The following is a 52,874-nucleotide window of genomic DNA, read 5'->3' on the forward strand; positions in this document are numbered from 1 at the left end:
GGCGCCGGCGGCGCGACGGCGGCGGCCGAGGGCGCCGTTCACCCCGACGTCCGCGAGGGCCACGGAGACGTCTTCGGCAGCGGCGACGCGGCGGCGGCCGACACCCGGGCCAAGACCGAGGGCACCTTCCCCTACGCCTCCGACCTGTGGGCCTCGGGGGTGCCGGATCCGTCGGGGGTGAAGGCCGCTGCGGGCACGCCGGCGGCGGGGGTGCGGCCGCCGTCGGCCGGGGCCGTCGCGTCACCGCTGCCGAAAGTCTCCCCGTGGCCCTCGGGGACCTCGGGGACCTCGGGGCGAACGCCGCCGTCGGCCGTCGCCGCGTCGCCGAAAGGCTGTCCGTGGCCGTCGTGGGCCTCGGAGCGAGCGCCCTCGTCGGCCGCCGCCGCGTCGCCGCTGCCGAAGACGTCTCCGTGGCCCTCGCGGACGTCGGGGTGAACGGCGCCCTCGGCCGCCGCCGTCGCGCCGCCGGCGCCGAAAGGCTCTCCGTGGCCGTCGTGGGCCTCGGAGCGAGCGCCCTCGTCGGCCGCCGCCGCGTCGCCGCTGCCGAAGACGTCTCCGTGGCCCTCAGGGGCCTCCGGGTGAGCGCCCCCGTCCGCCGGGGCCGCCAGGTCGCCGCCACCGGTGCCGAAGGCGTCCGAGTGGCCGCCCGACCCGTCCGCGTCGGCCGCGGGGCCGACGCCCGGGTCGCCGGCGTCGGCCGGGGCCGCGGGCGCCCACGGGGCGGCCGCGCCGCCCGGGAGCGTCGTCCAGGGGACCGGAGCCCCGCCGGGCAGCGTCGAGGGGGGCGTCGCCGTCCCCTGCCGGGCCGTGTACGGGTAGGCGCCCGGCTCCTCGCCCTGCCGCGCGGTGCGCAGGTACTCGCCCGACTCCTCGGGCAGGTCGCCGTCCGCTATCGGGACGGACCACTGGCCGGTCATCTCGCCGGCGCCCGGGGCGGGCCCGGGCTCCTCCGGGAAGGTCCACTGCCCGGTCGCGTGCGGATCGCCGGCGCCCGCGTCGGGCCACCGCACCTCGGGGCTCTGCGGCTCCGCGCCGTGCTGCCGCGTGCCGTGACCGGCTCCGTCCGCCGGTGCCGGCGGCGGGGACCAGCCGCCCGCCGCGCCGGGGTCGGTCCCGGCCGCGGGCGTGAGCGGCTTCAGGGGCAGGATCATCGGCGGGGTGTAGCCGTGGCCCGGCGCCTCCAGCGGGGCCGTGCCCGCCGTGTCGTCGGGCGGCAGCTGGAGGAAGGTGGTCGACTCGCCGTCGTAGTCGGATCCGGGTGCGGTCGGCTGCCAGGAGCCGTACTCGTGCGCGTAGTTCTCGCCGTACCCCTGGGAGGCGTCCCGCGGGTAGTCCTGCGCCCAGGCCTGCCGGCCGGTTCCGCCCGGGGAGTAGCCGCCGCCGTACTCGGGGCCGTAGTCGGCCTCGTAGGCGCCGCCGTACTCCGTCGTCCAGTCCTGGCCGTAGCCGTCGGTTCCCTGCCCGCCCGGGCCGGGCTGCGCGGAGCCGTCCCGGTGGTCGCGGACGAAGCCGTCCGGGAGGCGCAGGCCGTCCCGGCCCCCGCCGCCCTCGTGGCCGTCGGCGCCCCCCCCGTGCGGGTGGTGCCCCTGCCGGTGGTCCTCGTCGCTCATGACAGTGCCCTCCCCAGTGCCCGTCGGGCCAGCGCGGCGACGGTGCGCCGCAGATGCAGTACGGCAGGCGGCAGTACCTGCTGCTCCTCGCCCGGTGCCGCCGGGGCCGGGTCCGGGATGCAGGCGGTGGCCACGTACTCGCCGAAGGCCGCCAGCGCCTCGCCGGCCAGGCCGCGTTCGCCGTCCCAGTCGATCAGCGAGGCGATCCAGCGCTCGGCCTCCAGCGGCCGCAGGGGCATCGGCGCGATCGCGCCGACCGCGCAGCGCACACCGCGCCGCGCCGGGTCGAGCACCACGGCGACGGAGGCGGTGGCACGTCCCGGCCCGGTGCGGCCGGTGGCCTTGAGGAACACCTGGGGCGCGTGCAGCAGCGGTACGCGGACGAAGGCGATGAGTTCGGCGGGGCCGAGCATCTCGCGGCCGGCGAGCAGATGGGAGACGGGGATCTCGCGGCGGGCGCCGTCGGGGCCCGCGATCACCAGGTCCGCCTCCAGGGCCGCCAGCACGGGCAGCGAGTCGCCCGTGGGGGCCGCGGTCACGATGTTGCCGCCGAGGGTGCCGGCGTTGCGGATCTGGGGCGGGCCCGCGGCGCGGGCGGAGGCCGCGAGCGCGGGGATGAGGGCCGCGAAGTCGGGCCTCCCCATGCGCGCGTGGGTGAGCCCGGCGCCGAGGAGTGCGTGTCCGTCCTGGTAGCGCCAGCCGCGGATCTCGCTGATGCGGCCGAGGCCGACCAGGCCCGCGGGGCGGAGCCTGCCCAGGTTGACGGCGGCCATGAGGTCGGTGCCTCCGGCGACGGGCACGGCGGCGGGCATGGCGGTGAGGGCCGCCACGGCCTCGTCGAGCGATTCCGGCAGCGTCACCGAATGCGCCGTCCGCGGTGCGTGCGTGGTCACCCAGTTGCCCCTTCCCGGTGTCCAGGCCATCCCGCCTGTGTTGCCGTACCGTACGTGCTCACATGCCGGACGTGGCAACTCTGGCACATCTTCCGGGCCGTCCGTCGAGAGGGTCCGCGAAGGGACGTTCATCCCATGAGTCCTTTACGGCCCGATTACCCGTTTCACCCTTGCGGGGAAACGGATGACCGGGCCGCGCCGGACGTCACACCACGGGGGGCGTGCCCTCGATCGGGCGTCCGCCGACACCGGGCCGCCGCTGCCAGGGACGGGGGCCGGCGGGGGGCCGGTAGCCGACGCCGAGGGCGTCGAGGCGGGCGTAGTGGCTCTCCATCCGCCGCTCGAAGTCGGCGAACACCCTTTCGTGGGACGGGGGAAGCTCGGACCAGGCGACCTCGGCGAAGGCGGCGAGGCGCGGGTAGGTCTGGTAGTCCACCCGTGAGCGGTTCTGCATCACCTCGGTCCAGACGTTGGCCTGGGTGCCGATCACATGGGCGGCGGCCTCGGCCGACAGCGACGGCGGGACCGGCTCGAAGCGGTAGACGTCCTCCAGGGTCCGCACGTAGCCGATCGGGATCGGCTCGTCGTCGCCCGGCGCCTGCCGGTGGTCCAGGTACACCTGCTGCTCGGGGCACATGACCACGTCGTGGCCCGACTCGGCGGCGGCGACGCCGCCTTGGTAGCCCCGCCAGGAGGAGACGGCCGCGCCCGGCGCCAGGCCGCCCTCCAGGATCTCGTCCCAGCCGATGAGCCGGCGGCCCCGCTCGGCCAGCCAGCGGTCGAAGTGCCGGATGAACCACGCCTGGAGCTCGTCCTCGCCGGCGAGACCGAGTTCGGCAATGCGCGCCTGGACGGCGGGCGAGGCACGCCACTGGTCCTTGGCGCACTCGTCGCCGCCGATGTGCACGAAGTCGGACGGGAAGAGCGCGAGCACCTCCTCCAGCACGTCCTCGTAGAAGCGGAGGGTGTGATCGGTGGGGGCGAGGACGTTCCTGCTGACGCCCCAGTCGTCCCAGACCGTCAGGGCGGACGTGTCGACGACGTCGGCGTTGCCCAGTTCGGGGTAGGCGGCGATGGCCGCCTGCGAGTGGCCGGGGATGTCGATCTCGGGGACGACGGTGATGTGCCGCTCGGCGGCGTAGGCGACGATCTCGCGGATGTCGTCCTGGGTGTAGTGACCGCCGTGGGGTGTGTCGTCCCAGAGCTCCGACGCACGGTGCCCGTACTTGCTGCGGGCGCGCCAGGAGCCGACCTCGGTCAGCCGCGGGTGGCGCCGGATCTCGATGCGCCAGCCCTGGTCGTCGGTGAGGTGGAAGTGGAGGACGTTGAGCTTGTGGGCCGCCATCAGGTCGAGTTGGCGCAGCACGTCGTCCTTGGGCATGAAGTGCCGTGCCACGTCGAGCATCAGTCCGCGCCAGCCGAAGCGGGGGGCGTCCTCGACGGTGCCGAGCGGCAGGGTCCACTCCCGCCCGGGATGGACGGGCGCCCGGCGGAACGCGTCGGGGCCGAGGAGCTGGCGCAGTGTCTGCGCGCCCCAGAAGACCCCCGCCGCGCTGCCGCCGTCGACCCGGACGGTGTCCTCGCCGACGGCGATCCGGTAGCCCTCGGCGGGCAGTCCGGGGTCGACGGCGAGCACGACGCGGTCGTCTCCCTCACCGTCCCCGGGGGCGAGCGGCAGGCCGGTGGCCGCCCCCACGGAGGAGCGCAGCCAGCGCGCCACCGCTTCGGTGCCGGGGTGCGCGTCGAGCCGAGTGCCCGCACCGAGGACGAACGCCCCGCGGGCGGACGGCGCCCACGCGGCCCGGCGGGGCGCGGGGACGAGGGCGGGCGCGGGGGCGGCCTGTGTGCCGCGGTCGTGCGCCGTGTCGGTTCCGGTGTCGGGACGGGAGTCGGTCATCACGTCAGTCCTTCACTGCTCCGCCCAGTCCGGAGACCAGGCGTCGCTGTACGAGTACGAAGAAGACGAGCACCGGGACCGTCATCACGGTGGAGCCCGCCATGATGCCTCCCCAGTCGTTCTCGTCCGGCTTGAAGAAGACCAGCAGCGCCATGGGCAGCGTCGACTGGGAGGTGTCGCTGATGATGAACGACTTGGCGAAGAGGAAGTCGTTCCAGGTCGAGATGAACGAGAACACGCTCGTGGCCACCAGCCCCGGGAAGACCAGGGGGAAGAGGATCTGCCACAGGAACCGGGTGCGGCTCGCGCCGTCGATGTACGCGGCCTCCTCCAGCGCCTCGGGGACGGCCTTGACGAATCCGCGCAGCATCCAGATGGCGAACGGCAGCGAGAAGGCGATGTGCGGCAGGATCAGCGAACCGAGGGTGTTCAGCTGTCCGAAGTCGCGCATCTGGAAGAACAGCGGAATGGTCAGCGCCTCGACCGGCACCATCTGCGCGACGAGGAACATGACGAGCAGGGTGGTGCGCAGCCGGAAGCGGAAGCGCGTCACGGCGGTGGCCGCCAGGAAGGCGATGAGCGAGGAGGCCACGACCACACTCACCGCGACGACGAGCGAGTTGACGAAGTACCGTCCGAATTCCTCCTGTTCGAAGACGCGCCGGAAGGAGTCGAGGGACGGGGAGAGGGTCCAGGGGCGGGCGTCGGTGGACTGGATCTCACCGGCCGGCTTGAAGGCCGACAGGACCATCCAGTACAGCGGGAAGGCCACGACCAGCGCGACGACGAGGGCCGTCGCCTCCGCGGCGAGGCGACCGGGGCGGCGGATGCGCAGCCCGCTCGGGACGAGGCTCATATCTCTTCTCCCTGGCGTCGCAGCAGTCGCAGATACACGAGGGTGACCGCGAGCAGAATCAGCAGCATCACCACACCGATGGCCGAGCCCAGGCTGTATTCGGAGGACGCGAACGCCTTCTGGTAGGCGTAGACGTTGAGCACGAGATTCTGGCCGGCGATGCCTCCGCCGCCCGTCATCACGTAGATCTGCGTGAAGACCTTGAAGTCCCAGATGATCGACTGAATGGTGACCACGACGAGAATGGGCCGCAGCACGGGTGCCATGACGGAACGCCAGATGCGCCATTGCGAGGCCCCGTCCAGCGAGGCCGCCTCCAGCACTTCCCCGGGAATCGCCTTGATGCCCGCGTACACGGTCACCATCACGAAGGGGAACGAGCACCACACGACTTCGAAGAGGACGAGCGCGAAGGCGCTCCAGCGCCCGTAGGTCCAGGAGAAGTCGCCGAGTCCCAGCAGTCTGTTGACCGGTCCGAAATCCGGGTCGAAGAGGAAGACCCACACCGTCGAGCCGGTGATCGCGGGCGTCGCCCACGCGCCCAGCGCGGCGAGCATCAGGACGAGCCGGGGCAGCGCCCTGATCCGGGTGAGCAGCACGGCCAGCGCGCAGCCGACGGCCAGGGTGGCGACGACGCAGGCGCCCGCGAAGACCACGGTCGTCAGCAGGACCTGCCGGAACTGACGGTCGGAGAAGAGGGTGCGGTAGTTGCCGAGCCCCTGGAAGCTGGTCGGTTCGCCGCCGCTGACCTGCGCCTGGGTGTACTCCAGGAACGAGATCAGCCCGAGCTGGTAGACGGGGTAGACGAGCAGCGCCGCCAGGACCACGAGGGCGGGCGCCAGATAGAGCCAGGGGGTCCAGGCACCGTGCCGGCGGCCCGGACCCGGCCGGCCGCGGCGTGGCGCGGGGCGGGCCGCGGGGGCCTTGCGCGGGGCCGGGAGGGCCGGGCGGCGGGCGGCTGTGACGGTGTCGTCGGCGGGGGACGCCACGGGTCAGCCCGCGGACGCGAAGGCCGCGTCCATCTTCTCCGCCGCGTCGCCGGCGGCCGTCGGGACGTCCTTCCTGCCGCTGACGATCTCCTGGAACATCGTGGGCAGCACCAGCGAGGCGTCGATCTGTCCCCAGGCCGGGGAGGCGGGGACGAACTCGGTCCGGGCGGCGAGCGTCTCGATGAAGGGGGCGACGAACGGCTCCTTCTTCGCCGCCGCGTCGCGCACGTCGGTGTACGTGGGCAGGAAGCCCATGGCGTCGAAGAGTTCGGCCTGGGTCCTCTTGCCCGCGAGCTGCTTCATCAGGTCGACGGCGAGGGTGCGGTGCGCGCTGCTGCGGAGCACCCCGATGTTGTTGCCGCCGGCGAACGCGGGGGCGATCTCGCCCTTCTTCAGTCCGGGCAGAGGGACGACGGCGTACTTGCCCTTGACGGATCCCGCCTCGATCGCCTGGTGGCTGAAGTCGCCGCCGATCACCATGCCGGCCTTGCCGGCCGCGAAGGCGGTGGCGGTCGCGTTGCCGCCCATGGAGGCGCACTTGGCGGCGGGGCAGTTGTCGTCGCCGAACAGGGAGGTGTACGCGGCGATGCCCTTCTGCGCGGCGGCGCCGTCGATGGCGGCCTTCCAGGCGCCGTCCTTCTCCACGGCCATCTCCCCGCCGTTGGCCCAGATGAAGGGCATCGCGCCGTAGGTGTAGGCGCCGCCGACGGCGAGGCCGTACAGCTCCGGCCTCTTCTCGCGGATCGCCTTCGCGGTGGTGATCAGTTCGTCCTGGGTGGTGGGCACGTCGAGGCCCAGTTCGCGGAGGACGTCGGTGCGGTAGTAGAGGGCCCGGACGCCGACGAACAGGGGCGCGCCGTAGACCTTGCCGTCGACGGTGACCGACCGCCGCGCGGTGGGGTCGGTGTCCTTCGCCTCGTCCCAGGCGGCGAACTCGGCGCTGACGTCGGCGAGTCCGCCGTCCTCGACGTAGCCGGCGGTGTCGGTGTTGCCGTACTCGATCACGTCGGGGGCGCTGGCCGGGTCGTTGAAGGCGGCCGTGATGCGCTGGGCGCGGGTGTCGACGGGGATGTACTCGACCTCGACCTCGGTGCCCTCGTGGGACGCCTCGAATGCGGCGACGGCCGCGTCGACGACCCGCTCCTTGGGCTTGTTGTTGACCTCCTGGAAGAGCCAGACCCGCAGGGTGCCGCTCCTGTCGTCGCGGTCGGCGCCGTTGTCGGAGGTCTGGGGGGCGCAGGCGGTGGCCGTGAGGCCGGCCAGCGCGAGCGCGGCGACCGGGGCGGCGAATCTGGCGATGAGCTTCATGCGGGGTCCCCTACGATCGGCAGACATGGCGTTGCAACATGCGCAACGGGTGTTTCGTGCTGCACAACACGCAGGAGGCTAGAGGTGGGCGAACGGACCGACAAGAGGTCTCAACCACTCTGTGACCAGCAGGCGCAGCCCGTGCAACGCACCCACCCCGCCCAGGCGCGCGGCGGCCCGGAAACGCGCAACGGCCCCCGGGCGCGCCTGGCGCGCCCGGGGGCCGTTGCGGAGCCGGTGAGGGCCGGGGCTACTTCTTGTCGCCGCCCTTGCCCTTGTCGCCGCCGCCGCCGCTGGAGCCCATCGAGTCGTAGATCTCCTTGCACATCGGACAGACCGGGTACTTCTTGGGGTCGCGTCCCGGCACCCAGACCTTTCCGCACAGCGCCACCACGGGAGTGCCGTCGAGGGCACTCGCCATGATCTTGTCCTTCTGGACGTAATGGGCGAAGCGCTCGTGGTCGCCGTCGCCGTGCGACACCTGCGGCGTCGGCTCTACCAGGGTCCCGGTGCCTGTCCCGCGCTCGGGCTCAAGAGTGCTCATGAGCTCCAAGGGTACCCACGCGCGGGCCCGTACGGGAGCGAGCCCCGCCGCGTCGCCACAGCCGTGGGCCCGCCCCGGGGGCCGGTGCGCCGCGGGGGATGTCAGTTGAGGCTGGGATCGTCCGGATACGTGGCGAACATGGCCAGTTCGCTGCGCTGGCGCCGGAGCACCGACCGCCACAGCCCCTCCGGCCGGGGGGAGGACACGTCGCCCGGTTCGGACTCCACGACGTACCAGGCGCCCTCCTCCAGCTCGCTCTCCAGCTGGCCCGGCCCCCATCCCGCGTAGCCGGCGAAGATCCGCAGCGAGCCGAGCGCCGAACCCAGCAGCTCCGGGGGCGCCTCCAGGTCCACCAGGCCGATCGCCCCGTACACCCGGCGCCAGCCCAGCGGCCCCTCGTCCCCGGGGATCACCGCCACCCCGAGCGCGGAGTCGAGCGAGACGGGACCGCCCTGGAAGACCACCCCGGGCTCGCCCGCCAGAGCGGCCCAGGACTCCAGGATGTCGGCCACGCCGACCGGCGTCGGCCGGTTCAGCACCACGCCGAGCGAGCCCTCGTCGTCATGGTCGAGCAGCAGGACCACCGCGCGGTCGAAGTTCGGATCCGCGAGGGCAGGAGTGGCGACGAGCAGCCGCCCTGTGAGCGAGGACACCTCGGTCATGCGAGACATGATCCCGCATCTTCGCCCTCCGCGTGGCCACAGCGGAACAGTGGGCGTGGGCGCAGGTCGGAGCGCGGCGGGCGGCCGCGGCCGCCCGGAAGGCACCCGTGACCGTGAGCGAGAGGCCGCCGACGCACCGTGTTGTGCCCGATTCATTACGTGTCAAGGGCCGCCTCGCCCTTACCTGACAGGGCCTTCCGCCCCTTACCCTTTTCTCTGGCCACCCGACCACGACTCCGGAACGCGAGATTCATGACCGGCACAGACGATGTACTGCTTGTCCACGGCGGCACCCCGCTCGAGGGCGAGATCCGCGTCCGCGGCGCGAAGAACCTCGTGCCCAAGGCGATGGTCGCCGCCCTGCTCGGCAGCGAACCGAGCCGGCTGCGCAATGTGCCCGACATCCGTGACGTGAGAGTCGTGCGCGGGCTGCTCCAGCTCCACGGCGTCACGGTCCGGCCGGGTGAGGAGCCCGGCGAGCTGGTCCTCGACCCGACGCACGTCGAGAGCGCGAACGTCGCGGACATCGATGCCCACGCCGGTTCGTCGCGCATCCCGATCCTGTTCTGCGGCCCCCTGCTGCACCGCCTCGGCCACGCCTTCATCCCCGGTCTCGGCGGCTGCGACATCGGCGGCCGGCCGATCGACTTCCACTTCGACGTGCTGCGGCAGTTCGGCGCGACGATCGAGAAGCGCGCCGACGGTCAGTACCTGGAGGCCCCGCAGCGGCTGCGCGGCACGAAGATCCGGCTGCCCTACCCCTCGGTCGGCTCGACCGAGCAGGTGCTGCTGACGGCCGTGCTCGCCGAGGGCGTCACCGAGCTGACCAACGCGGCCGTGGAGCCGGAGATCGAGGACCTCATCTGCGTGCTGCAGAAGATGGGCGCCATCATCTCCGTCGACACCGACCGGACCATCCGGATCACCGGCGTCGACAAGCTGGGCGGCTACACCCACCGGGCGCTCCCGGACCGCCTGGAGGCCGCGTCCTGGGCGTCGGCGGCGCTGGCGACCGAGGGCGACATCTACGTCCGCGGCGCGCAGCAGCGCTCGATGATGACCTTCCTCAACACGTACCGGAAGGTCGGCGGCGCCTTCGAGATCGACGACGAGGGCATCCGCTTCTGGCACCCCGGCGGCCAGTTGAAGTCCATCGCGCTGGAGACGGACGTGCACCCCGGCTTCCAGACCGACTGGCAGCAGCCGCTGGTCGTGGCGCTGACGCAGGCGACCGGCCTGTCCATCGTCCACGAGACCGTCTACGAGTCGCGCCTCGGCTTCACCTCCGCCCTGAACCAGATGGGCGCGCACATCCAGCTCTACCGCGAGTGCCTGGGCGGCTCGGACTGCCGCTTCGGCCAGCGCAACTTCCTGCACTCGGCGGTCGTCTCCGGACCGACCAAGCTGCAGGGCGCGGACCTGGTCATCCCCGACCTGCGCGGCGGCTTCTCGTACCTGATCGCGGCGCTGGCCGCGCAGGGGACGAGCCGGGTGCACGGGATCGACCTGATCAACCGCGGCTACGAGAACTTCATGGAGAAGCTGGAGAAGCTCGGCGCGAAGGTGGAACTGCCGGGCGGCGCGATCGTCTGACGCGCCCGCCGCACGCACGGCCCTCGCGGGGTTCGCCCCGCGGGGGCCGTTCGCGTCCGCGGAGACGTGGGGCGGGGCGGACCTCCGGGCGCCCTCCCGGAGGCGGCACGCGGGCCCTGGGCGGCACGCGGGCCCGGGGGGCGAGCGGCGCCCGGGAGGCGCGGGCCCCGGGCGGCACGCGGGCCGCGCGGCCGTTCGCGTCCGCACGCCCGGCAGGGGCCGCAGGCGCCCCGTACGGGCCCGGACGTGCCGGAGGGCGGGTACCGTCCCGCGGTACCCGCCCTCCGTGTGCCTGAGACGCCTGGGGCGCCCGGCGCCTTACTTGCCCTTGGCGGCTTCCTTGAGCTTCGAGCCCGCGGAGACCTTCACGCTGTAGCCGGCCGGGATCTGGATGGGGTCGCCGGTCTGCGGGTTACGAGCGGTGCGAGCGGCACGGTGGGTGCGCTCGAAGGTCAGGAAGCCGGGGATGGTGACCTTCTCGTCGCCCTTGGCGACGACCTCGCCGACAGTCTCGGCGAGAGCAGCCAGAACGGCGTCGGCGTCCTTGCGGGTCACCTCGGCGCGGTCGGCCAGCGCGGCCACCAGCTCACTGCGGTTCATGTTGTTACTCCCGTGTTCTTCGTGCTGTTGAGGCGTGCCACGCGGCAGGGCCGCAGGAGGCACAGCAAAGCCGATGCTGCCAGGGCCCTCGGACATTCCCCGGACCCGGGTCTGCTGTCAGACCCTCGCGCCCGAATAAGCATCCTGCCCCCACCACCGGCGGGAACGCCAATCCGGCACTCTCCTGAGTCACACGAAAAGCGCCACAGCCTCGTCGTGGTGACGTTGCGTCGACTGTGCCGGGACTCCTCGGAGCGGTCGCGGGCTCATGATCCGCCACCCTAGAGGGGGATTTGGGATGCTGCGACCCGCGACGCGCCGTATGTCGGATGGTCTCGGAGGCCTTCTCAGGCCGGAGTGGGGGCCGTCACTGTCGCCCCCGCCGCCTTGGCGGCGTCACGCACCGCACCCGCGACGGCGCCCGCGACCTTGTCGTTGAAGACGGAGGGGATGATGTAGTTCGGGTTGAGCTCGTCGTCGGTGACCACGGCGGCGAGCGCGGCCGCGGCGGCGAGCATCATCTCGGTGTTCACGGTGCGGGACTGGGCGTCCAGCAGACCGCGGAACACGCCGGGGAAGACCAGTACGTTGTTGATCTGGTTCGGGAAGTCGGACCGCCCGGTGGCCACAACTGCCGCCGTCTGACGGGCGATTGCCGGGTCGACCTCGGGGTCCGGGTTCGCGAGAGCGAAGACGATGGCGCCGTCCGCCATCGCGGCGACGTCCTCGGCTCCGAGCACGTTGGGCGCCGAGACGCCGATGAACACGTCCGCGCCCACGACCGCTTCCTTGAGCGTGCCCGTGACGCCCTCGGGGTTGGTGTTGTCGGCGATCCAGCGCAGCGGCGAGTCGGCGGCCGCGTCGACCAGGTCCTCGCGGTCCGCGTGCACCACCCCGTGGATGTCGGCGACGACGGCGTGCTTGACGCCGGCGGCCAGCAGCAGCTTGAGGATGGCGGTGCCGGCCGCACCGGCGCCGGACATGACGACCCGCACGTCGGAGACCGATTTGCCCACCACGCGCAGGGCGTTGGTGAGGGACGCGAGGACGACGATGGCGGTGCCGTGCTGGTCGTCGTGGAAGACGGGGATGTCCAGGGCCTCGCGCAGCCGGGCCTCGATCTCGAAGCAGCGCGGCGCGGAGATGTCCTCCAGATTGATGCCCGCGAAGCCGGGTGCGATGGCCCTGACGATCTCGACGATCGCGTCGGTGTCCTGGGTGTCCAGGCAGATCGGCCAGGCGTCGATGCCGGCGAAGCGCTTGAAGAGGGCCGCCTTGCCCTCCATGACGGGCAGCGCGGCCTTGGGGCCGATGTTGCCGAGGCCGAGCACGGCGGAGCCGTCCGTCACCACTGCAACGGAGTTGCGCTTGATGGTGAGGCGGCGGGCGTCCTCCGGGTTCTCGGCGATGGCCATGCAGACCCGCGCCACACCCGGGGTGTAGATCATCGAGAGGTCGTCACGGTTGCGGATGGGGTGCTTGGACGCCATCTCGATCTTGCCGCCGAGGTGCATCAGGAACGTACGGTCGGAGACCTTGCCGAGGACGACGCCCTCGATGTCGCGCAGGCCCTCGACGATCTCGTCGGCGTGCGCGGTGGAGCTGGCGGCGATCGTGACGTCGATGCGCAGCTTCTCGTGGCCGGATGCGGTCACGTCGAGGCCGGTCACGGACCCGCCGGAGGATTCCACGGCGGTGGTGAGCTGGGAGACCGCGGTTCCGCTCGCGGGCACCTCCAGCCGGACCGTCATCGAGTACGAGACGCTTGGCGCCGTTGCCATGACCGGGTTCCTCTGCTTTCCCTAGCTTCGTTGCTGCACCGCACCGCGGCCGTGGCCCGGGCAGCGCCCTCCGATGGTGACACCTACCCGCGAGTAGCAGGTAATGCGGTCATTTAGTTTTCGGAAACTACTTTCCACCATACGAGAAGTTGCCGGGAAACAGAAGAGGTCCGGGTCACCGAAGGGTGACCCGGACCTCTGTCCGGACGAAGAAGTGGCACCGACCCGCCATGCTCGCCTCGCGGCAAGTGGTCGCTCGTAGCGACGAAGGTTGGGCCCGGGGGCTTGGATCGGGCCGGTGCCACACCCAGGCTAACGCACCACCCGGGGAAGTGATTCCCGCACGACACGTTGACTCGCCGTCAGTCCGCTCGCACCCCCCGGGAGCCCGGCCCCGGCCCGGGTCCCTCAGTCCCTCAGCAGGTCCGGAACCCCGTCCGCGTCCGGCTGGTCGCGCCGGGCCGAGACGACCGTGAGCTGCTGCGTCGCCCGGGTGAGTGCCACGTACAGCACCCGCAGGCCGGCGGGGCTCTCGTCGGCGATCTCCGCCGGGGAGACCACCACCGTGGCGTCGTACTCCAGGCCCTTGGCCTCCAGTGAGCCGAGCGCCACCACCCGCTCCCCCAGCCCCGCGAGCCAGCGGGCCGCCTGCTCACGGCGGTGCATCGCCACCACGACGCCGACCGTGCCGTCGACGGCGGCCAGCAGCCGCTCCGCCTCCGCCCGCACGGCGTCCGCGAGGTCCCCGCCCTCGGGGACCACCGCGAAGCGGGGGCGCACCCCGGTGGAACGCACCGCGGCGGGCGCCCGCATCCCGGGCATGGCCAGGGTGAGGACCTTCGCGGCGAGCTCGGCGATCTCGGCCGGGTTGCGGTAGTTCACCGTCAGCTCGAAGCGCCTGCGGGGGCGGCTGCCGAGCGCCTCGTCCCGTGCCTCGGCGGCCTCGTCCGGGGAGGACCAGGACGACTGCGCGGGGTCGCCGACCACCGTCCAGGTGGCATGACGCCCCCGGCGGCCGACCATGCGCCACTGCATCGGCGTGAGGTCCTGCGCCTCGTCGACGATGACATGGGCGTACTCGGTGCGTTCGGCGGCCAGGCGGTCGGCCCGCTCCCGCTGCGACTCCTCACGCTGCGGCATCAGCTCCTCCAGCCCGGTGAGCTGGTCCAGCGGGTCGAACTCGCGCTTCCTGCGCGGCCGCGCGGGCGCCCCGAGCAGCGCGCCGAGCTCGTCGAGGAGCGCGACGTCGTGGACCGACAGCGCGTCGCGCCGCAGCGACCTGGCCAGCCGGCGCACCTCGCCCGGGTTGAGGATCCGGCGGGCCCAGCGGCCGAGCCGCCGCTCGTCCGCCATCGCGGCGAGCACCCCGCGGGGGGTCAGCTCGGGCCACCAGGCGTCCAGGAACGCGAGGAAGCTGTCCTCCGAGGTGACGTCCTCGTCGAAGGAGGAGCGCAGCTCGGCGGCGAGCTCGGGGTCGCCCGGGTGGCGGCCGGCCGCGCCCGACTTGGCGTACAGGGCGTCCAGCAGCAGCCGGCGGGCACGCGGGCGGAGCAGGTTGACGGGCGTGGTGCCGCCGAGGACGGTGTGGCGGATGCGCTGGAGTTCGTCCGCCTCCAGCTCCAGGCGGCGGCCGAAGACGACCACCCGCAGCCGGTCCGGGGTGCCCGCGGCGGGCTCCTCCCCCAGGGCGAGCTGCCCCGCGGCGGGCGCCGCCGGCTGCTCCAGCGCGCCCCGCGCGGCCTTGCGCAGCACCTTCAGCATGCGGGACGAGCCCTTGACGCGGGCGACCGCCGGTTCGTCGTACGCGGTGGCCTCCGCGCCGTCGACGAGCGAGCCGACCGCCCGGATGGCGACCTGCCCCTCCTCGCCCAGCGAGGGCAGCACGCCCTCCGTGTAGGCGACCAGCAGCGGCGTCGGCGAGACGATGAGGATGCCGCCCGCGTATCTGCGCCGGTCCTTGTAGAGGAGGTACGCCGCCCGGTGCAGCGCCACCGCCGTCTTGCCGGTGCCGGGGCCGCCCTCCACGTAGGTCACGGACGCGGCGGGGGCCCGGATGACCAGGTCCTGCTCGGCCTGGATGGAGGCGACGATGTCGCGCATGGTGTGGCTGCGGGCCTGGCCGAGCGCGGCCATCAGGGCGCCGTCGCCGACGACGGCCAGCGGCGCGCCGTCGAGGGAGGCGGAGAGCTCGGGGCGCATGAGGTCGTCCTCGACGCCGAGGACCTTGCGGCCGCGGGAGCGGATGACGCGCCGGCGCACCACCCGGCCCGGTTCGACCGGTGTGGACCGGTAGAAGGGGGCCGCGGCGGGGGCGCGCCAGTCGATCACCAGGGGGGAGTAGTCGGCGTCGAGGACGCCGATCCTGCCGATGTGCAGGGTCTCGCCGATCGGGGCGGTGCCGTCGGCCCGCACGGCGTCGTCGGCGGGTTCCACGGAGGTGTGGGCGCCGTCGGGGCCGCGCTCGCCGTCCTTGCCGTGCAGCAGGTCGATCCTGCCGAAGAGGAAGTCCTCGAACTCGTTGTTGAGACGGTTGAGGTGGATCCCCGCCCGGAACACCTGGGCGTCCCGCTCGGCGAGCGCGCCGGGCGTGCCGACCTGGCCCCGCTTGGCGGCGTCGTCCATGAGGAACTCCGCCTCGTGGATCTTCTCCTCCAGACGGCGGTAGACCCGGTCCAGATGGACCTGTTCGACGCCGATCTCACGGTCTCGCACCGAATCGGCGGCGGACGCGGCCGCCGGAGCGGTCACGCGATCGACTACGGAATCAGCGGCATCCTGCGCGGCCACCGAGGCCCCCTTCTGACGTGCACTGGGCAGCCGTCAACCGTACGCCAAGGGGGGAGGGGATTGCACCTGTGTCCGGCCCGCGGCGGACCCGGGGTGCGCCCGCCGCCTCCCGGGGGAGCACATGCGAACGCCCCGGGCCCGCGGGACCGAGGGGAAGGGGCCGGCCGTGCCGCCTACGCGTCGACCTCCACCAGCCGGGTGCCGTCGAAGGTGCGGACCTCGAAGCGGTCGATCTCGTCCCGGTTCATGGCCGCGCCGCCGTGCACGTAGAGCGGGTTCCTGGCGGTCTCGTGCGGGCTGTCGGTGATGCCGTAGCCCCAGGTGGGGACGGCCCAGGAGGTGACGACCTCCTCCTCGCCCGTGGTGGAGACGGCGACCAGGCTGCACTTGAGGGGGCCCTTGACGTTCTTCAGCTCCAGGACCGTGTGGGTGCCCCAGCCCTTCTTCTCCATGCCGACGACCGCGCTGACCCTGGTCGTCGAGTCGGTGCCCTCGACCTTCTCCTCCATGTGGTGGAAGAAGGCGTCCTCGGCCGGGCTGGTCGGGTGGGGGTCGGCCGCCTGGCTGCCCGTGGTGTCGTCGGCCGTGACCACGACCGCGACCGCCGGGCCGCCGATGATCAGCGCGGCGACGGCGGCGAGCAGGTACATCCCGCGCCGGCGCTTCGCCGCCCGCTTGACGGCCACCTCGTTCAGCAGGCCGTCGAGCACTCTGGGGCTCGGCGAGGCGGGGACCACGGGCGCGGGGCGCGGCGGCGGGAAGTCCATGGCGCCGGGCATGCCCCAGGGGTCGCCCTGCGGTGGCGGCGCCGCGGCGGGCGCCTCCGCCAGCATCGCCAGCATCGGTTCCATGCCGGAGAACTCGTCGAGACGGGCGGCGCACAGGTCGCACCCGGCCAGATGCGCCTCGAAGGCGGAGGCGTCCGCTTCGTCGAGCACTCCGAGCACGTATGCGCCGACGGCGTCGTGCACCGACTCCTGCTCGTACCTGGTCACGCCGAGACCCCCCTCTCCTCCAGAGCGAGCTTCATGGAACGCAGTGCGTAGAACACGCGGGACCGCACGGTCCCGCTGGGTATGCCGAGCGTTTCGGCCGCCTCATTGACCGTACGCCCCTTGAAATACGTCTCGACAAGGACTTCCCGGTGAGCGGGTGTCAAATCGTCGAGCGCATCCGAGAGCGTCATGAGCCACAACGCCTTGTCGATCTCGTCCTCCGCGGGCATGACCTCCAGCGGCGACGGATCGACCTCCTGCGGCCGGGCCTGCCGGCTGCGGTGAGCGTCGATGACGATGCGCCGGGCGACCGTCACCAGCCAGGGTCGGACAGAGCCGGTGGCCCGGTTGAGCCGGCCGGCGTTCTTCCAGGCACGGATGAGCGTCTCCTGTACGACGTCCTCGGCGCGCTGGCGGTCGCCGGCGACGAGGCGCAGTACGTAGGCGAGCAACGGTCCGGCGTGTTCGCGGTAGAGCGCGCGCATCAACTCCTCGTCTGGCACGGAGGTGTCGGTGCGCGGCTTCTCCTCCCCGGTGTCACCGGGACGCGGGAGATGCCCTCTGCGATGGCGGGCCCTTTGCGGACGGTCATCGGCCACGGCGGCATCCTTGCGCACCTGAACCTCCCGGTCGAGACCCTGCTCACTGCACGGCTGCTGCTTGTCCCCCTCCACTACGGGGGCGGCCGGGGGTTCACTCAACGCGAGGCGGAAAAACTTCAAGATCTTTTCTGTGGCGGGGTTTCGGCGGGGGTCAGGGGCGTCCGCCGGCCGGGGCGGTCGTCCGCCGCCGGTGGCGCGCGACCCGTTCGCGGTTGCCGCACACCTCGCTGGAGCACCAACGGCGGCGCCGGCCACGGGAGGTGTCGAGGTACACACGGTCGCAGCCGTCGCCCTCGCAGCGTCTGAGGCGAGCGCGGGCGACGGGGTCGGTGAGCAGTTCGACGGCGTCGCGGGCGACGGCGGCCAGGAGTGCGTCGAGGCCGGGCGCGGCGCACAGGGCGCGGACGAGGGTGCCGTCCTCGTCCCGTACGGCCCTGATCCGGGGCGGGGGTTCGCCGGCGAGGGAGTTGACCGTCGCGAGGACCGGCTCCGACGCCGGGCCGGGGGCGCCCCCGTCGAGCGCGGCGCACACCAACTGGGTGACACAGCGGCGCAGTTCGACGAAGCCGTCGACCCACTCGGCGCCCAGGTCCGGGAGCGGGGCGGTCGCCGGCACCAGCCCCGCGCCCACCAGCCAGCGGGCCAGCCGGCCGGGTCCCGCGAGCGGTTCGGCGGGCGGTCCGGCCGGGCCCTGCGCGGCGGGACCGCCGGGAGGGTGCGGTCCGGGCGCCGTCGCGACGAGGTCGAGGCACAGGCGTCCGGAGTCGAACCGCCACGGTGTGCCGCGCTGCCGCTTGGTCCGGGAAGGGCCCGCACCGACCGCCATGTCCCTGTCACCGCCTCGGTCGTCCCACCGCCGGGTGTCTCCCCCCAGAGTGCCCGTCCGCGGTGGCGCCCGGAAGACCTCACCCGGGCGGCGTTGCGCCGGACCGGGCCGGGAGGAACACGGGCGCGGTCGGCGCGCGCGAGCGGCTGCGCCCGGCGCGGCACGCGGGCGGACGGGGCCGCCGTGCGCGGCGGCCGCCCCCGGCGTCAGGGACCGTCGTACTTGGTGGCCGCCGCGGGATCCAGGGCGAGCCGGTAGCCGCGCTTGACGACCGTCTGGATCAGCTTGGGCGTGCCGAGGGCGGTGCGGAGCCGGGCCATCGCCGTCTCGACGGCGTGCTCGTCCTTGCCGGAGCCCGGCAGCGCGCGCAGGAGGTCCGCCCGGGACACGACCCAGCCGGGACGGTCGGACAGGGCCCGCATCAGGGCCATCCCGGCGGGCGGCACGGTCCTCAGCTCCTCGTCGACGAGCACGGCGTGACCGCGGATCTCGACGCGGTGCCCCGATACCGGCAGCACCCGTGCCCGCGAGGGCAGTTCGGTGCCGAGCAGCTGGACCAGCGGCCCGAGCCGGAATCGCTCCGGCTGGACGGTGTTGATCCCGGCCGCCTGGAGCGGCAGCGCGGTGACCGGGCCGACGCACGCCGCCAGCACGGCGTGGTCGAGGGTGCGCACGAGCTCCGGCAGCACTCCGCGGCGCTCCGCCCGGGAGAGCAGGGAGACCGCGGCGGGGGCGCTCGTGAAGGTCACCGCGTCGAGGGCGCGGGCGAGGGTGGCGTCCAGCAGCCGCTCGAGCGGGCCGATGTCCTCCGGCTCCATCCAGCGGTAAACGGGGACGAGGACCACGTCGCCGCCCGCGGCCCGCAGCGACTCGACGAAACCGGGCAGCGGCTCGCCGTGCAGCTGGAGGGCGATGCGGCGGCCCGCCACTCCCTCCTCCAGCAGCCGGTCGAGGACCTCGGCCATGGACTCGGAGGCCGGGGACCACTCCTCCGTCAGCCCGGCCGCCCGGATCGCGCCCTTCACCTTGGGCCCGCGGGCCAGCAGTTCGACCCCGCGCAGCCGGTGCAGCAGCTGCTCCCCGACGCCCCAGCCGTCCGCGGCCTCCACCCAGCCGCGGAAGCCGATCGCGGTGGTGGCGACGACGACGTCGGGCGCGTGGTCGATCAGTTCCTTGGTGGCGGCGAGCAGTTCCGCGTCGTCCGCGAGCGGCACGATACGCAGTGCGGGCGCGTGCACGACGGCCGCTCCGCGCCGCTGGAGCAGTGCGCCGAGCTCGTCGGCGCGACGGGCGGCGGTGACGCCGACGGTGAAGCCCGCGAGGGGGCCGTGCGGTTGGCCGTGGTCGTGCATCTCAGTCGTCCCCACTGGATGTGCCCCGTCGCGGCGCGCCCTCGCGGGCCTGCCCCACGGGGCGGTGAACTGGCGACCGAGCCTGTCAAAGGCGCGTGACAGGCCCGGATCGCTCATATTTCCCTGTTGTTACGCGGACGACCCCTGACGCCGCCGCGCTGCCGGGTACGTCACACCCGGGCGTACTCGGGCTCCGGCGCCGTCTCGTCCCGCGCGGTGCGGACCGGGACGACGGCGGGCCGGCGAAGGTATACCGCCCAGGTCACCAGGCAGCAGACCGCGTAGAAGGCGAGGAAGGCCACGAAGGCGGCGGTGCCGGTGCCCGCGGTCTGGAAGGACTGGCGGAAGGCCAGGTTGATGGCGAGGCCGCCGACGCCGCCCACGGCCCCGATGAGGCCCATCGAGCCCCCGGACAGCCGGCGGCCGTAGGCGGCGGCCCGCTCGCCGGTCAGTCCCTGGGCGAGCGCCTTGTTCTGGAAGATGCCGGGGATCATCTTGAAGGTGGACCCGTTGCCGAGACCGCTGAGCACGAAGAGCGCCGTGAAGCCGACGAGGAAGACCGGCAGCGACTCCTGGACGGAGGCGGCGATCACGACACCGGTCGCCGCGGCCATCGCGACGAAGGTCGCCAGGGTGATCCGGGCACCGCCGAAGCGGTCGGCGAGCAGTCCGCCGACCGGCCGGATGAGCGAGCCGAGCAGCGGACCGATGAAGGTGAGCGAGGCCGCCTGCAGCGGGGTCCGGCCGAACTGGGTCTGGAGCACCAGTCCGAAGGCGAAGCTGTAGCCGATGAACGAGCCGAACGTGCCGATGTAGAGCAGGGCCATGATCCAGGTGTGGCCGTCCCTGGCCGCCGCCTTGAAGGCCCCGGTGTCGTTCCTGACCGGGGCGAGGTTGTCCATCCGCAGCGCGGAGCACACCGCGGCGATCACGATGAGCGGCAGGTAGATGCCGAGCAGCAGACGGGGGTGGCCGGCGCCGGCGGTACCGATGACGAGCAGGGCGACCAGCTGGATGACCGGGACGCCGATGTTTCCGCCGCCCGCGTTGAGGCCCAGGGCCCAGCCCTTCTTCCGCAGCGGGAAGAAGGCGTTGATGTTGGTCATGGACGAGGCGAAGTTGCCGCCTCCGACGCCGGTGAGGGCGGCCACCAGGACGAACGTTGCGTACGAGGTGCCCGGCTCCATCACGGTCCAGGCGGCGCCGGCCGGCAGGAGGAGCAGCAGCGCGCTGAAGACGGTCCAGTTCCGGCCGCCGAAGCGGGCGACGGCGAAGGTGTACGGCACCCGGATCACGGCGCCGACCAGGGTCGCGGTCCCGATCAGGAAGAACTTTCCGGCCGGGTCGATGCCGTACTCGGGCCCCATGAAGAGGACCATCACGGACCACAGGCTCCAGATCGAGAAGCCGATGTGCTCACTCAGCACGGAGAAGGCGAGGTTCCGCCGGGCGATCCGCTCCCCTTTCGTCCGCCAGAACGTCTCGTCCTCGGGGTCCCACTTTTCGATCCACCGGCCTGCCATCGTGCGCCTCCACCTGGGTCTGGTCGTGAGGACGACCGTAGGGACGGCGCGTTTCAGCCCGGTGGCACGAGGTGACCGGTGCGAGAAGTTGCTCTCACTCGGCGGCGGCGTCCGTGGTGAGGGCCGCGGTGCGTGCGGGTTCGCGGCGGGGGGCCCGCATCACGGCGGTGTCCTGGTCCGGCAGCCAGTCACCGGCCGTCCGGCGCAGCCAGCCCTCGTCCGCCGCGAGCCGGGCGGCGGCCGTCCGCAGGGCGTCGAGACCGGGGTGGCGCAGCCCCGCGCGCCAGACCATGGACAGCGGGGACAGCGGTACGGGGTCGGTGATCGGCCGCCGCACCGTGCCGGGCATCGCGGGGAAGTCGACCACGGCGAGGACGGGGTTGCGGCTCTTGGCCATCACCCGCCGGAACTCCTCCGCCCCCACGGCCATGGGCGCGGGCGGTGCCACGGCGATGCCCCGCCCCTCGAACAGCAGGTCGGCGAAGTCGGTCCACTCGCGGGTGCGCGGGTTGCCCGCGCCGGCGTAGACGCTCTCCCCCGCCAGGGCGTCCAGCGGCACGCTCTCCCGCGCGGCGAGCGGGTGGTCCTCGGGCAGCAGGACGGCCATCGGCTCCAGCCGGACGGGCTGGTGGGCCAGGAGGGCCCGGGCGGCCGGGGCGAGACCGGCGAAGCGGCCGAACGACACGTCGAGCCGGCCCGCGGCGATCTCCGCGGCGGCGCCCGTCAGCCCGCTCTCGTAGCGCGCCATCAGCTCGCAGTCCGGGGCCAGTTCGCGCGCCAGGGCGAGCACCCGCCCGGAGGTCATGCCCGCGCTGTTGAGGTCGACGAGGAGCGGACGCACGGCGCCCGTGGCGGCGGCGAGCAGTTCGTCCTGGGCGAGGAGCAGCCGCCGTGCGTAGGGCAGCAGCCGTTCGGCGTCGGCGGTCGGCGTGACCTGCCGGGTGGTCCGGACGAAGAGCTCGGTGCCGAGTTCCCGCTCCAGCCGCCGGATGTCGCGGCTGAGGGCCTGCTGGGCGACGAAGAGCCGGGCGGCGGCCCGGGTGAAGTGCAGTTCCTCGGCCACGGCCACGAAGGCGCGCAGCAGCCGGGGATCCAGGTCTCGGGTCACAGCGCATTCAACAACACGGATGCGTGAATGGCCATCGGGCCGGTGTTGGACCGCTCGCGGGCGCGCGGACGAGGGTGGGTCCATGCACCGGACCTCCCGGCCGACGACGGCCGTCCGCCCCGCGCCGCCCGCGATACCGCCCGGCGCCCCGGCCTTCGCCCCGCGCTTCGGCCCTGGCCACGCCCCCGTCCACCGGGGTCCGCGGCAGCCGGACCGGCGCCGCCCGGCGGGCCCCTACCGGCGGCTGTTCGCCGTGCCCGGCACCCGCGCCTTCACCGCGGGGAACCTGCTCGCCCGGCTGCCCACGGGCATGTTCGGCGTCAGCGCCGTCGTCATGATCGCCGGCTCCTACGGCTCGTACGCCCTGGCGGGCTCGGTGACGGCGGCCGGACTGGCGGCGACCGCGCTGGTGGCGCCGTGGACGGCACGGCTCGTCGACCGGTACGGGCAGGCGCGGATCGCGGTGCCGGCGGCGGCGCTCGCCGTCCTCGGCCAGCTGGCGCTGGTGGTGTGCGTATGGCGTGACGCCCCGGCCTGGACGCTGTTCGCCGCCTACGCGGCGACCGCGACCTGCCCCAACACCGGGGGCATGTCCCGGGCGCGCTGGGCCCATCTGTACCGGGACGACCCGGGGGCGCTGCACACGGCGAACTCGTTCGAGCAGGCCGTCGACGAGCTGTGCTTCATGCTGGGCCCCGTGCTCGCCGCGTTCCTGTGCTCGGCGCTCTTCCCCCAGGCGGGCACCCTGGCCGGCGCGTTCCTGCTGCTCACCGGCGTGCTCCTGTTCGCGGCCCAGCGGGCGACCGAGCCGCCGCCCGCCCCGCGCACGGCGGCCGGCTCACCGCTGCGCGCTCCGGGCATGCGGCCGCTGCTCGCCGTCTTCCTGGCGACGGGCGCGGTCTTCGGCGCCATGGAGGTCGTCACCCTCGCCTTCGTCGACGGCCCGGCGGCCGGTGCGGTGCTCGCCCTCCAGGCGGCCGGCTCGTGTGCGGCCGGGCTGGTCTACGGCAGGGTCCGGCGGTCCGCCGGTCTGGTGGCCTGCCTGGGCGCGATGACCGTTCTGATGTCCCTGCCGCTGCTGGCCGCGGCGGGCACGGGCGCGGTCCCGGCGGTGGCCGCTGCGCTGCTGGTGGCGGGCATGGCGACGGCGCCGACGATGGTGACGGGGATGACGCGGGTGCAGCGGCTGACGCCGGGCGGCCGGACGAACGAGGGCATGACCCTCGCGGTCACGGCCCTGCTCGGGGGGATCGCGGCCGGGTCGGCGGGCGGCGGCTGGACGGTGGAGCACCTGAGCCCGGCGGCCGGCTACGCGGTGCCGGTCTGCGCGGCGGCGCTGGCCCTGGCGCTGGCGGCCGCGACGGCCGGGCGCGGCGCCGGGGCCCGGCAGGGCGTGGGGGCATGACGAAGGCCCGCCGGCAGGTGCCGGCGGGCCTTCGCCCACATGGGATGCGGAACCGGGGGCATGGCCCCCGGGCTCCATCGGTGGAGATGGCGGGAATCGAACCCGCGTCCAACGGTGCAGAACCAGGGCTTCTCCGTGTGCAGTCCGCTGCGATTTTCTCAGCCCCGGAGATCACGCGGACAAGTCTCCGACGGGCTCAGTCACTGTTTGATTTCCCTCCGGACCCCGTGACCGGGTCTAGAGGTTTAGTTCCCTAGTTGACGCCAGGAACCGGGTCGGGAACAGCCCCGGGCTGACGCTCCATGAGTGAAGGTTCGTCTCTACTGCTTATCAGGCAGCGAGGGCGAAGGCTTCGGAGTTATCGCGCTTGGAATCGGCGATTATTGGTTGCGACATATGGTTTACGAGATCATTGCCGCTTCCTCGACACGCTTCCCCTGCCTCGACATCCGCTGTCGAAACCGATCATCCCCATGTTGATTTTTCAAGCCCCCCTCGGGGGGCGCTGCCATCGTACGTGACCAACGCACGCGGATGCCAGCGTATTCCGCCGGGCCCCGCCGGGCCCGGGATCAGGCGCGCTGCTTGCGGCGGACCGCCGACATCGCCCGGTCCGCCTCGCGGCGGTCCTGCTTCTCGCGCAGCGTCTGACGCTTGTCGTACTCCTTCTTGCCCTTCGCCAGCGCGATCTCGACCTTCGCCCTGCCGTTCGTGAAGTACAGGGCGAGGGGCACGATCGTGTGACCCGTCTCCTGGGACTTCGACTCCAGCTTGTCGATCTCCTCGCGGTGCAGCAGCAGCTTCCGCTTGCGGCGCGCGCTGTGGTTGGTCCAGGTGCCCTGGGCGTACTCCGGGACGTGCACGTTGTGCAGCCACGCCTCGCCGCCGTCGATCTGGACGAAGCCGTCCGCGAGCGAGGCCCTCCCCTGGCGGAGCGACTTCACCTCGGTCCCCGTCAGCACGAGACCGCACTCGTAGGTGTCGAGGATGTGGTAGTCGTGCCGCGCCTTCTTGTTCTGGGCGATCAGCTTGCGCCCTGATTCCTTTGCCATAGTGCGCTCATTTTCGCACTACGGGGCACCCTTGAGGCCACCCAATACCGTCCGGGCCCGCTTCTCCGCGCTCTCGGCCGCCACCAGGTCGGGCGTGATGCCCCGCCCGTCGACGCTGTGACCGGCCGGGGTGCGGTAGTGGCCCACGGTCAGCTCGGCGACCGAACCGTCGGGGAGCCGGCTGGGCATCTGCACGGAGCCCTTGCCGAAGGTCCGCGACCCGACCGTGACCGCCCGTCCGCGGTCCTTGAGCGCCCCGGTCAGCAGTTCGGCGGCGCTCATGGTGCCGCCGTCCACCAGGGCGACGAGCGGCCGTGCCGTGTCCCCGCCGGCCTCGGCGTAGAGGGCCTGCTGGTCGCCGCGGACGTCGTAGGTGGCGACCAGGCCGCCGTCGAGGAAGGCGGAGGCCGCGGTGACGGCCTCGGCCACCAGCCCGCCCGCGTTCCCCCGCAGGTCCAGCAGGACGCCGGCGCCCTTCGGGGCGCCGCGCACCGCTTCCCGCACCCGTGCGCCGGTGCCCTTGGTGAACGCGTCGACCTTGATCACCACGGCGTCGTCGAGCCGGCGCACCGTGACGGACTGCGTCGTCAGCCGGGCGCGCACGAGGTCGGCGGTCCGCTGCCGGCCGTCCCGCTCCAGGCCGACGGTCACCCGCGAGCCCACGTCGCCGCGCAGCAGCCCCACCACCTCGGTCACCGGGCGACGGACGACCTCCTGCCCGTCGACGGTGCGCAGGCGGTCGCCCGGCCGGATCCCGGCCCGGTCGGCGGGGCCGCCGGGCTGCACGCGGGAGACCTCCACGCCGCCGTCGCGGGTGCGGCGGGCGCCGAGGCCGACACCGGTGTACTCGCCGTCGAGGGCGTTCTCGAACTCCTCGTACTCCTTGCTGTCGTACACCGCCGACCAGCGGTCCCCGCTGCGGCTGACGAACTGCTCGGCCGCCTCGGTGCCGGACTTGCCGTCCGCCATCGCGTCGGCCGCGGCGCGGGCGACGTCCTCGCGGTCCACGGACGCGGCGGCGGAGCGTACGGCGGGGGCCTCGTCGGGCCGGTCCTCGGCCCGGGGCAGACCGCCGGTGGCGGCCGCCGTGGCGAGCACGGTCGCGAAGACCAACGTCAGGGCCGCCCCGCGGCGGGTGCCGTGGGGCAGGGGACTGAGATCGGGGCCCGACATGGCGACGAGTCTAGGACAAGCGAAGGGCGCCGTACGGATGTTGACCGCACGACGCCCGGGGCGCTTGTCACACCTTGAGGTACTTGCGCAAAGCGACGAAAGCCGCAACGGCGGGCATCAGCAGGCCGATTGCCAGGATCAGGGGCAGCTTGGTGAGCACCGCGTCCCAGCCGATGAAGTTGACGAGCTGCATCTTGTCGGCGAGCGCCAGACCGTTGTCGATCAGGAAGTACCGGCCGACGAGCAGCATCAGGCAGGCCACGGCGCCGCCGAGCGCGCCCGCCACCGCCGCCTCCATGATGAACGGCGTCTGGATGTAGAAGCTCGACGCTCCCACCAGCCGCATGATGCCGGTCTCCCGCCGCCGGCTGAACGCCGATACGCGCACGGTGTTGACGATCAGCATCATCGCGATCACCAGCATCAGACCCATCACGCACAGCGCGGCGATCCGCATGCCGTTCATCAGGTCGAAGAGGTTCTGGAGGATGTTGCGCTGGTCCTGGACGGACTGCACACCGTCACGGCCGGCGAACGCGGTCGCCACCACCTCGTACTTCTCCGGGTCGTGCAGCTTGACCCGGAACGACTCCTGCATCTGGTCCGGCGTGATCGTGGACGCGATGGGGGTGTCGCCGTACTGCTCCTTGTAGTGCTTGTACGCCTGCTCCGCCGTCTCGTGCTGGACGGTGTCGACGACGTCCAGCTTCTTCAGATCGGCCTGGATCTGCTCCTTCTGCGCCGACGTGACGGCCCCCTTGGCGCACTGGGGCGAGGTGGCCGCGTCGTTCTTGTTGCACAGGAAGATGGAGACGTTGACCTTGTCGTACCAGAAGTCCTTCATGGTGTCGACCTGCTGCCGCATCAGCAGCGCGCCGCCGAAGAGGGCGAGCGAGAGGGCGACGGAGACGACGACGGCGAAGGTCATCGTGAGGTTGCGACGAAGACCGACACCGATCTCCGACATGACGAACTGGGCGCGCATGGCGTGCTTTCAGCCTTTCAGTCTGTCCGGGCTCAGTGCTGGTAGCCGTAGACGCCGCGTGCCTGGTCGCGTACGAGACGGCCCTTCTCGAGCTCGATGACGCGCTTGCGCATCTGGTCGACGATGTTCTGGTCGTGGGTCGCCATCACCACGGTCGTACCGGTGCGGTTGATCCGGTCGAGAAGCTTCATGATGCCGACGGACGTCTGCGGGTCGAGGTTGCCCGTCGGCTCGTCCGCGATCAGCAGCATCGGGCGGTTGACGAAGGCCCGTGCGATGGCCACCCGCTGCTGCTCGCCGCCGGAGAGCTCACCGGGCATCCGGTCCTCCTTGCCGCCGAGGCCGACGAGGTCGAGGACCTGGGGCACGGCCTTGCGGATCTCGCCGCGCGGCTTGCCGATGACCTCCTGGGCGAACGCCACGTTCTCCGCGACGGTCTTGTTGGGCAGCAGGCGGAAGTCCTGGAAGACGGTGCCCAGCTGGCGGCGCATGTGGGGCACCTTCCAGTTGGACAGGCGGGCCAGGTCCTTGCCGAGGACGTGGACCATCCCCTGGCTGGCGCGCTCCTCGCGCAGCAGCAGCCGCAGGAACGTCGACTTGCCGGAACCCGAGGACCCCACGAGGAAGACGAACTCCCCCTTCTCGATTTCGAGGGAGACGTCGCGCAGGGCAGGTCGGTTCTGCTTGGGGTAGCTCTTGGAGACGTTGTCGAATCGGATCACGGGTGCACCACGGGTAGGCCGGGAGTAGGTGAGCGTGACCATACGCGAACCCGCACAGGCCGTGCAGTCGCGGTCCCGAGTTGCGCGTTTTGTCCGGTCACGGATCGGGCGTAATCCGACGGGGCGCGCCGAAAAGCGCCCGAGCTGGCACAGTGGTAGGGGAACAGTCGCGTTTCCCTGTGCGTTGTCGGGAGAGAACTGTGCTGACGGTCCGCGCCTGCGGCTTCGGCGCGCGGAAAGGAGAGCGCATGACCTACGACCGACTGGTGTGCGCCAACTGCGCGGCACCTGTGGCCGAGGGGCGCTGCCCGGTGTGCCGGGCCAGCCGTGAGCGCCTCCAGCAGGACGGCCCCCTCGCGGGTGTGAGCCCTGCGGCCCTGCTCGCACTGCTGGTGCTGCTGGTGGCCGCGGTGGCACTGCTGGCCGTGTAGGACGCGGTCCCGCGCGGCGGACGCGCGGACGGACGAGGGAAAGGCCCGGGGTGCGGACACCCCGGGCCTTTCGCCGTCTCACGTCATGCGACGCCGTCTGCGTCTCAGGCGACGGTGCGTCCGCCACCGACGAGGCGCGGCAGCATGCGGAAGCCGATGCCACCGGCGATCATGGTCGCGGCGCCCAGCAGCAGGAACGTGGTCTCGGCGGCGCCGGTCTCCGCCAGTTCCTCCTTGGCCTCGCCCTGCTCGACCGGCTGCGAGCCCGCACTGTCGGTGTCGGTGCCCGTGCCGGCGTCACCGTCGACCACGCCACCGTTGGGGTCGGTGTCGTTGCCACCGTTCGCCCCGCCGTTGTCGTTGCCACCGTTGTCGTTGCCACCGTCAGCACCGCCGTCGGCACCGCCGTCAGCGCCACCGTCAGCGCCACCGTCAGCACCACCGTCAGCACCGCCGTCAGCACCACCATCGGCACCGCCGTCAGCACCACCATCGGCACCGCCGTCAGCACCGCCGTCAGCGCCACCATCGGCACCGCCGTCAGCACCGCCGTCAGCACCACCATCGGCACCGCCATCGGCGCCACCATCGGCACCGCCGTCAGCACCACCATCGGCACCGCCGTCAGCACCACCATCGGCGCCACCATCGGCACCGCCGTCAGCACCACCATCGGCACCGCCGTCAGCACCACCATCGGCGCCACCGTCAGCACCGCCGTCAGCACCACCATCGGCACCGCCGTCAGCACCACCATCGGCACCGCCGTCAGCACCACCATCGGCACCGCCGTCAGCACCACCATCGGCACCGCCGTCAGCACCACCATCGGCGCCACCGTCGACACCACCCGGGTCGCCGTGGATGCCGATACCGGCGTCGATGCCGTTCTCGTCGGCGTTGGCGGACACCTGGAGCGGGCCCACGTTGATGTCGAGCGCCTGCGCGGCACCTGCGGCGGTCAGCGACGCACCCGCGGCGATCACGGCGCCGGCGGCTATACGCGCGACGCGAATCCGCGTCTTCTTCGTCATCTGGCTGCTACCCCCAGTAGCTTCTCGTCATTGGAGCAGCGTCCGGAGCAACAGCAGGCTCGGGTCCGTCGTGACTCCCCCGCTCGCACACGCCCCGGAAACACGCATGCCGCACGTCACCATTCCGAGTTTTGGCAACACCGTCAAGGTCGTTGCGGGCGCGATGCCCGAAATGCTGTCAGTTGCCTGACCTGCGGGGATGCAACTGTGACATAAAAGGGAACTGCCGCCCCCTGGGCGGCAGTTCCCTTGTCGACAAAGCGCCGGACTACTTGTCCTGCTGCTTGCGCCAGCGAATTCCGGCTTCGAGAAAACCGTCGATCTCCCCGTCCAGCACCGACTGCGGGTTGCCCACCTCGAAGTCCGTACGCAGGTCCTTGACCATCTGGTACGGGTGCAGGACGTACGAGCGCATCTGGTTGCCCCAGGAGCTGCCGCCGTCGCCCTTGAGGGCGTCCATCCTGGCCCGCTCCTCCTGGCGCTGGCGCTCCAGCAGCTTGGCCTGGAGGACGTTCATGGCGCTGGCCTTGTTCTGGATCTGCGAGCGCTCGTTCTGGCAGGAGACGACGATGCCGGTCGGGATGTGGGTGATGCGGACCGCGGAGTCGGTCGTGTTGACACCCTGGCCACCCGGGCCGGAGGCGCGGTAGACGTCCACGCGCAGCTCGGACTCGTCGATCTCGACATGGTCGGACTGCTCGACGACCGGCAGGATCTCGACGCCGGCGAAGGAGGTCTGACGGCGGCCCTGGTTGTCGAAGGGCGAGATGCGCACCAGTCGGTGGGTGCCCTGCTCGACGGAGAGCGTGCCGTAGGCGTACGGGGCCTTCACCACGAAGGTGGTCGACTTGATGCCGGCCTCCTCCGCGTAGGACGTCTCGTAGACCTCCGTGCCGTAGCCGTGGCGCTCGGCCCAGCGCAGATACATGCGCTGGAGCTGCTCGGCGAAGTCGGCCGCGTCGACGCCGCCGGCCTCGGCGCGGATGTTGACCAGCGCCTCGCGCTCGTCGTACTCGCCGGACAGGAGGGTGCGGACCTCCATCTCGTCCAGCGCCTTGCGCACGGACTCCAGCTCGGTCTCGGCCTCGGCGCGGGCGTCCGGGTCGTCCTCGGACTCGGCGAGCTCGAAGAGCACCTCGAGGTCGTCGATCCGGCTGCGCAGGGCCTCCGTCTTGCGGACCTCCGCCTGGAGGTGCGACAGCTTGCTGGTGATCTTCTGCGCCGCCTCGGGGTCGTCCCACAGGGACGGTGCCGCCGCCTGCTCCTCGAGCACGGCGATGTCTGCCCTCATCCTGTCGAGGTCCAGAACGGCCTCGATCGACCCCATGGTCGAGGAAAGGGACTTCAGCTCTTCGGAAACATCGACGACTGCCACGGGTCCAGCGTAACGGCTGAGCGGAGGAGACCGTGCTGGCGGCCGCCCGCCCCGTCCTCTCAGGGCTCCGAGGGGGCGGACTGCCGCTGGCCGGGGGGCCTGCTCGCGCCGTCGTCCCCGCCGGCGACCAGCCAGCCGCCGACCCCGACGACCGCCGCCACGGCCACGGCCGCCGCACCCAGCGTGATCCGGCGCTTGCGGACCGACGCCGCCTTGTTGCGCGCGGAGCCGGGGCGCCGCTGCCCCGGGGCGCGGGGGGCGCGAGCGGTGCCGTGCGCGCCGCCCGCGAGTTCGTCGGGCGCCGGTACCCGCATCGAGGTGTGGGTGTCCCGGTTGGAGTCCGCGGATGTGGCGCCGGGTACCAGGGAGACCGCACCCTTGCGGCGGGGCCGGTCGGCCCGCTCGGGCGCAGTGTCCTCGTGGACCTCCGCCGCCGGCTCCGTGTCGGGTTCGTCGACGTCGAGCGGCGGCATGCCCCGCAGCAGCGGCAGCAGGTCGTGGAGCCGCTGCGCCAGCTCGGAGGCGCGCAGCCGGGAGGCGGGCGCCTTGGCCAGGCACTGGACGATCAGCTGCCAGAGCTCGTCGGGGATGCCGGGCAGCGGCACCACCGTCTCGGTCACGTGGCGGCGCAGCACCGCGCCGGGGTGGCCGCCGCCGAACGGGGTGAAACCGGCGAGCAGTTCGTACAGGACGGTGGCCAGCGCGTAGATGTCCACGGCGGCCCGGGGCGGCAGCCCCTCGACGATCTCGGGGGCGATGTAGTCGGGGGTGCCGATGATGCCCGAGGCGTTCGGGGCGCCCCCGCCGGCGGACCGGGTGGCCTTGGTGCGGCGCGGGGTGTCGATCAGCTTGGCGACGCCGAAGTCGGTGAGCAGCGCGGGGTGGGACCCGGCCGGGCCGAGCTGCCCCTCCATGTCGAGCAGGATGTTCTCCGGCTTGACGTCGCGGTGCACGATGCCGGCGGCGTGCGCGGCGGCCAGCCCGTCGGCGACGTCCGCGACGATCGCGACCGCGGCCTCGGGCGCGAGGCGGCGCTCGCGGTCCAGACGGGTGCGCAGGTCGGTGCCGCGCACCAGGTCCATGACGAGTGCGAGGTCGTTGCCGTCGACGACGAGGTCCCGGACGCCGACGACCCGGGGGTGGTCGAGCCCGAGCAGCGCGGTGCGCTCCTGGACGAAGCGGCCCACGAGCTCCTGGTCGCTGGCGAGGTCCTCGCGCAACAGCTTGATCGCGACGGGCCCTTCGGGGCCCTCGCCGAGCCACACCGTGCCCGCGCTGCCCCGCCCCAGGATCTGATGCGCCGTGTACCGGCTGCCGATGTTCCGTGCCAAGACTGCTCCCTCAGCGGCTGGCGTTGCCCCCAAAAGTACGCGGGCATCGGGGAGGTGTGTGCCCCGGATGTCGCCGACCTTCACTTCTGCGGGATAAATCAGCCCGCGGAAGTCGACAAATGCACAGAGTCGTGTGCGGCGGGGCGCGAACGGCACCCTCGCCGCGGCGCCCCCGGGGCGCCCCGGACGCGGCCCGCGCCGCGTCCGGTGGAGCGGGCCGCCTACTGCGGCGGTTCGGTGATCTGGTCGGCGGTGTCCTTGGCGTCGCCGATCTGGGAGATCCAGTCGGTGACCGTGGAGATGCCGTCGCCGATCGCCTGCCAGTAGCTCTTGCCCTGGGCGATCCAGTCCTGGAGCGGGGTGAGCTCCCAGATCAGCCAGCCGCCCACCACGAAGAGCACGACCATGACCAGGCAGCCCTTGAGGCAGCCGAGGCCGGGGATGCGCACCGGGTTGGCGCTGCGCCGGCGGGGCTCGCGCTGCGGGGGCTGCTGGGGCGGCGGCTGCTGCGGGGCGTACGGCTGCGGGGCCGGCGCGTAGGGCTGCGGCTGCGGTGGCGGCGGCTGCTGCCGGCGCTGGGGCGGCTGCCTGCGCTGCGGCTGCTGCGGCGCCGGCGGGTACGGCTGCTGCGGCGACGGCGGGTACGGCTGCTGCCGCTGCGGGGGCTGCTGCGGCTGCCGTTGCGGGCGGCGGCGCAGCGGGTCCTGGGCCGGGTCCAGGTACTGGACCTGGGTCTGCTCGTTGCGGTCCCGGGCGGCCCTCAGCTGCGACTGCCAGGGGTGCGGTTCCTCCGGGCCGGGGACCGGGGGCATGACGGACGTCGGGTCGGCACCGCCGCCCCGGGGGCCGGTCTGCGGCATGACGCTGGTCGCCGCGGACGGGTCGTACGCGGAGCTGCCGCCCGGTCCGGTGTTCGGCAGGACCTGGGTCGGGTCCGCGGCGCCCGGGGTGTCCGGCACGGGGGCGGGCGAGGGGTCGGGCGCGAGCAGCGCGGCGACACCGAGGGCGGCGTCGATCTGGGCGGAGTTGGCGTGGACGCCGATGCCCGCGGCGACCGTGCGCAGCCCCCTGGCCAGGTTCTCCGCACTGGGGCGCTCGCCCGGCTCCTTGCGCAGGCAGCGCTCGATGACGGTCCACAGCGGTTCGGGGACGGTGCTGGGGCGGCGCGGCTCCTCGCTCAGGTGGCGGTGGAGCACCTCCAGGGCGGTGCCGCCGGCGAACGGGGGTCTGCCGGTGACCAGCTCGTACAGCAGGATGCCCGCGCCGTAGATGTCGACCGCGGAGGTCTGCGGCCGGCCCTCGGCGGACTCCGGGGCGACGTACGCGGGGGTGCCGACGAACTCGTGGGTGCGGGTCAGGCCCGGGGAGTCCGCGAGGCGCGCGATGCCGAAGTCGGTCAGCATCGGGTGCATCTGGCCGTCGGCGTCGGTCTTCAGCAGGACGTTCGCCGGCTTGAGGTCGCGGTGGACCACGCCGTCGGAGTGGCTGGCCGCGAGCGCGTCCGCGATCTGCGCGGTCAGCAGCGAGGCGGCGACCGGCGAGAGGGGGCCGTTGTCGCGCAGGTAGTGATGGAGGTCGGGGCCGTCGACCAGGTCCATCACCAGGGCCAGCAGGTCGCCCTCGACGACGAGGTCGCGGGTGCGCACGATGTTCGGGTGGGTGAGCCGCAGCAGGACGGAGCGCTCCCGCAGGAAGCGCATCACGACGTCCGCGTCGTTCGCGAGCTCCTCCTTGAGGACCTTGATCGCGACGGTCTCGCCGGGCTGGCCGGGGACGGCCGCCTCGGCGCCCGCGGTCTCCCGCTGGCGCGCTCGCCAGACGGTGCCCGTGGCGCCGCGTCCGAGCGGCTCCTCGAGCAGGTACTTGCTGCCTACCGGCCGCACGTCGCGCTCCCTGCTGATAGGGGTCCTCACATGGTCCGGGCCCGCCGATGATCCTTTGATCCTGACGCCGCCCGCGTGTCCGGCCCACTGTAATGCCGTGGAACGGATCACCGGCGGCCTCGCCGCCCATCTCTTTCCTGGCGGGCGCCGCCCCAATCCGCCCGGCGGCGCACGGGTCCTCTCGAAAAGAGACGCGACGGCCGTACGGATGGTTGCCGGTCGGAAGTGCATCGAAGCTCACTTTTCGGACGGGCTCGATCAGGGGCCGGTTCCCAAGCAGGCATTTTTGCGTCCAGAGCCGACCATTCAAGATCACTTGAGGGTAGGTCCCGGGCGTGTTGTCGGCGGCAGGTGCGAGGATGCCCTCAGCACACAGCCGCGTGGACGGTTTCCTTCGGCGCGCCTTCGGCGCGCCTTCGGCGAAGGGCCCGGATCCCCCGGCTCGTGCCGACCTGCCGGGCGGGGGCGATCGGGGCGGTCCCTGGCCGGGTGCCCCGCGCAGAAGGGATTGCTGACGGCGATGCAGATCCGGCTCACGGTGCTCGCGCCGCGCGGCGGACAGTCCGCGCCCCGGCGCGCCTGCGACGTGCTGGTCACCGCGCCGGCGGGGACGGCGCTCGCCGCCGTGGCCTCCGCCCTCGCGTCGGCCGCCTGCGGCCCCGACGCCTCGGGGGCCGTGGTGCTCTGGGCCGGCCAGGAGCGGCTCGACCTCCAGCGGCGCACCCTCGGCGAACCGCCCCTGGTGGACGGCGCCGTGCTCGCCCTCCAGACCCCGGCCGACGACGAGCCGCACGAGGCGGACGTCCCGGCCGAGCTGCATGTCGTCGCCGGACCCGACGCGGGCGGCGTCCACCTGCTGCACGGGGGCCGGATCAGCGTCGGCCGCTCGGCCGGCGCCGACGTCCCGCTCGACGACCCGGACGTCTCGCGCCTGCACTGCGAGGTGACGGTCGCCGACGACGGCCGGGTGACCGTCGCCGACCTCGGATCGACCAACGGCACGACCGTCGACGGCGCCCCCGTGGGCGAACGCCCGGTGCGGTTGCCGGCCGGCGCGCTGCTGCGCGTGGGCGAGTCGGCGCTGCGGCTGGCGTCCGGCCCCGCCCCCACCGGTCCCGCGACCGCACCCGACGGCGAGGGTCATCTCCGGGTGGCCCTGCCCGGCCTGCCGGCCACGACGGCCTCCTCCGGTGGTGCGGGGACGGCTCGGGACGCCGAGAGCGCACCGCGTGCCGGCACGCCGGCGCCCGGCGGAGCCCCGGCCGGCCACGGCCGCACGGTCACGGCACAGGGCCCCCACCACCCCGGCCGGACCGACCACGGCGACACGGGAGCCGGCCGCGCCCCCGGGGGAGCCGCCTCACGCCCGGCCGGTCAGGGCCGCACGACCACCGTCCACGGGCCCGCCGGCGGCGGCGCCGCCCCGTGGCCCGCCCCCGGTCCCCGCCACTCCGGCCCGGCCGACCGCGGCGGCACGCCCACCGGCCACGGTCCGGCGATCGACGACGGGCTCCCGTGGCCGCCCGCGCCGGGCCACCCGGACTCCCTCCACCAGGCGGAACACGGCGGGGCGCCGTGGCCGAGCGCGCACGGCGCCGCCGGCCACCCCGGCCACCTCCCCGAGGACGGTTCCCCGGCCGCGCGGATCCCCGCGCAGTACGACCCCGCCCCCGGCGCCACCCACGGCCGCCCGATCGATCTGCGGCCCGGCGGCCCGGACGGCTCCGAAGCCGTCGGCGACGCCCCCGCTGGCCCGGCCATGGACGGCGCCGCCCCCCGGCGGCGCGGCATAGGCGCCTGGGCCCGCAGACTGACCGGCGGCCGGGACACCGGCGCGCCCCAGGCCCCGGCATCGGCCGCTCCCGGCACGGCGGACCCCGGCCCCGGGGGCGAGAGCTGGCCCGACCCGGCGGCCGTCCTGCTGACCGCGCTCGGACCGGGCCCCCGCCTGTGGGAGCGCGCCCCCGGCCACCCGGAGTCGCTGGTGATCCGGCTGGGCACGGCCGACCGCGCCGAACTGCCGTCGGTCCCGGTGACCGTCGCCCTGCGGGAGGCGGGCTCGCTCGGGCTCGCCGGCCCGAGGACACGGCTCCTGGGCCTGGCCCGTTCCGCCGTGGCCCAGCTCGCCGCGCTGCACGCGCCCTCCGATCTGGAGATCGTGCTGATCAGCACGGACCGGGCCCACGGTCTCGACGCGCGCAAGGGCGACTGGGGATGGCTGGGCTGGCTGCCCCATCTGCGTCCCGCGCACGGCCAGGACTGCCGGCTGCTGCTCGCCTACGACCGCGACCAGGCCACTGCGCGGACGGCCGAGCTCACCCGGCGGCTGGACGACGGGCCGCTCGGACCCGGCTGGCCGAGCGCCGACCGCGCGGCGGTGACGGACGCCGCCGCCCGCCACAGCGGACCGCGCACGGTCGTCGTCGTCGACGGCGACCCCGGTTCGGCCGCGCTGCGCGAGACGACCGCCCGGCTGGCGGGCGCCGGCCCGGCGGTCGGCATCCATGTGATCTGCCTCGCCGAGACACCGGCGGCCTCACCGCTCTCCCCGGTCGCCGCGACGTACGAGGCCGCCTGCGCGGCGTCGCTGCCGTTCCGGGAGTGCGGTGCCGTGGCACTGCTCAGCGGCGACGTGGCGACCGCGCTGCGGGTGCTGCGGGTCGCCGCGGGGCGGGCCGCCGGCCACGGCACGGTCGGTTCGGTGGACGCGGTCTCCGCCGCGTGGGCCGAGCGGTTCGGCCGGGCCCTGGCGCCGCTGCGCACCGAGGGATCGCTCTCCGCCCCGGGCCGGACCACCGCGCTGCCGGGCACCGCCCGGCTGCTGGACGAACTGGGCCTGGCGAGGGCCACACCCGCCTCGCTGATGGCGCGCTGGGCGTCGGCGGCCGAGGGCACGGTCGTCCTCGGGGCCGGCCCCGAGGGCCCGCTCTCCGTCGACCTCACGGCCGAGGGCCCCCACCTGCTGATCGAGGGCCCCGCGGGCAGCGGCCGGACGGAGCTGCTGCGGGCGCTCGCCGCGTCCCTCGCGTCGGCGGGCCGCCCCGACCGGCTCGGTCTGCTGCTGGTGGACGGCGCCGGCGGCGAACGCGGCGAGGGCCTCGCCTCGTGCACGGAACTGCCCCATGTCACCGAGCATCTGGTGGCGAGCGACCCGGTGCGGATGCGGGTCTTCGCGCAGGCGCTGGGCGGGGAGCTGAAACGCCGCGCCGAACTGCTCGACGGCACGGACTTCGCCGCATGGCACGCCCGTCGCGAGGTGTCGGACCGCATGGTCGGCCAGCGGACCGCGCCCGACGCCGCCGACCAGCGGGGCGACATCCACTCGCCGTCGTCGGGGACGCTCCGGCTGCGGCCGGGCGGCCGCACCCAGCGCTCCGGGCCCGATCCGCTGCCGCGGCTGGTGGTCCTGGTCGACGACTACGACGCGCTGGTCGCCCCCGCGCTCGGCAGCCCGGGCCGGCCGGCGGCCGGTTCGGTCGTGCGGGCGCTGGAGGCCGTCGCCAGGGACGGGGGGCGGCTCGGGGTGCATCTGATCGCGACGTCCTCCCGCCCGGACCGGACCGCCGACACCCGGCTCGCCGAGGGCGCCAGGCTCCGGGTGGTGCTCCAGGCGCCGCCCGTCTCCCCCGGGCCGGACGACCCCGCCCCGGGCCGGGGCCGGCTCGGTCACCCGGACGGGCGGGTGACCGCGTTCCAGACCGGCCGGGTCACCGGCCGGATCCCCCGCACGGCGACCCTGCGCCCGACCGTGGTCCCCCTGGAATGGGAGCGGATGGGCGATCCGCCGACCCGCCGGCCCGTCCGCGAGCTGGGCAACGGGCCCACCGATCTGGCGCTGCTCGCGAGTGCCCTCCAGCGCGCCGCGCAGTCGGTCGACGCGGGCCCGCTGCCACCCCTGATCCCCGCCCAGACCTGACCCGGCCGGGCCCGCCGCGGTGCCCGGGCATCGCGGCGGGCCCTTCCCGTGCGAGCCCCTGACACCGCGTCACAAGGCCATCACGAAAGCCCGGTCGGCGGCGAGGGCGGTATTGCGACACCCGTGGCACGGGCGTACACCTGCTGTCACGGGACAGCAGCGCACGGGAGAGACGGGGCAGCAATGCGCACAACTCTTCGTACGGGCAGGGCCGCAACGGTGTTCGCCGCGATCGGCGCCCTCGCCCTCGCCGGATGCGGCAGCGACGACGACGGACCGGCACCGGAGGACGGCGGGAGCAAGGCGCCGGCCGCGAGCGTTCAACTGCCGCGACTGGACGGCGAGAAGTTACAGGTCGCCGCGGTCTGGAGCGGTCCGGAGCAGGAGAACTTCACCAAGGTCCTCGACGAGTTCGAGAAGCGCACGGGCGCGGAGGTCACCTTCGTCCCCGCGCAGGACCCGATCGTCAACTTCCTCGGCACGAAGATCGCGGGCGGCAGCCCGCCCGACGTCGCGATGCTGCCGCAGGTCGGCGCCATCCGGCAGGCCGTTCAGCGCGGATGGGCCAAGCCGGCCGGCCCCGAGGCGAAGGCCCAGCTCGCCAAGAACTACGCCAAGGGCTGGCAGGACCTCGGCGCCGTCGACGGCACCCAGTACGGCGTCTACTACAAGGCCGCCAACAAGTCCCTGGTCTGGTACAACGACACGGTCTTCGAGAACGCGGGCGCGAGCGTGCCGACGACATGGCAGGACTTCCTCGCGACGGCGCAGACGATCTCCGCGTCGGGTGTCACCCCGGTCTCGGTCGCGGGCGCCGACGGCTGGACCCTCACCGACTGGTTCGAGAACGTCTACCTCTCGCAGGCGGGCCCCGAGAAGTACGACCGGCTCGCCCGGCACGAGATCCCGTGGACCGACCCGTCCGTGAAGGACGCCCTCACCACCCTCGGCGAGCTCTTCGGCGACGCGTCGCTGATCGCCGGCGGCGCCGACGGCGCGCTCCAGACCGAGTTCCCCGCCTCCGTGACGCAGACGTTCACCGGCGGCGACCAGCCCAAGGGCGCGATGGTGTTCGAGGGCGACTTCGTCACCGTCAACATCGCGCAGACGGACGCCGAGATCGGCAAGGACGCCAAGGTGTTCCCGTTCCCGGCGGTCGGCGCCGAGCCGCCCGTGGTCACCGGCGGCGACGCCGCCGTGGCACTGAAGGACGGCAAGGGGGCGCAGGCGCTGCTCACCTTCCTCGCCTCGCCCGACGCCGCGGCGATCTCGGCTGCCGCGGGCGGCTTCATCTCGCCCAACAAGGCCCTGGACGCGTCGGTCTACCCGAACGACGTGCAGCGCGACATCGCCGAGGCGCTGATCGCCGCCGGCGACGACTTCCGCTTCGACATGTCGGACCAGATGCCCCAGTCGTTCGGCGGCACGCCGGGCAAGGGCGAGTGGAAGGCGCTCCAGGACTTCCTGAAGAACCCGAAGGACGTCGCCGGGACCCAGCGGGCGCTGGAGACCGAGGCGGCCAAGGCGTACAAGGGCTGATCCGGTGACCGCCGCGACCGCGGGGGGACCGGGGCATCCGGCTCCCCCCGGCGACAAGCGCAAGAGCGTCACGGGCACGCGCAAGGCGGTGGCGGCGGCTTTCCTGCTGCCCGCCCTGGTGCTGCTCGGCGCGCTCGTGGTCTACCCGATCGGGTACTCGCTGCACCGGTCGTTCCTCGACGGGTCCGGCGGCTTCGCGGGACTAAACAACTACACGGAGATCTTCACCGACGACACCATCCTGACCGCGGTGCGCAACAACGCGGTCTGGGTAGTGGTGGCCCCGACCGTGGCCACCGCGCTCGGCCTGATCTTCGCGGTGCTCACCGAACGGGTCCGCTGGGGCACGGCGTTCAAGCTGATCGTCTTCATGCCGATGGCGATCTCCATGCTCGCCGCCGGCATCATCTTCCGGCTGGTCTACGAACAGGACCCGCAGCGCGGCGTCGCGAACGCCGTCTGGGTCGGTGTGCACGACACGTTCAACGAGTCGTCCGGCTTCCCGAAGGCGCGTCCGCTGCCGGTGCACCCGCTGAAGGCGGGCGGCGGCGGGGCGTTCGTCACCGAGGAACCGGTCAGGGCGGGCAGCCCCGCGCTGCTGCCCCTGGTCGGCGTGGCGCCCGGGAAGATGCCGTCCGATGCCGAGCCCGCCCGGCCCCCCGAGCCCTCGGGCGACGAGATCAGCGGCACGGCCTGGCTGGACTTCACCCGGGGCGGCGGCGGCCGGCCGAACACCGTCGACCCGGCGGAGCTGGGCCTCAAGGGCCTTGAGGTGGAGGCCGTGAAGGACGGCACGGTGGTGGCCGCCACCCGGGCGGGCGCCGACGGCTCCTTCACCCTTCCCGCCGCGGCCGACGGCGCCGTGCTGCGGCTGCCGGCGGAGAACTTCCGGGAGCCCTACAACGGCGTGAACTGGCTCGGCCCGAGCCTGGTCACCCCCGCCATCATCGGCAGCTACGTGTGGATGTGGGCGGGCTTCGCGATGGTCCTGATCGCCGCCGGGCTCGCCGGCATGCCGCGCGAACTGCTGGAGGCCGCCCGGGTGGACGGCGCCAACGAGTGGCAGGTCTTCCGCAGGGTGACCGTGCCGCTGCTGGCACCGGTGCTCGCGGTCGTCCTGGTGACCCTGATGATCAACGTCCTGAAGATCTTCGACCTGGTGTTCATCATCGCGCCGGGCTCCTCGCAGGACGACGCGAACGTCCTGGCGCTCCAGCTGTACCGGTCGTCGTTCGGCACCGACGCGAACCTCGGTCTGGGCAGCGCGATCGCGGTGCTGCTGCTCCTGCTGGTGCTGCCGGTGATGATCCTCAACATCCGCAGGATGCGAAGGGAGGGCCGGCGATGACCACGACGACGGCGAAGGCCGGCAGGCCCCGCGCCGGAGGCGGCCCCGAGCGGCCCGCCGCCGGGTCACGGCAGTCCCTCGGCAGCAGGCTCGCGGCCCGTGCCGGCGGTGGCGCGCTGCGGGTCTTCCTCGTCCTCGCGGCGCTGTTCTGGCTGATGCCGACCGTGGGGCTGCTGCTCTCCTCCCTGCGCAGCCCCGGGGACATCGCGGAGAGCGGCTGGTGGGAGGTGCTGTCGGCGCCCGCGCAGCTGACCACCGAGAACTACACCCGGCTGCTGGAGAACGAGGCGATCACCGACTCCCTCGTCTCCACCCTGATGATCACGCTCCCCTCCACCGTGCTGGTGGTGGTGATCGGCGCGCTCGCCGGATACGCCTTCGCGTGGCTGGACTTCCCGGGGCGCGACTGGTGGTTCATGGCCGTGGTGGGCCTGCTGGTCGTCCCCGTGCAGGTCGCGCTGGTGCCGGTCTCGGAGCTGTTCGGCGCGATCGGCATCTTCGAGACCACGCTCGGGGTGGTCCTGTTCCATGTCGCCTTCGGACTGCCGTTCGCGATCTTCCTGCTCCGCAACTTCTTCGCGGAGATCCCGAGGGAACTCCTGGAGGCGGCCCGGCTCGACGGGGCCGGCGAGCTGCGGCTGTTCACCCGGGTCGTCCTGCCGCTCGGCGGCCCGGCGATCGCCTCGCTCGGCATCTTCCAGTTCCTGTGGGTGTGGAACGACATGCTGGTGGCGCTGATCTTCGCGGACTCCGAAGCGGCGCCGATCACGGTGGCGCTCCAGCGGCAGGTACGGCAGTTCGGCAACAACATCGACGTGCTGGCGCCGGGGGCCTTCGTGTCGATGATCATTCCGCTGGCGGTGTTCTTCGCCTTCCAGCGCCAGTTCGTCAACGGGGTGATGGCGGGCGCCGTCAAGTGACGGGCCCGCCGGGGGCGCGCGAGCGCGCGCCCCCGGCGGGCGGTGCGTGCCGGGCCCTGCCCGCCCGGGCGGGCGCTCCGGGCCCGTGCCGGCCGCAACGCCGCCCGGTGCGTGCTCAGCTCTGCCGGCCCGCCATCACCATCAGCAGACCGGCCACCACCACCAGCGATCCGGCCCAGGTCCACAGGGACGTCCGCTCGTGCAGGACGGTGGAGGCGGCGACGACGATCAGCAGGTAGCCCAGGGCGTTGAACGGGTACGCCGTGCTCAGCGGCACCCGGGCCAGGGTGGACATCCACGCCACCGCCGAGAGGGCGAAGACCGCCAGCCCGAGGACGACCCACGGAGTGGTCGCGGCCCGCATCGCGAGCGGCACGCCGCCGTCCGGGGCCGCGGCGGACGCGGACCGCATCCCGTGCTTGAGCATGATCTGCCCGGCCGCGGACGAGAACACCGCGAAGAGCAGCAGCGCCAGGCTCGGCAGGCTCACGGTCTTCCTCCTGTGCTGCGGCGGCGGGGGCGGTGCGGCCGCCGTGCCGTGCCCCTCGGTGCCGGGCACCGGGCCCGGCTCCTGCGGGCCGGGCCCGGTCTCACGTCGACGCACCCACGCGTCCGGCTCGCTCGGCGGGGACGTGCTGGCGGTTGAGGATGTCCTGGACATCGACGTGCTCCCCCGCGACGATCGTCTGCGCCGCGTGCGGGGTGAGCACCGCGACGTACTGGTAGCCGAAGAGGGTCGGCCGGACCCGCGTCAGCACCCGGGAGGTCGCGCCCAGCCCCCCGGCGACCGGGCCGGCGCCGAGGACCGACCAGAACGGCGAGCCGGTCGAGGTCAGCCGCAGCTCGTCGAAGCCGGCCGCGCGGATCGTGCGGCGCAGTCCGGCCCGGGTGAAGAAGCGCAGATGCGTCTCGTCGAGGATGCCGCGCCGGTCGTAGCCGAAGGCGCCCACGGCCACCCGCATCCGCGCGTACCAGTGGCTGAAGTTCGGCACGGACAGCAGCAGCCGGCCGCCGGGGACGAGCACGCCCCGCAGGCCGCGCAGCACCTCCTCCGGGCGGGACAGGTGCTCGATGACGTCGGCGGCCACCACGTAGTCGTAGTCGGCGCCGATCTCCGCCGGCAGGCCCTGCTCCAGGTCCGCGAGGACGAACCGGCTGCACCTGTCCCGCACTCCGGGGACCTCGACGTGGTCGAGCCCGGTGACGGTGTGCCCGAGCGCCTCCAGCCGGGCCGCGAACTCCCCGCCGGAGCAGCCGACGTCCAGGACCCGGCCGGGCGGCATGGTGCGCATGATGCGCAGGACGGCGGCGTGCGAGGAACCGTCGCCCTCCTTGAAGGCGTACTCCACGGGCTTGGGGATCCACGGGCAGGTGCCGAAGCCCTTGAGCGCCAGCCGGTACTCCAGGACGTCCTTGACGACGTCCTTCGCGTACCGCAGACCGTTGACGTAGCAGATCTCGTCGCCGTAGTAGGTCGGGACGGGGATCTCCCGGATCCGCATGCCCGCGTCGAGCAGCTGGACGATGATCTGGGTGTCGAAGTCGAAGGCGTCGGTGTTCCGGTCGATCGGCAGCCGGCGCAGGGCGGCGACGCTGTAGGCCCGGTAGCCCGAGTGGAACTCGCTCAGCCGCGAGCCGAGCAGCCCGTTCTCCACCCGTGTCAGGACACGGTTGCCGAGCCACTTGTAGAGCGGCATGCCGCCCTTGAGCGCCCCGCCCGGGTCCTTCATCCGGGAGCCGAAGACCGCCTCGCACTCGCCGCGTTCGATGGGGGCGACCATCTCGGGCAGCAGCTCGGGGGCGTACTGGCCGTCGCCGTGGAGCAGGACGACGATGTCGAGGCCGCGCTCGGCGGCCAGGGCGTAGCCCGCCTTCTGGTTGCCGCCGTAGCCGAGGTTCTTGGTGTGCCGCATGACGACGGTCGGCGGCATGCCCTCCAGCTGCGACCACCGGCAGCCGGCCGTGAACGTCTCGTCGCTGCTGGCGTCGTCGAGGATGAGGATCTCGGCGACCCGGGAACGGAAGTCCCTCGGGATGCGGTCGAGCGTCTTCTCCAGGGTCGCCTCGGCGTTGTAGGCCACGACGAGGATGCCGATCCGCGGCCCCGCCCCCTGGGCGGGCAGGGCGGGCCGGCCCTGGGGCGGGCTGTCGGCGTGGCTCTCCATCACGGGGTTCTCCACTCTCCCTCGTCGGGACGGGTGCGATCGGGTCGGTGCGGTGGCGCCGGGCGGGACGGTGGCCCGGTGGCGCCGCGGAGGACGGATCCGCCGCGGGGGGACTGCGGCCTCCCGCCGGGAGGGCGAGCGGCCCCGGCTCAGGGGACGGGGGAAGCGGGCGCGGACTCCGGGGCGGACGCCGCCGCGGCCCGGGGCACGGCGGCCTGCCGTCCGGCGTCCGCGCCCGGCGGCGGTTCCGCGAGGACACGGCGCAGCCCCGTCGCGATCCCGGCGGCGAGCAGCAGCCAGGCGGCCTCCGCGAGGTGCAGCGCCCAGTCGTCCCAGCGGACCGCACTGGCACCGGCGTAGACGACGACCGCCGCTGCACCGGCGACGGCGGAGTACAGTGCGCCCTCCACCACCCCGAACAGGAAGAGCCCCACCACCGGCCAGGCCAGGTACTGGACGGCGGACGCGGTGGACAGCAGGAGCAGCAGCGTGGTCGACAGCGCCACCGCGTACGCGGGGGACGCGGGCCGCGCCCAGGCGCACCACGCCCCGGCCGCCGCGCAGACGCCGACGAACAGCAGGGGGAAGTCGCCGTGCAGGCTCTCGGTGAACCCCTCCGACGCCCCTGCCCAGTCGGCGAACCGCACGAGGCCCCACAGCCGTGCGCTGCCGCCCTCGTAGGCGAGGACGTTGCGCCACAGCCCCTCGGGCACGGTGGCCACGGCCGGGCCCCACACCACCGCCGAGGCGGCGGTCAGCCCCGCGGCGAAGCGCACCAGGACGGGGCGGCCGCCGCGCGCGGCGGCCACCAGGAGCGCGGGGACGGCGACGACGGGGATCAGCTTGACCCCGACGGCCAGGGCCGCGGCCACGCCGGCGGCGAGCGGGCGCCGCCGGTCGGCGAGCAGGTGGGCGGCGAGCACGGCGAACATCACGGCGACGGAGTCGGTGTTGCCGTGGTGCCCGGAGGTCGCGAGGAGCACCGGGCTGAGGGCGCAGCCGACCGCGCAGGCGGTGGCGGTGCGCAGGCTCCTGCGGCGGCGCAGGATCTCCAGCACCAGCAGCGCGCAGACGAGGTCCGCGAGGGTGGCGGGAGCCCGGATCAGGCTGCCGAAGGGGATGCCGAGCTGCCGGAGTTCGTCGAAGCCCAGCAGCATCCAGCCGGTGAGCGGCGGATGGTTGTAGACCGGCTGCTGCGGCATCGGGTGCTCGTAGATCCGCACCGGGCCGACCTGGGCGATCGCGGTGGCGAAGGCGTCGAAGATCCGCACGTCGGCGGGGCCCCGGGTCACCGCCGCGATCACGGTCTTCGCGACGAGGGCGGCCACCGAGACGGCGAGGACGACGGCTCTCGCCCGTCGCACGCCGGACGTTCCCGTCTCCACCGCCGATTCCGCCCCGGTCCGCAGGTCCATGGCGGCCGAACGTAGCAACGGACGCAGCCCATCAGGCGGACCGACAATCACACCGGACGGCCTCGGCGGTGACTTCTCCGCGTTTCCCGGCGGGCCGGCGGCACGCGAATCACCCGGACGGCCGAGGCGGCCCCGGGCGGGCCGGGTCCGGTGGCGCCGGGCGGGCCGGGCGGTCCTGGCTCCCCCGCCCCGTCGCCGCCGCCATCACCGCCCTCGCCCGCGCCACCGATCCCCGGACCTTCCCCTGGCTCCGCCTCCGCCCCTGACCGCCCCCGCACGGGCACGGGGACCGGCGGCAGGAAACCGGGGCGCGGGGCACCCGGAGACGCCGGAGGGCGGAGCGGGAAGACATCCCCGCCCCGCCCTCCGGCGTCATCCGGTCAGCTGTGCGCCCTCAGCAGCTGGCGCATCGTCCGCATGGCCACCGACAGGTTCGCCAGGTCGAACGTGTCGGACCCGTGGATCTCGTCCAGCGTCGTCCGCGCACGCCCCAGCAGCGCCGCGTTCTTCTGCTCCCACGCCGTGAACCTCTCCCCCGGCGTGGACGAGCCGTTGCCGACCGACAGCACGTCGGCCGTCAGCGCGGCGTGGGCCGCGTACAGGTCCTCGCGGATCGAGGCGCGGGCCATCGACTGCCAGCGGTCGGCCCGCGGCAGCTCGATGATGCGGTCCATCAGCTGGGTGATGGACAGCCGGTCCGCCAAGTCGTAGTAGACCTCGGCCACCGCCAGCGGCTCCTGCCCCGTGCGGTCCGCGATCGCCACGATGTCGAGCGTCGGGAAGGCGGACGAGAAGCCCGCGACCCGCAGCGCCAGGTCCTCCGGCACCCCGGCCGACGTCAGCTCGTCGACGATGCCCTGGTACCACTCCAGGTCCGCGCCGCGCAGCATCTTCGGCAGCGAGGCCCAGACCTGCTCCACGCGCTCCGCGAAGAACTCGATCGTGTGCGCCAGTTCGAGGGGCTGCGGCCGGTTGCCGAGCAGCCAGCGGGTGCCGCGCTCGACGAGCCGCCGCGAGTGCAGGCGCACCCGGGTCTGGACATCGGCGTCGACCTTGTTGTCCAGGTCCTCGACGGCGTCCCACACCGCGCTCAGGCCGAAGATCTCGCGCGCCGCGGTCTGCGCCCGCACGATCTCCTCCAGCGACGCCCCGGTCTCCTCCCGCAGCCGGTGCAGGAAGGTCGAACCGCCGGTGTTCACCGTGTCGTTGACCAGGACGGTGGTCACGATCTCCCGGCGCAGCGCGTGTCCGTCGATCGCCTCGGCGAACTTCTCGCGCAACGGCTTCGGGAAGTACGCGTGGAGCAGCCGGCGCAGGTACGGGTCGTCCGGCAGGTCCGTGCCGATCAGGTTCTGGGCCACGGTGATCTTGGTGTACGCCAGCAGCACGGCCAGCTCGGGCTGGCTCAGTCCGCGTCCGCCGCCGAGCAGTTCGCGGATCTGCCGGTCGCTGGGCAGGAACTCCAGCGCCCGGTCCAGGTACCCGTCCCGCTCCAGACGCCGCATGAAGCGCTGGTGGGCGTGGAGCAGGGACGGCGACTGCGCGACGGCGTTGGCGAGCGCGGTGTTCTGCGCGTAGTTGTTGCGCAGCACCAGGGAGCCGACCTCGTCGGTCATCTCTGCCAGCAGCTTGTTGCGCTGCTTGACGGTCATGTCGCCCTCGGCGACCAGCCCGTTGAGCAGGATCTTGATGTTGACCTCGTGGTCGGAGGTGTCCACACCGGCACTGTTGTCGATCGCGTCGGTGTTGATCTTCCCGCCGTTGCGGTCGAACTCGATGCGCCCGAGCTGGGTGCAGCCCAGGTTGCCGCCCTCGCCGACGACGCGGACCCGCAGGTCCTCGCCGTTGACGCGGATGGCGTCGTTCGCCTTGTCGCCGACGTCGGCGTGGGTCTCGGCCGCCGACTTCACATAGGTGCCGATGCCGCCGTTCCACAGCAGGTCGACGGGCGCCTTGAGGATGGCCTGCATCAGTTCGGCCGGGGTCATCTTGGTGACGCCCGCCTCGATGCCGAGGGCCGTGCGCATCGCGGAGCCGACCGGGATCGACTTGGCGCTGCGCGGGAAGACGCCACCGCCCTGGGAGATCAGCCCGGTGTCGTAGTCCGCCCACGAGGAGCGCGGCAGTTCGAACAGGCGCCGGCGTTCGGCGTAGGAGGTCGCCGCGTCGGGGGTCGGGTCGACGAAGATGTGCCGGTGGTCGAAGGCCGCGACCAGCCGGATGTGCTCGCTGAGCAGCATGCCGTTGCCGAACACGTCACCGGACATGTCGCCGACACCGACGACCGTGAAGTCCTCGCTCTGGGTGTCGTGCCCGAGCTCGCGGAAGTGCCGCTTCACGGACTCCCACGCACCGCGGGCGGTGATGCCCATGCCCTTGTGGTCGTAGCCTGCCGACCCACCGGACGCGAAGGCGTCGCCGAGCCAGAAGTCGTACGCGACGGCGACCTCGTTGGCGATGTCCGAGAAGGACGCGGTGCCCTTGTCGGCCGCGACCACCAGGTAGGTGTCGTCCTCGTCGTGGCGGACCACCCGCTCCGGCGGGACGACCTCGCCCGCGACCATGTTGTCGGTGATGTCGAGCAGCGCCGAGATGAAGGTGCGGTAGCAGGCGATGCCCTCGGCGAGCCAGGCGTCACGGTCGACGGACGGGTCGGGGAGCTGCTTGGCGACGAAGCCGCCCTTGGCGCCGACCGGCACGATGACGGTGTTCTTCACCATCTGTGCCTTGACCAGGCCGAGGATCTCGGTGCGGAAGTCCTCGCGCCGGTCGGACCAGCGCAGACCGCCGCGCGCGACCTTGCCGAAGCGCAGGTGCACGCCCTCGACCCGCGGCGAGTACACCCAGATCTCGAAGGCGGGACGCGGGGCGGGCAGGTCGGGGATGGCCTGCGGGTCGAACTTCATCGACACGTAGCCGTGCAGACCGCCGTCCTTGGTGGTCTGGAAGAAGTTGGTGCGCAGCGTCGCCTTGATGACGGTGAGGAACGAGCGCAGGATGCGGTCCTCGTCCAGCGAGGCGACCTGGTCGAGCGCGCCGTCCAGCTCTTCGAGCAGACCGTCGATCAGCTCGGTGCCGGCCCGCTGCCGGTCCGGCGACATCCGGGCCTCGAAGAGGGAGACCAGCAGCCGGGTGGTGTGGACGTTGTTGCGGAGGGTGTCCTCCATGTAGTCCTGGCTGAAAGTCGACCCTGCCTGCCGCAGGTACTTGGCGTACGCGCGCAGCACCATGGCCTCGCGCCAGTCCAGCCCGGCGCCGAGGACCAGCGAGTTGAAGCCGTCGTTCTCGGCCTGGCCGGTCCACACCGCGGCGAAGGCGTCCTGGAAGCGCTCACGGGCGTCGTCGGCGAGATAGTCGCCGTTGCCCCCGGCCAGCGGCATCCGCAGACCGAAGTCGTAGATCCAGGCGGGGGCGCTGTCCGCGCAGCGCAGCTCGTACGGACGCTCGTCGACGACCTCGCAGCCGAGGCGCTGGAGCACCGGCAGCACGGCGGAGAGGGAGACCTGCTCCCCGGTCCGGTAGATCTTGAAGCGCCGCTCACCGGGCGCCGCGCCGACCGGCTCGTAGAGGGAGAGCTGGAACTCCTTGTCGGAGTGGGTCAGCTGCTCCAGGCGCACCAGGTCGGCCACGGCGGAACGCGGCGAGTGGTCGGCCTTGTAGCCCTCGGTGAAGGCGTTCTGGTAGCGGCGCAGCAGCTCCGCGGCGCGCTCCTCGCCGAACTCGGCGTTGAGCGCCTCGCCGAAGCCGTCCGCCCAGGAGCGGGCGGCCTCGACCAGCCGGGCCTCGACGCGGTCGGCGTCGGCGTCGGTGAGATCGGGCAGCTCGGTGCCCGTGGGCACCCGGACGACGAAGTGGAGCCGGGACAGGATCGACTCGGTGTTCCACGCGGTGAAGTCGACGCTGGTGCCGCCGAGCTCCTCCTTGAGGATGTCGATCATGCGCAGCCGCACCCCGGTGGTGTACCGGTCCCGGGGCAGGTAGATCAGCGCGGAGTAGTAGCGCCCGTACTCGTCCTGGCGCAGGTAGAGCCGCAGCCGGCGGCGCTCCTGGAGGTAGAGCACGCTGGTGACGATGGAGCGCAGCTGGTCGGCGGGCGTCTGGAACAGCTCGTCACGGGGGTACGTCTCCAGGATCTGGAGCAGGTCCCGGCCGTCGTGGCTGTTCGGCGAGAAGCCTGCGCCCTGGAGGACCTCGGCGACCTTGCGGCGGATCACCGGCACCCGGCGCACCGACTCGGTGTACGCGGCGGACGAGAAGAGCCCGAGGAAGCGGCGCTCCCCGATCACGTTGCCCTCGGTGTCGAACTTCTTGACGCCGATGTAGTCCAGGTAGCTCGGGCGGTGCACGGTCGCCCGGCTGTTGGCCTTGGTGAGCACGAGCAGCTTGTGCTCACGCGCCTTGGCGCGCGCGTCGGCGGGCAGCCGGCTGAACGACGGGCTGACCGGGTGGTCCTCGTCGGCCGAGTGCTGCGGGTCCGAGCGCAGTATCCCGAGCCCGGTGCCGGCGACCGCGGCGAGCGCGTCGTTCTCGGTGAGCTCGTACTCGCGGTAGCCGAGGAAGGTGAAGTGGTCGGCGGCGAGCCAGCGCAGCAGCTCGCGGGCCTCCTCGACCTCCTGCGCGGGCAGGTCGTCGGCGGTCGGCTCGTCGGACAGGCCGTCGGCGATGCGCAGCGCGGAGTCGCGCATCTTCTCCCAGTCCTCGACGGCCTCGCGGACGTCGGAGAGCACGCGCAGCAGGTCGGCGGTGATCTGCTTGAGGTCGGCGCGGTCGGTCTCGCGGTCGATCTCGACATGGATCCAGGACTCGACGAGCGCGTCGTGCGGCAGCTTGGTGAGACCGGTGCCTTCCGGCAGCACCTCGATCAGCCGGCCGGTGACGTCACGGCGGACGACGACCTGCGGGTGGATCACCACATGGATGCCGCGGCCCTGGCGCGAGAGCTCGTTGGTGACCGAGTCCACCAGGAAGGGCATGTCGTCGGTGACCACCTCGACGACGGAGTGGCTGCACGTCCAGCCGTTCTCCTCGACGGTCGGCGTGTGGACCCGCACGTTCGCCGTGCCCTGCGGGCGGTTCTCGGCGAGCCGGTAGTGGGAGAGCGCCGCGCCGAAGACATCGACCGGGTCGCGGTCCGTGAGGTCCTCGGGAGCGGTGTGCAGGTAGTAGCGCTGGAGGTACGTGAGCAGAAGGTCCCGGTCGGGACGCTTCCCCTGCTCGGCCCCGGTCGGAAGGTTTCCCCCGAGCGGGCTGTTCTCAGCTACCCGGGCGGCCCGTGCGAGCAGCTCGGCCTTGGCTTCGTCCAGCTTGGTCTGCATGTCCTCTGGCTCCTGTCGCGCGCCGTTGCGTGACGTAGGTGAAAGATGCTGCGACGCAACGCCACGACGCGGGGTGTCCGGTCGCTGTCGACGTTATGCCGCGATGAGAGATGTCCGGGCGCTTTCGAGCCGATTCAGGCGGAAGGGCCGGACAGGGAAGACGATCAGGCACCGCCCGGACGCTGTGGCGCTCCGGGCGCGTTCCCCCAGCCGTGGCTGGGCGGTGGCCGCCGGGGGCTTCGCTGCCCCCACGGCGTATCGCGCTGATCACGCCCCCAGGCTATCGCCCCTCACCCCCGGGCCGTCATGAGCCGTATGTGTACAAAAGAGGGGCCCGAAGTTTGACACTCTGGACAGCGACACAGGCCCTCATGGCAACCAACCACCGGGAGCAGCCATGACCACGAAGATCCTGATCGTCACCGGGGACGCCGCGGAGTCCCTCGAAGTCCTCTATCCCTACCAGCGACTGGTGGAGGAGGGCTACGAGGTGCACATCGCGGCCCCCAGCCGCAAGAAGCTCCGCTTCGTCGTGCACGACTTCGAGCCGGGCTTCGACACCTACACCGAGAAGCCGGGCTACACCTGGCCCGCCGACCTGGCCTTCTCCGAGGTGGACCCGGGGGACTACGCCGCCGTCGTCATCCCCGGCGGCCGCGCTCCCGAGTATCTGCGCAACGACGGCGAGCTGCGCAAGATCCTCAAGGCGTTCTTCGACGCCGACAAGCCGGTCGCCCAGATCTGCCACGGGCCGCTGCTGACCGCCGCCATCGGCGGGCTGGAGGGTCGCAGGGTCACCGCGTACCCGGCACTGGAACCCGACATGCAGGCGGCGGGGGCCACCTTCCAGGACGCGGAGGCCGTGGTCGACGGCATCCTCGTGTCCTCACGCGCCTGGCCGGACCACCCGGCGTGGATGCGCGCCTTCATCGAGGTGCTGCGGGAGACCGCCCCGCCGTCCTGAGCGCCGTCCCGTGGCCCGTCCGCCGCCACGCAGCGGGGGCGGCGGGCCCGCTCTCGCCGGCGCGGGCTCAGGACGCGAGCCTCAGCGCCTCCTGCACCGCGTCGGCCAGGGTGTCGACGACCGGCACGCCGACCGCCTCCAGACTGGCCCTGCTGTGGGATCCGCCCGTGTAGAGGACCGCGTGGGCGCCGACGTGGGCGGCCGCCACCGCGTCGTCGACCGCGTCGCCGATCACCACCGTGCGCCGCGGGTCGGCACCCTCCAGGGCCGCGAGGTGGCGTTCCATGTGGCGGGCCTTGGACCCGCCGGAGGGCCCGGTGCGTCCGTCGACCCGCAGGAAGCGGCTCTCTATGCCGTAACCGCGCACGACGGGCACCAGCTCCTCGTGCCCGTACATGCTCAGCAGCGACTGGCTCCGCCCCGCCAGCTGCCAGTCGCGCAGCAGCTCCTCCACACCGGCGGTCAGACCGCAGCCCGTACGGCGCTCGGTGTAGTAGCGGTGGAAGGCGGCGTCCATGACCTCCCACTCCGCGTCGCTGGGACGCCGGCCCATCAGGCGCTCGTAGAAGAGCGGGATCGGCACGCAGTAGAGGTCGCGGTAGCGCTCGATCGTGAGCGGCGCGACACCCGCCTCGGCGAAGGCCGCGTTGGTGGCCCCGATGACCGCCGTGATGTCGTCGAGCAGTGTGCCGTTCCAGTCCCAGACCAGGTGGGCGCCGTGATTCCCCGTCTTCCCCATGCCGACAAACGGTACCGGCAGGGTGCGACAGCCGGACCGGCCCGGGGGTGGACCGGTGCCCGGGTCAGCCGACGATGGCGGGGATCTCCTGCACGCCGAACCAGAGCAGCTCGTGGTCCTCCGCCCCGTCCACGACGAACTGCGCGTCGTCGTCGCCGTGGTCGGCCGCGCCCAGCGCGTCGACGGCGGCGGACACGTCGTCCACGGCGTCGTCGGCGTCCGCGTGGACGGCCGCCGCCCGGGTCAGCGGGACCGCCCGGGCGATCCGGACCTCACCGAGCGCGCTCGCGTCGAGCACCTCGTCGGGGTCGGCCACCGCGTCCTGGTCGGGCACGTCGACGGCGACGACCACCCGCCGGCGCGGGGCGTCGACGGCCCGGGCGAGCAGGCGCAGCGAGGCGGCCGCCGCACGGTTCAGCGCGGCGTACTCCAGCTCCTCGATGTCGTCGGAGACGTACCACTCGCGCAGCCCCGGGGTGACCGCGTAGGCGGTCAGCGGGCCGGGGCCCAGCTCGCCCGCCTCGTGCGCCTCTGCGAGACCGGGAAGGGTCAGGGGGACGTAGACGCGCATGCGGGCCGCTTTCGTAGTCGGAAATGCGCCCTCAGGATACGTGCGGCGTCCCCGATCGAGGTGCCCGTCCCCGGCTTCGCCGCGTCCACCCCGTGCGATCGGCGCCCCGCTCCTTCCCGGGCGCCCCATGGGCCGGATCACCCTGATAGGTGACATCCACCGCGGGGCCCCGGGCCCTTCGCCGCACGTTGCGGCACGGCGGCGCACGCCATAGAAGTTCCCCGTCGAAGCTACTTCCCGGTACCCAGCCCGGGACCGGCACATCGGGGCGATGCGCATGGACAGGACCAGGCCCGCAGGACGGCACGACCAGCGCAGGCCGGCGGCAGCGGCCGCGGCAGCGCTGACCCGGGCCCGCGGCAGGCAGCACAAACCGCACTACTGGTTCGCCGACCGCCTGCTGGCGGTGCTCAGCGGCCGGCGGCCCGTGCACTGGATGCTCGGCCACACCATCGGCGAGGCCTACGAACAACTGGTCCGTCTGGCCCCGGGGGCGCCGCTGCGCCCGGCGGACCAGGTGACGCCCGTCGTCCGCCACTGCGGCGAGTTCCACCCGGGCCCCGGTGTGATCGAGGCCTTCGCCCGCATCGGCTCCGGCGAACGCGTCGCCGCCATGGCCTTCCGCCTCGAACAGGGCCCCGACCACCGCTGGCGCTGCGCCGCCG

Annotated in this window: 40 protein-coding genes and 1 other RNA gene; 10 read left to right on the top strand and 31 right to left on the bottom strand. The window is 73.1% G+C overall.

Annotated features, from left to right (window positions below; genetic code table 11):
- Nucleotides 1-131: 131 nt before the first annotated feature.
- From EAO77_RS03690 to EAO77_RS03725, 8 genes are all read right to left on the bottom strand, one after another.
- Nucleotides 132-1,610: a hypothetical protein gene (locus EAO77_RS03690; RefSeq protein WP_147986682.1), complete on the bottom strand. Its 1,479-nt coding sequence runs from the start codon at nucleotides 1,608-1,610 to the stop codon at nucleotides 132-134.
- A complete protein-coding gene (locus EAO77_RS03695) occupies nucleotides 1,607-2,503 on the bottom strand; it encodes an FAD binding domain-containing protein (RefSeq protein ID WP_147986683.1) in 897 nt (298 codons plus the stop codon). Before EAO77_RS03695 ends, EAO77_RS03690 begins: the two co-directional genes overlap by 4 nt.
- Before the next feature lie 205 nt (nucleotides 2,504-2,708).
- Nucleotides 2,709-4,400: a beta-N-acetylhexosaminidase gene (locus EAO77_RS03700; RefSeq protein ID WP_147986684.1), complete on the bottom strand. Its 1,692-nt coding sequence runs from the start codon at nucleotides 4,398-4,400 to the stop codon at nucleotides 2,709-2,711.
- Between the two features lie 4 nt (nucleotides 4,401-4,404).
- The gene (locus tag EAO77_RS03705; protein WP_147986685.1) at nucleotides 4,405-5,256 is read right to left on the bottom strand and encodes a carbohydrate ABC transporter permease; all 852 of its coding nucleotides are present in this window, start codon (nucleotides 5,254-5,256) and stop codon (nucleotides 4,405-4,407) included.
- Nucleotides 5,253-6,245 (bottom strand): carbohydrate ABC transporter permease, encoded by a 993-nt coding sequence (locus tag EAO77_RS03710; RefSeq protein ID WP_147986686.1) that lies wholly within the window; start codon nucleotides 6,243-6,245, stop codon nucleotides 5,253-5,255. The genes EAO77_RS03705 and EAO77_RS03710 overlap by 4 nt, the downstream gene beginning before the upstream one ends.
- A 3-nt stretch (nucleotides 6,246-6,248) precedes the next feature.
- Nucleotides 6,249-7,553 (bottom strand): extracellular solute-binding protein, encoded by a 1,305-nt coding sequence (locus EAO77_RS03715; protein ID WP_147986687.1) that lies wholly within the window; start codon nucleotides 7,551-7,553, stop codon nucleotides 6,249-6,251.
- A gap of 250 nt (nucleotides 7,554-7,803) precedes the next feature.
- On the bottom strand, nucleotides 7,804-8,097 hold the full coding sequence (locus EAO77_RS03720; protein WP_187283105.1) for a DUF3039 domain-containing protein: 294 nt from the start codon (nucleotides 8,095-8,097) through the stop codon (nucleotides 7,804-7,806).
- Between the two features lie 101 nt (nucleotides 8,098-8,198).
- On the bottom strand, nucleotides 8,199-8,759 hold the full coding sequence (locus EAO77_RS03725; protein WP_147986689.1) for a YqgE/AlgH family protein: 561 nt from the start codon (nucleotides 8,757-8,759) through the stop codon (nucleotides 8,199-8,201).
- 252 nt (nucleotides 8,760-9,011) lie between these two features.
- On the opposite strand from EAO77_RS03725, the gene murA reads away from it, so the two are divergent.
- Nucleotides 9,012-10,352, top strand: coding sequence for a UDP-N-acetylglucosamine 1-carboxyvinyltransferase (murA, locus tag EAO77_RS03730; RefSeq protein WP_147986690.1), 1,341 nt, complete (start codon nucleotides 9,012-9,014; stop codon nucleotides 10,350-10,352).
- 318 nt (nucleotides 10,353-10,670) lie between these two features.
- On the opposite strand, the gene EAO77_RS03735 is transcribed toward murA, so the two are convergent.
- The 9 genes from EAO77_RS03735 to EAO77_RS03780 form a co-directional block, all read right to left on the bottom strand.
- The gene (locus tag EAO77_RS03735; protein WP_004571953.1) at nucleotides 10,671-10,952 is read right to left on the bottom strand and encodes an HU family DNA-binding protein; all 282 of its coding nucleotides are present in this window, start codon (nucleotides 10,950-10,952) and stop codon (nucleotides 10,671-10,673) included.
- Between the two features lie 347 nt (nucleotides 10,953-11,299).
- A complete protein-coding gene (locus tag EAO77_RS03745; RefSeq protein ID WP_147986691.1) occupies nucleotides 11,300-12,733 on the bottom strand; it encodes an NAD-dependent malic enzyme in 1,434 nt (477 codons plus the stop codon).
- 408 nt (nucleotides 12,734-13,141) lie between these two features.
- Nucleotides 13,142-15,481, bottom strand: a complete 2,340-nt coding sequence (locus EAO77_RS03750) for a HelD family protein (protein ID WP_187283106.1) — start codon at nucleotides 15,479-15,481, stop codon at nucleotides 13,142-13,144.
- A gap of 212 nt (nucleotides 15,482-15,693) precedes the next feature.
- Nucleotides 15,694-16,515 (bottom strand): zf-HC2 domain-containing protein, encoded by an 822-nt coding sequence (locus EAO77_RS03755; protein WP_147986693.1) that lies wholly within the window; start codon nucleotides 16,513-16,515, stop codon nucleotides 15,694-15,696.
- Entirely contained in the window at nucleotides 16,512-17,132 is a 621-nt protein-coding gene (locus EAO77_RS03760) for a sigma-70 family RNA polymerase sigma factor (protein WP_147988926.1), read from the bottom strand. The genes EAO77_RS03755 and EAO77_RS03760 overlap by 4 nt, the downstream gene beginning before the upstream one ends.
- Before the next feature lie 136 nt (nucleotides 17,133-17,268).
- Complete coding sequence (locus EAO77_RS03765; RefSeq protein WP_147986694.1) at nucleotides 17,269-17,943, bottom strand: CGNR zinc finger domain-containing protein; 675 nt, start codon at nucleotides 17,941-17,943, stop codon at nucleotides 17,269-17,271.
- Nucleotides 17,944-18,149: 206 nt separating this feature from the next.
- On the bottom strand, nucleotides 18,150-19,295 hold the full coding sequence (locus tag EAO77_RS03770; RefSeq protein WP_147986695.1) for a uroporphyrinogen-III synthase: 1,146 nt from the start codon (nucleotides 19,293-19,295) through the stop codon (nucleotides 18,150-18,152).
- 170 nt (nucleotides 19,296-19,465) lie between these two features.
- Nucleotides 19,466-20,818, bottom strand: a complete 1,353-nt coding sequence (locus tag EAO77_RS03775) for an MFS transporter (protein ID WP_147986696.1) — start codon at nucleotides 20,816-20,818, stop codon at nucleotides 19,466-19,468.
- Nucleotides 20,819-20,912: 94 nt separating this feature from the next.
- Nucleotides 20,913-21,926, bottom strand: a complete 1,014-nt coding sequence (locus EAO77_RS03780; protein WP_261993787.1) for a LysR family transcriptional regulator — start codon at nucleotides 21,924-21,926, stop codon at nucleotides 20,913-20,915.
- An 82-nt stretch (nucleotides 21,927-22,008) separates the two neighbouring features.
- Here EAO77_RS03780 and EAO77_RS03785 point away from each other — a divergent pair, with 82 nt between their 5' ends.
- Complete coding sequence (locus EAO77_RS03785) at nucleotides 22,009-23,331, top strand: MFS transporter (protein ID WP_261993788.1); 1,323 nt, start codon at nucleotides 22,009-22,011, stop codon at nucleotides 23,329-23,331.
- Between the two features lie 78 nt (nucleotides 23,332-23,409).
- Here the strand turns inward: EAO77_RS03785 and ssrA are convergent.
- The 5 genes from ssrA to ftsE form a co-directional block, all read right to left on the bottom strand.
- Nucleotides 23,410-23,804, bottom strand: a transfer-messenger RNA (tmRNA) gene (gene ssrA / locus EAO77_RS03790).
- 99 nt (nucleotides 23,805-23,903) lie between these two features.
- A complete protein-coding gene (smpB, locus tag EAO77_RS03795) occupies nucleotides 23,904-24,383 on the bottom strand; it encodes an SsrA-binding protein SmpB (RefSeq protein WP_147986698.1) in 480 nt (159 codons plus the stop codon).
- Between the two features lie 18 nt (nucleotides 24,384-24,401).
- Nucleotides 24,402-25,556, bottom strand: coding sequence for a S41 family peptidase (locus EAO77_RS03800; protein WP_147986699.1), 1,155 nt, complete (start codon nucleotides 25,554-25,556; stop codon nucleotides 24,402-24,404).
- Between the two features lie 67 nt (nucleotides 25,557-25,623).
- Nucleotides 25,624-26,541, bottom strand: coding sequence for a permease-like cell division protein FtsX (gene ftsX / locus EAO77_RS03805; RefSeq protein ID WP_147986700.1), 918 nt, complete (start codon nucleotides 26,539-26,541; stop codon nucleotides 25,624-25,626).
- A gap of 32 nt (nucleotides 26,542-26,573) precedes the next feature.
- Nucleotides 26,574-27,263 (bottom strand): cell division ATP-binding protein FtsE, encoded by a 690-nt coding sequence (gene ftsE / locus EAO77_RS03810; protein ID WP_147986701.1) that lies wholly within the window; start codon nucleotides 27,261-27,263, stop codon nucleotides 26,574-26,576.
- 248 nt (nucleotides 27,264-27,511) lie between these two features.
- Between ftsE and EAO77_RS03815 the strand changes: the two genes are divergently transcribed.
- Both EAO77_RS03815 and EAO77_RS38410 read left to right on the top strand, forming a co-directional pair.
- Nucleotides 27,512-27,694, top strand: coding sequence for a hypothetical protein (locus tag EAO77_RS03815; protein WP_147986702.1), 183 nt, complete (start codon nucleotides 27,512-27,514; stop codon nucleotides 27,692-27,694).
- A 50-nt stretch (nucleotides 27,695-27,744) separates the two neighbouring features.
- Nucleotides 27,745-28,944 (top strand): hypothetical protein, encoded by a 1,200-nt coding sequence (locus EAO77_RS38410; RefSeq protein ID WP_187283107.1) that lies wholly within the window; start codon nucleotides 27,745-27,747, stop codon nucleotides 28,942-28,944.
- A gap of 52 nt (nucleotides 28,945-28,996) precedes the next feature.
- Here the strand turns inward: EAO77_RS38410 and prfB are convergent, their stop codons facing one another.
- The 3 genes from prfB to EAO77_RS03835 form a co-directional block, all read right to left on the bottom strand.
- Nucleotides 28,997-30,103: a peptide chain release factor 2 gene (prfB, locus tag EAO77_RS03825; protein ID WP_147986704.1), complete on the bottom strand. Its 1,107-nt coding sequence runs from the start codon at nucleotides 30,101-30,103 to the stop codon at nucleotides 28,997-28,999.
- A 59-nt stretch (nucleotides 30,104-30,162) separates the two neighbouring features.
- Complete coding sequence (locus EAO77_RS03830; RefSeq protein ID WP_147986705.1) at nucleotides 30,163-31,434, bottom strand: serine/threonine-protein kinase; 1,272 nt, start codon at nucleotides 31,432-31,434, stop codon at nucleotides 30,163-30,165.
- Nucleotides 31,435-31,655: 221 nt separating this feature from the next.
- Entirely contained in the window at nucleotides 31,656-33,317 is a 1,662-nt protein-coding gene (locus tag EAO77_RS03835; protein ID WP_147986706.1) for a serine/threonine-protein kinase, read from the bottom strand.
- 520 nt (nucleotides 33,318-33,837) lie between these two features.
- Here EAO77_RS03835 and EAO77_RS03840 point away from each other — a divergent pair.
- The 4 genes from EAO77_RS03840 to EAO77_RS03855 all read left to right on the top strand — a co-directional run bounded on the left by EAO77_RS03840 (nucleotide 33,838) and on the right by EAO77_RS03855 (nucleotide 41,040).
- Entirely contained in the window at nucleotides 33,838-37,233 is a 3,396-nt protein-coding gene (locus tag EAO77_RS03840) for an FHA domain-containing protein (protein WP_147986707.1), read from the top strand.
- A 183-nt stretch (nucleotides 37,234-37,416) separates the two neighbouring features.
- Entirely contained in the window at nucleotides 37,417-38,772 is a 1,356-nt protein-coding gene (locus tag EAO77_RS03845; RefSeq protein WP_147986708.1) for an ABC transporter substrate-binding protein, read from the top strand.
- A gap of 4 nt (nucleotides 38,773-38,776) precedes the next feature.
- Nucleotides 38,777-40,120, top strand: coding sequence for a carbohydrate ABC transporter permease (locus tag EAO77_RS03850; RefSeq protein WP_147986709.1), 1,344 nt, complete (start codon nucleotides 38,777-38,779; stop codon nucleotides 40,118-40,120).
- Complete coding sequence (locus EAO77_RS03855; protein WP_147986710.1) at nucleotides 40,117-41,040, top strand: carbohydrate ABC transporter permease; 924 nt, start codon at nucleotides 40,117-40,119, stop codon at nucleotides 41,038-41,040. Before EAO77_RS03850 ends, EAO77_RS03855 begins: the two co-directional genes overlap by 4 nt.
- A 115-nt stretch (nucleotides 41,041-41,155) precedes the next feature.
- Here the strand turns inward: EAO77_RS03855 and EAO77_RS03860 are convergent, their stop codons facing one another.
- The 4 genes from EAO77_RS03860 to EAO77_RS03875 all read right to left on the bottom strand — a co-directional run bounded on the left by EAO77_RS03860 (nucleotide 41,156) and on the right by EAO77_RS03875 (nucleotide 49,935).
- Nucleotides 41,156-41,530 (bottom strand): EamA family transporter, encoded by a 375-nt coding sequence (locus EAO77_RS03860; protein ID WP_261993789.1) that lies wholly within the window; start codon nucleotides 41,528-41,530, stop codon nucleotides 41,156-41,158.
- A gap of 100 nt (nucleotides 41,531-41,630) precedes the next feature.
- Nucleotides 41,631-43,205, bottom strand: coding sequence for a bifunctional glycosyltransferase/class I SAM-dependent methyltransferase (locus EAO77_RS03865; RefSeq protein ID WP_147988929.1), 1,575 nt, complete (start codon nucleotides 43,203-43,205; stop codon nucleotides 41,631-41,633).
- Between the two features lie 149 nt (nucleotides 43,206-43,354).
- Entirely contained in the window at nucleotides 43,355-44,620 is a 1,266-nt protein-coding gene (locus tag EAO77_RS03870) for a glycosyltransferase 87 family protein (protein ID WP_147986711.1), read from the bottom strand.
- A 380-nt stretch (nucleotides 44,621-45,000) separates the two neighbouring features.
- Nucleotides 45,001-49,935: an NAD-glutamate dehydrogenase gene (locus EAO77_RS03875; RefSeq protein WP_147986712.1), complete on the bottom strand. Its 4,935-nt coding sequence runs from the start codon at nucleotides 49,933-49,935 to the stop codon at nucleotides 45,001-45,003.
- 397 nt (nucleotides 49,936-50,332) lie between these two features.
- Here EAO77_RS03875 and EAO77_RS03880 point away from each other — a divergent pair, with 397 nt between their 5' ends.
- Nucleotides 50,333-50,899 carry a DJ-1/PfpI family protein gene (locus EAO77_RS03880; RefSeq protein WP_147986713.1) on the top strand — a complete coding sequence of 189 codons (567 nt, stop codon included), beginning with the start codon at nucleotides 50,333-50,335 and terminating at the stop codon, nucleotides 50,897-50,899.
- Between the two features lie 67 nt (nucleotides 50,900-50,966).
- Here EAO77_RS03880 and EAO77_RS03885 read toward each other — a convergent pair whose 3' ends face one another.
- Nucleotides 50,967-51,638 carry an HAD family hydrolase gene (locus EAO77_RS03885; RefSeq protein ID WP_147986714.1) on the bottom strand — a complete coding sequence of 224 codons (672 nt, stop codon included), beginning with the start codon at nucleotides 51,636-51,638 and terminating at the stop codon, nucleotides 50,967-50,969.
- 64 nt (nucleotides 51,639-51,702) lie between these two features.
- Entirely contained in the window at nucleotides 51,703-52,209 is a 507-nt protein-coding gene (locus EAO77_RS03890) for a DUF6912 family protein (protein WP_147986715.1), read from the bottom strand.
- A gap of 271 nt (nucleotides 52,210-52,480) precedes the next feature.
- On the opposite strand from EAO77_RS03890, the gene EAO77_RS03895 reads away from it, so the two are divergent.
- Nucleotides 52,481-52,874: Rv3235 family protein (locus EAO77_RS03895; RefSeq protein WP_187283108.1), on the top strand; the 394-nt coding region annotated here is incomplete at its 3' end.

The organism is Streptomyces sp. T39, from assembly GCF_008042045.1.
Lineage (GTDB): Bacteria > Actinomycetota > Actinomycetes > Streptomycetales > Streptomycetaceae > Streptomyces.

Bases quoted from the DNA above. Each gene is read 5' to 3' on its own strand.
- EAO77_RS03890 (WP_147986715.1), bottom strand. From the start codon at position 52,209: ATGCGCGTCTACGTCCCCCTGACCCTTCCCGGTCTCGCAGAGGCGCAC.
- EAO77_RS03840 (WP_147986707.1), top strand. From the start codon at position 33,838: ATGCAGATCCGGCTCACGGTGCTCGCGCCGCGCGGCGGACAGTCCGCG.
- EAO77_RS03690 (WP_147986682.1), bottom strand. From the start codon at position 1,610: ATGAGCGACGAGGACCACCGGCAGGGGCACCACCCGCACGGGGGGGGC.
- EAO77_RS03815 (WP_147986702.1), top strand. From the start codon at position 27,512: ATGACCTACGACCGACTGGTGTGCGCCAACTGCGCGGCACCTGTGGCC.
- EAO77_RS03700 (WP_147986684.1), bottom strand. From the start codon at position 4,400: ATGACCGACTCCCGTCCCGACACCGGAACCGACACGGCGCACGACCGC.
- EAO77_RS03715 (WP_147986687.1), bottom strand. From the start codon at position 7,553: ATGAAGCTCATCGCCAGATTCGCCGCCCCGGTCGCCGCGCTCGCGCTG.
- EAO77_RS03885 (WP_147986714.1), bottom strand. From the start codon at position 51,638: ATGGGGAAGACGGGGAATCACGGCGCCCACCTGGTCTGGGACTGGAAC.
- EAO77_RS03725 (WP_147986689.1), bottom strand. From the start codon at position 8,759: ATGACCGAGGTGTCCTCGCTCACAGGGCGGCTGCTCGTCGCCACTCCT.
- smpB (WP_147986698.1), bottom strand. From the start codon at position 24,383: ATGGCAAAGGAATCAGGGCGCAAGCTGATCGCCCAGAACAAGAAGGCG.
- EAO77_RS03745 (WP_147986691.1), bottom strand. From the start codon at position 12,733: ATGGCAACGGCGCCAAGCGTCTCGTACTCGATGACGGTCCGGCTGGAG.
- EAO77_RS03765 (WP_147986694.1), bottom strand. From the start codon at position 17,943: ATGGCGGTCGGTGCGGGCCCTTCCCGGACCAAGCGGCAGCGCGGCACA.
- EAO77_RS03735 (WP_004571953.1), bottom strand. From the start codon at position 10,952: ATGAACCGCAGTGAGCTGGTGGCCGCGCTGGCCGACCGCGCCGAGGTG.
- EAO77_RS03800 (WP_147986699.1), bottom strand. From the start codon at position 25,556: ATGTCGGGCCCCGATCTCAGTCCCCTGCCCCACGGCACCCGCCGCGGG.
- EAO77_RS03870 (WP_147986711.1), bottom strand. From the start codon at position 44,620: ATGGACCTGCGGACCGGGGCGGAATCGGCGGTGGAGACGGGAACGTCC.
- EAO77_RS03720 (WP_187283105.1), bottom strand. From the start codon at position 8,097: ATGAGCACTCTTGAGCCCGAGCGCGGGACAGGCACCGGGACCCTGGTA.
- EAO77_RS03785 (WP_261993788.1), top strand. From the start codon at position 22,009: ATGCACCGGACCTCCCGGCCGACGACGGCCGTCCGCCCCGCGCCGCCC.
- EAO77_RS03775 (WP_147986696.1), bottom strand. From the start codon at position 20,818: ATGGCAGGCCGGTGGATCGAAAAGTGGGACCCCGAGGACGAGACGTTC.
- EAO77_RS03705 (WP_147986685.1), bottom strand. From the start codon at position 5,256: ATGAGCCTCGTCCCGAGCGGGCTGCGCATCCGCCGCCCCGGTCGCCTC.
- EAO77_RS03855 (WP_147986710.1), top strand. From the start codon at position 40,117: ATGACCACGACGACGGCGAAGGCCGGCAGGCCCCGCGCCGGAGGCGGC.
- EAO77_RS03880 (WP_147986713.1), top strand. From the start codon at position 50,333: ATGACCACGAAGATCCTGATCGTCACCGGGGACGCCGCGGAGTCCCTC.
- EAO77_RS03875 (WP_147986712.1), bottom strand. From the start codon at position 49,935: ATGCAGACCAAGCTGGACGAAGCCAAGGCCGAGCTGCTCGCACGGGCC.
- EAO77_RS03865 (WP_147988929.1), bottom strand. From the start codon at position 43,205: ATGGAGAGCCACGCCGACAGCCCGCCCCAGGGCCGGCCCGCCCTGCCC.
- ftsX (WP_147986700.1), bottom strand. From the start codon at position 26,541: ATGCGCGCCCAGTTCGTCATGTCGGAGATCGGTGTCGGTCTTCGTCGC.
- EAO77_RS03770 (WP_147986695.1), bottom strand. From the start codon at position 19,295: ATGCACGACCACGGCCAACCGCACGGCCCCCTCGCGGGCTTCACCGTC.
- murA (WP_147986690.1), top strand. From the start codon at position 9,012: ATGACCGGCACAGACGATGTACTGCTTGTCCACGGCGGCACCCCGCTC.
- EAO77_RS03845 (WP_147986708.1), top strand. From the start codon at position 37,417: ATGCGCACAACTCTTCGTACGGGCAGGGCCGCAACGGTGTTCGCCGCG.